At 69.3% G+C, this 56,718-nt stretch carries 53 protein-coding genes and 2 pseudogenes; 21 read left to right on the top strand and 34 right to left on the bottom strand.

The window, feature by feature from the left end; genetic code table 11:
- Window positions 1-626: 626 nt before the first annotated feature.
- Entirely contained in the window at window positions 627-1,043 is a 417-nt protein-coding gene (locus tag FB453_RS34425) for a transposase family protein (protein WP_186718574.1), read from the bottom strand.
- A gap of 214 nt (window positions 1,044-1,257) precedes the next feature.
- On the opposite strand from FB453_RS34425, the gene FB453_RS26580 reads away from it, so the two are divergent.
- Window positions 1,258-2,922 (top strand): hypothetical protein, encoded by a 1,665-nt coding sequence (locus FB453_RS26580; protein WP_486480477.1) that lies wholly within the window; start codon window positions 1,258-1,260, stop codon window positions 2,920-2,922.
- A 659-nt stretch (window positions 2,923-3,581) separates the two neighbouring features.
- Here FB453_RS26580 and FB453_RS26575 read toward each other — a convergent pair.
- Complete coding sequence (locus FB453_RS26575; protein ID WP_145794633.1) at window positions 3,582-3,983, bottom strand: hypothetical protein; 402 nt, start codon at window positions 3,981-3,983, stop codon at window positions 3,582-3,584.
- Window positions 3,984-4,315: 332 nt separating this feature from the next.
- Between FB453_RS26575 and FB453_RS26570 the strand changes: the two genes are divergently transcribed.
- From FB453_RS26570 to FB453_RS26555, 5 genes and pseudogenes are all read left to right on the top strand, one after another.
- Entirely contained in the window at window positions 4,316-4,519 is a 204-nt protein-coding gene (locus tag FB453_RS26570) for a hypothetical protein (protein WP_145794631.1), read from the top strand.
- Between the two features lie 315 nt (window positions 4,520-4,834).
- On the top strand, window positions 4,835-7,591 hold the full coding sequence (locus tag FB453_RS26565) for a cation-translocating P-type ATPase (protein ID WP_222431419.1): 2,757 nt from the start codon (window positions 4,835-4,837) through the stop codon (window positions 7,589-7,591).
- Window positions 7,592-7,610: 19 nt separating this feature from the next.
- Window positions 7,611-7,788 (top strand): annotated as a pseudogene (locus FB453_RS35115) (hypothetical protein); the annotation flags it as partial.
- Between the two features lie 11 nt (window positions 7,789-7,799).
- The gene (locus tag FB453_RS26560) at window positions 7,800-8,438 is read left to right on the top strand and encodes a hypothetical protein (RefSeq protein WP_486480476.1); all 639 of its coding nucleotides are present in this window, start codon (window positions 7,800-7,802) and stop codon (window positions 8,436-8,438) included.
- A 20-nt stretch (window positions 8,439-8,458) separates the two neighbouring features.
- Entirely contained in the window at window positions 8,459-8,773 is a 315-nt protein-coding gene (locus FB453_RS26555; protein ID WP_486480479.1) for a glycosyl hydrolase family 65 domain-containing protein, read from the top strand.
- Here the strand turns inward: FB453_RS26555 and FB453_RS26550 are convergent.
- From FB453_RS26550 to FB453_RS26515, 8 genes are all read right to left on the bottom strand, one after another.
- Window positions 8,751-9,656 carry a universal stress protein gene (locus FB453_RS26550; protein WP_486480475.1) on the bottom strand — a complete coding sequence of 302 codons (906 nt, stop codon included), beginning with the start codon at window positions 9,654-9,656 and terminating at the stop codon, window positions 8,751-8,753. The two genes, FB453_RS26555 and FB453_RS26550, sit on opposite strands and share 23 nt — an antisense overlap.
- A 96-nt stretch (window positions 9,657-9,752) precedes the next feature.
- On the bottom strand, window positions 9,753-10,631 hold the full coding sequence (locus tag FB453_RS26545; RefSeq protein ID WP_145794626.1) for a universal stress protein: 879 nt from the start codon (window positions 10,629-10,631) through the stop codon (window positions 9,753-9,755).
- 195 nt (window positions 10,632-10,826) lie between these two features.
- The gene (locus tag FB453_RS26540) at window positions 10,827-12,452 is read right to left on the bottom strand and encodes a universal stress protein (protein ID WP_145794623.1); all 1,626 of its coding nucleotides are present in this window, start codon (window positions 12,450-12,452) and stop codon (window positions 10,827-10,829) included.
- Window positions 12,449-13,720 (bottom strand): FAD-dependent oxidoreductase, encoded by a 1,272-nt coding sequence (locus FB453_RS26535; protein ID WP_145794621.1) that lies wholly within the window; start codon window positions 13,718-13,720, stop codon window positions 12,449-12,451. The genes FB453_RS26540 and FB453_RS26535 overlap by 4 nt, the downstream gene beginning before the upstream one ends.
- 46 nt (window positions 13,721-13,766) lie before the next feature.
- Window positions 13,767-14,201 carry a cupin domain-containing protein gene (locus FB453_RS26530; protein WP_145794619.1) on the bottom strand — a complete coding sequence of 145 codons (435 nt, stop codon included), beginning with the start codon at window positions 14,199-14,201 and terminating at the stop codon, window positions 13,767-13,769.
- Window positions 14,202-14,210: 9 nt separating this feature from the next.
- Entirely contained in the window at window positions 14,211-14,648 is a 438-nt protein-coding gene (locus tag FB453_RS26525; RefSeq protein ID WP_145794616.1) for an STAS domain-containing protein, read from the bottom strand.
- A gap of 78 nt (window positions 14,649-14,726) precedes the next feature.
- Window positions 14,727-15,047, bottom strand: coding sequence for a TraR/DksA family transcriptional regulator (locus FB453_RS26520; RefSeq protein ID WP_244295413.1), 321 nt, complete (start codon window positions 15,045-15,047; stop codon window positions 14,727-14,729).
- A gap of 588 nt (window positions 15,048-15,635) precedes the next feature.
- Window positions 15,636-16,079 (bottom strand): OsmC family peroxiredoxin, encoded by a 444-nt coding sequence (locus FB453_RS26515; RefSeq protein WP_145794613.1) that lies wholly within the window; start codon window positions 16,077-16,079, stop codon window positions 15,636-15,638.
- Window positions 16,080-16,753: 674 nt separating this feature from the next.
- On the opposite strand from FB453_RS26515, the gene FB453_RS26510 reads away from it, so the two are divergent.
- The 3 genes from FB453_RS26510 to FB453_RS26500 all read left to right on the top strand — a co-directional run bounded on the left by FB453_RS26510 (window position 16,754) and on the right by FB453_RS26500 (window position 18,832).
- Window positions 16,754-17,212, top strand: coding sequence for a DUF488 family protein, N3 subclade (locus tag FB453_RS26510; RefSeq protein ID WP_145794611.1), 459 nt, complete (start codon window positions 16,754-16,756; stop codon window positions 17,210-17,212).
- Window positions 17,213-17,214: 2 nt separating this feature from the next.
- Complete coding sequence (locus tag FB453_RS26505) at window positions 17,215-18,228, top strand: Acg family FMN-binding oxidoreductase (protein WP_145794609.1); 1,014 nt, start codon at window positions 17,215-17,217, stop codon at window positions 18,226-18,228.
- Between the two features lie 160 nt (window positions 18,229-18,388).
- Window positions 18,389-18,832: a hypothetical protein gene (locus FB453_RS26500; RefSeq protein ID WP_145794607.1), complete on the top strand. Its 444-nt coding sequence runs from the start codon at window positions 18,389-18,391 to the stop codon at window positions 18,830-18,832.
- Between the two features lie 61 nt (window positions 18,833-18,893).
- On the opposite strand, the gene FB453_RS26495 is transcribed toward FB453_RS26500, so the two are convergent.
- From FB453_RS26495 to FB453_RS26470, 6 genes are all read right to left on the bottom strand, one after another.
- The gene (locus tag FB453_RS26495; protein ID WP_145794604.1) at window positions 18,894-20,126 is read right to left on the bottom strand and encodes a globin domain-containing protein; all 1,233 of its coding nucleotides are present in this window, start codon (window positions 20,124-20,126) and stop codon (window positions 18,894-18,896) included.
- 28 nt (window positions 20,127-20,154) lie between these two features.
- On the bottom strand, window positions 20,155-20,583 hold the full coding sequence (locus tag FB453_RS26490; RefSeq protein ID WP_145794602.1) for an Rrf2 family transcriptional regulator: 429 nt from the start codon (window positions 20,581-20,583) through the stop codon (window positions 20,155-20,157).
- A gap of 208 nt (window positions 20,584-20,791) precedes the next feature.
- On the bottom strand, window positions 20,792-21,001 hold the full coding sequence (locus FB453_RS34420; RefSeq protein WP_186718572.1) for a hypothetical protein: 210 nt from the start codon (window positions 20,999-21,001) through the stop codon (window positions 20,792-20,794).
- A 101-nt stretch (window positions 21,002-21,102) separates the two neighbouring features.
- Window positions 21,103-22,026 (bottom strand): DNA-3-methyladenine glycosylase family protein, encoded by a 924-nt coding sequence (locus tag FB453_RS26480; protein ID WP_145794599.1) that lies wholly within the window; start codon window positions 22,024-22,026, stop codon window positions 21,103-21,105.
- Between the two features lie 174 nt (window positions 22,027-22,200).
- Window positions 22,201-23,202, bottom strand: coding sequence for a type I glyceraldehyde-3-phosphate dehydrogenase (gene gap / locus FB453_RS26475; RefSeq protein ID WP_145794597.1), 1,002 nt, complete (start codon window positions 23,200-23,202; stop codon window positions 22,201-22,203).
- Window positions 23,203-23,326: 124 nt separating this feature from the next.
- A complete protein-coding gene (locus FB453_RS26470) occupies window positions 23,327-23,530 on the bottom strand; it encodes a hypothetical protein (RefSeq protein WP_145794594.1) in 204 nt (67 codons plus the stop codon).
- An 843-nt stretch (window positions 23,531-24,373) separates the two neighbouring features.
- Between FB453_RS26470 and FB453_RS26465 the strand changes: the two genes are divergently transcribed.
- From FB453_RS26465 to FB453_RS26445, 5 genes are all read left to right on the top strand, one after another.
- Window positions 24,374-25,246 carry a universal stress protein gene (locus FB453_RS26465; RefSeq protein WP_186718570.1) on the top strand — a complete coding sequence of 291 codons (873 nt, stop codon included), beginning with the start codon at window positions 24,374-24,376 and terminating at the stop codon, window positions 25,244-25,246.
- Between the two features lie 290 nt (window positions 25,247-25,536).
- The gene (locus FB453_RS26460) at window positions 25,537-25,830 is read left to right on the top strand and encodes a DUF3040 domain-containing protein (RefSeq protein WP_145794590.1); all 294 of its coding nucleotides are present in this window, start codon (window positions 25,537-25,539) and stop codon (window positions 25,828-25,830) included.
- A 341-nt stretch (window positions 25,831-26,171) separates the two neighbouring features.
- Window positions 26,172-26,834 carry a helix-turn-helix domain-containing protein gene (locus tag FB453_RS26455; protein ID WP_145794588.1) on the top strand — a complete coding sequence of 221 codons (663 nt, stop codon included), beginning with the start codon at window positions 26,172-26,174 and terminating at the stop codon, window positions 26,832-26,834.
- Window positions 26,834-27,172, top strand: coding sequence for a cupin domain-containing protein (locus FB453_RS26450; protein WP_112674638.1), 339 nt, complete (start codon window positions 26,834-26,836; stop codon window positions 27,170-27,172). The genes FB453_RS26455 and FB453_RS26450 overlap by 1 nt, the downstream gene beginning before the upstream one ends.
- Window positions 27,169-27,738 (top strand): hypothetical protein, encoded by a 570-nt coding sequence (locus FB453_RS26445; protein WP_145794585.1) that lies wholly within the window; start codon window positions 27,169-27,171, stop codon window positions 27,736-27,738. Before FB453_RS26450 ends, FB453_RS26445 begins: the two co-directional genes overlap by 4 nt.
- Before the next feature lie 174 nt (window positions 27,739-27,912).
- Here FB453_RS26445 and aceE read toward each other — a convergent pair whose 3' ends face one another.
- From aceE to FB453_RS26415, 6 genes are all read right to left on the bottom strand, one after another.
- Window positions 27,913-30,663, bottom strand: coding sequence for a pyruvate dehydrogenase (acetyl-transferring), homodimeric type (aceE, locus tag FB453_RS26440; protein WP_145794582.1), 2,751 nt, complete (start codon window positions 30,661-30,663; stop codon window positions 27,913-27,915).
- A gap of 208 nt (window positions 30,664-30,871) precedes the next feature.
- Window positions 30,872-31,327 carry a hypothetical protein gene (locus tag FB453_RS26435; protein WP_222431417.1) on the bottom strand — a complete coding sequence of 152 codons (456 nt, stop codon included), beginning with the start codon at window positions 31,325-31,327 and terminating at the stop codon, window positions 30,872-30,874.
- On the bottom strand, window positions 31,324-31,626 hold the full coding sequence (locus tag FB453_RS26430) for a helix-turn-helix domain-containing protein (RefSeq protein WP_145794579.1): 303 nt from the start codon (window positions 31,624-31,626) through the stop codon (window positions 31,324-31,326). The genes FB453_RS26435 and FB453_RS26430 overlap by 4 nt, the downstream gene beginning before the upstream one ends.
- Before the next feature lie 457 nt (window positions 31,627-32,083).
- Window positions 32,084-33,214, bottom strand: coding sequence for a baeRF3 domain-containing protein (locus tag FB453_RS26425; protein ID WP_145794577.1), 1,131 nt, complete (start codon window positions 33,212-33,214; stop codon window positions 32,084-32,086).
- Between the two features lie 365 nt (window positions 33,215-33,579).
- Entirely contained in the window at window positions 33,580-34,386 is an 807-nt protein-coding gene (locus tag FB453_RS26420; protein ID WP_186718568.1) for a CBS domain-containing protein, read from the bottom strand.
- A 179-nt stretch (window positions 34,387-34,565) separates the two neighbouring features.
- Window positions 34,566-34,883 (bottom strand): hypothetical protein, encoded by a 318-nt coding sequence (locus tag FB453_RS26415; protein WP_145794572.1) that lies wholly within the window; start codon window positions 34,881-34,883, stop codon window positions 34,566-34,568.
- A 463-nt stretch (window positions 34,884-35,346) separates the two neighbouring features.
- On the opposite strand from FB453_RS26415, the gene FB453_RS26410 reads away from it, so the two are divergent.
- Window positions 35,347-36,477, top strand: a complete 1,131-nt coding sequence (locus FB453_RS26410; protein WP_486480474.1) for a PucR family transcriptional regulator — start codon at window positions 35,347-35,349, stop codon at window positions 36,475-36,477.
- 397 nt (window positions 36,478-36,874) lie between these two features.
- On the opposite strand, the gene FB453_RS26405 is transcribed toward FB453_RS26410, so the two are convergent.
- From FB453_RS26405 to FB453_RS26360, 9 genes are all read right to left on the bottom strand, one after another.
- Window positions 36,875-39,148: a peptidoglycan DD-metalloendopeptidase family protein gene (locus tag FB453_RS26405; RefSeq protein ID WP_145794565.1), complete on the bottom strand. Its 2,274-nt coding sequence runs from the start codon at window positions 39,146-39,148 to the stop codon at window positions 36,875-36,877.
- A 24-nt stretch (window positions 39,149-39,172) separates the two neighbouring features.
- Window positions 39,173-41,983, bottom strand: a complete 2,811-nt coding sequence (locus FB453_RS26400; protein ID WP_145794563.1) for a hypothetical protein — start codon at window positions 41,981-41,983, stop codon at window positions 39,173-39,175.
- 665 nt (window positions 41,984-42,648) lie between these two features.
- Window positions 42,649-43,020, bottom strand: coding sequence for a DUF1330 domain-containing protein (locus tag FB453_RS26390; protein ID WP_145794560.1), 372 nt, complete (start codon window positions 43,018-43,020; stop codon window positions 42,649-42,651).
- Between the two features lie 30 nt (window positions 43,021-43,050).
- Window positions 43,051-44,550 (bottom strand): protein kinase domain-containing protein, encoded by a 1,500-nt coding sequence (locus tag FB453_RS35110; protein ID WP_486480473.1) that lies wholly within the window; start codon window positions 44,548-44,550, stop codon window positions 43,051-43,053.
- Between the two features lie 774 nt (window positions 44,551-45,324).
- Window positions 45,325-45,492: a hypothetical protein gene (locus FB453_RS34415; protein ID WP_186718564.1), complete on the bottom strand. Its 168-nt coding sequence runs from the start codon at window positions 45,490-45,492 to the stop codon at window positions 45,325-45,327.
- Between the two features lie 243 nt (window positions 45,493-45,735).
- Window positions 45,736-47,202 carry a metallophosphoesterase gene (locus FB453_RS26375; RefSeq protein ID WP_145794673.1) on the bottom strand — a complete coding sequence of 489 codons (1,467 nt, stop codon included), beginning with the start codon at window positions 47,200-47,202 and terminating at the stop codon, window positions 45,736-45,738.
- 128 nt (window positions 47,203-47,330) lie between these two features.
- Window positions 47,331-47,669, bottom strand: coding sequence for an STAS domain-containing protein (locus FB453_RS26370; RefSeq protein ID WP_186718562.1), 339 nt, complete (start codon window positions 47,667-47,669; stop codon window positions 47,331-47,333).
- Window positions 47,670-47,796: 127 nt separating this feature from the next.
- Window positions 47,797-48,924, bottom strand: a complete 1,128-nt coding sequence (locus tag FB453_RS26365; protein WP_145794554.1) for a PP2C family protein-serine/threonine phosphatase — start codon at window positions 48,922-48,924, stop codon at window positions 47,797-47,799.
- On the bottom strand, window positions 48,902-49,693 hold the full coding sequence (locus tag FB453_RS26360) for a potassium channel family protein (protein WP_486480472.1): 792 nt from the start codon (window positions 49,691-49,693) through the stop codon (window positions 48,902-48,904). Before FB453_RS26360 ends, FB453_RS26365 begins: the two co-directional genes overlap by 23 nt.
- A 48-nt stretch (window positions 49,694-49,741) precedes the next feature.
- Here FB453_RS26360 and FB453_RS26355 point away from each other — a divergent pair, with 48 nt between their 5' ends.
- The 3 genes from FB453_RS26355 (at window position 49,742) to FB453_RS26345 (ending at window position 51,545) form a co-directional block, all read left to right on the top strand.
- Window positions 49,742-50,257 (top strand): MarR family winged helix-turn-helix transcriptional regulator, encoded by a 516-nt coding sequence (locus tag FB453_RS26355; RefSeq protein ID WP_145794552.1) that lies wholly within the window; start codon window positions 49,742-49,744, stop codon window positions 50,255-50,257.
- Window positions 50,258-50,370: 113 nt separating this feature from the next.
- Complete coding sequence (locus tag FB453_RS26350; protein ID WP_112626050.1) at window positions 50,371-50,727, top strand: STAS domain-containing protein; 357 nt, start codon at window positions 50,371-50,373, stop codon at window positions 50,725-50,727.
- 17 nt (window positions 50,728-50,744) lie between these two features.
- Window positions 50,745-51,545: an ATP-binding protein gene (locus FB453_RS26345; protein WP_145794550.1), complete on the top strand. Its 801-nt coding sequence runs from the start codon at window positions 50,745-50,747 to the stop codon at window positions 51,543-51,545.
- On the opposite strand, the gene FB453_RS35105 is transcribed toward FB453_RS26345, so the two are convergent.
- The gene (locus FB453_RS35105) at window positions 51,477-51,701 is read right to left on the bottom strand and encodes a hypothetical protein (protein ID WP_486480471.1); all 225 of its coding nucleotides are present in this window, start codon (window positions 51,699-51,701) and stop codon (window positions 51,477-51,479) included. The two genes, FB453_RS26345 and FB453_RS35105, sit on opposite strands and share 69 nt — an antisense overlap.
- A gap of 60 nt (window positions 51,702-51,761) precedes the next feature.
- Here FB453_RS35105 and FB453_RS34410 point away from each other — a divergent pair, with 60 nt between their 5' ends.
- Both FB453_RS34410 and FB453_RS26335 read left to right on the top strand, forming a co-directional pair.
- Window positions 51,762-51,917 carry a hypothetical protein gene (locus FB453_RS34410; RefSeq protein ID WP_186718560.1) on the top strand — a complete coding sequence of 52 codons (156 nt, stop codon included), beginning with the start codon at window positions 51,762-51,764 and terminating at the stop codon, window positions 51,915-51,917.
- 175 nt (window positions 51,918-52,092) lie between these two features.
- The gene (locus FB453_RS26335) at window positions 52,093-53,022 is read left to right on the top strand and encodes a mechanosensitive ion channel family protein (RefSeq protein ID WP_145794549.1); all 930 of its coding nucleotides are present in this window, start codon (window positions 52,093-52,095) and stop codon (window positions 53,020-53,022) included.
- A gap of 23 nt (window positions 53,023-53,045) precedes the next feature.
- Here the strand turns inward: FB453_RS26335 and FB453_RS26330 are convergent, their stop codons facing one another.
- Entirely contained in the window at window positions 53,046-54,257 is a 1,212-nt protein-coding gene (locus FB453_RS26330) for a cation:proton antiporter domain-containing protein (protein WP_145794546.1), read from the bottom strand.
- A gap of 130 nt (window positions 54,258-54,387) precedes the next feature.
- Between FB453_RS26330 and FB453_RS26325 the strand changes: the two genes are divergently transcribed.
- Window positions 54,388-55,596, top strand: a complete 1,209-nt coding sequence (locus tag FB453_RS26325) for a DUF2254 domain-containing protein (protein ID WP_145794544.1) — start codon at window positions 54,388-54,390, stop codon at window positions 55,594-55,596.
- A gap of 349 nt (window positions 55,597-55,945) precedes the next feature.
- Here the strand turns inward: FB453_RS26325 and FB453_RS26320 are convergent.
- A pseudogene (locus tag FB453_RS26320) lies at window positions 55,946-56,140 on the bottom strand (metallophosphoesterase); the annotation flags it as partial.
- Window positions 56,141-56,718 lie beyond the last annotated feature (578 nt).

Here is a 56,718-nt window from a genome sequence, read left to right as displayed (position 1 = left end):
GATCACCGCCCACGCCTCGTCAGTCAGTTCACCACGACGTACCACCGACACATCGTCAACGATCAACCACACAAGATCGACAGGACATGCCCTAGGTGCGATGTTTCAAGACGGACGGCGGTTGATTGCTCCGCCTGGGTGACTCAGGCCGGGCCACCCGGACACATCGAACAAACGATCACCGCGAAGACCGAAGCCCAACCCTTAGATCATCCGCCCGCAGCGGCACAGCAGCTCAGACGATCAGCACCGAGTGCGACGCCAAGTTGGAGCGCTACCGCGCAGCCCTCGACGCTGGAGCCGACCCAGCGGTAGTCACCGGCTGGATCGCGCAGACCCAGGCCGAACGCGCCCGTGCGGAGGCAGACCTCCGCGCGAACACGAGCACCGCCCCGCGCAGGATGAGCCAAGCAGAAATCACGACCGTGGTGAACGCGCTCGGCGACATCACCGCCGTGCTCCGCGACGCCGACCCGGCCGACAAGGCCGAGGTCTACCGGCAACTCGGTCCCCGGCTGAACTACCAGCCTGAAACGCAAACGGTGCGCGCTGCAGTCGATCTCAGCGCACACCGTGGGCAAATCATTTGTGTCCGAGGGGCGATCGATACCGCGACCCCACCGTCGCTATGTACCGACGATGAGGTGGTAATCAACGGTCAGCACCCGGGACAGGGTGCTGTCGTCAGGCACCCGCCGGACACCGGTGAACGCGTCGCGGGTTGCACCGAGACGCTCCCACGCCGCTCCGACAGGTCGGCGGCCCATTCGACGATCTCCACGACGCGGCTCGATTCCCGAAACCACCGCCGCGATCGCGAGCAGTCCCGGCAGCGGATGGATCCGGCCGCCAGCGTCCCGTGGGTCCGGAACCCGGGCGAGGGCCTGCAGCAACCCTGGCGTGTCCTGTTCCGACAGCGGCAAAATTCGCCGCTGCACCGATCGCGACTCCTGCGTGACAAGGCGCCTTTGATAAACAGCGTAAGTCCCGGCTACCGGAACGGTAGTGATCGATGTCTTGACTCTGTGCGCCGCCCTGCTCATGATTTACTGCGGCGGTTCAAAAGTGAGGGTAGATGTGATGACGCAGGGAGATCCACCGGCAGGAGGCCCCACATCAGCCGTCACTCTCAGCGAGCTTGGACAAACTGGCCGACTCGCGCGCGCCGGTCGAGGCACGAGGGACTGGCTGACACGTAGGGCCCATCGACGGGAACTGAGTATCGCGAGCCTCGGTTCGGTGCTCCTCGCTGTCGCGATGATCTGGCTGATTCCGCCGTACGCGGTTCGCGTGGTGACTGCCGGCGCCAAGACTGTGCCGATCGCCGACCCGGCCCACACCATCGTCGGTGACGTGGGTGACCCGACGGCCCAAGCATGGCTGGTGGGATGGGGTGGCCACGCTCTCACCCACGGTCTGCGTGGCCTGTGGGATACCAACGCCTTTTATCCAGACACGTACGGCCTAGCCCTGAACGACAGCCTGCTCGGCTATGCCCCGGCAGGGCTGATAGGCAGCGGTGTAGTCGGCGCCGTGCTGCGCTACAACATCCTGTTCGTGCTGGCTTTCGCGCTCGCCTTCCTCGGCGGCTACGCGCTCCTGCGCCAGCTTGGCGCGAATAAGGTCGCCGCCGCGGTAGCCGGGGCCGCCCTCGCCTACGCGCCCTGGCGCTACGGCCACGACGGCCATTTGAATATTCTCTCCACCGGTGGTATCACTCTGGCCCTGGCGATGCTGGCACGCGGCCACGGACTCTCGTTCACCCGCGGCTACCTTGCCGAACGAGTCCGGCCGGGCTGGGCGTTCGCTGGTTGGCTGGTCGCGGCCTGGCAGGTCAGCCTAGGCTTCGGCGTGGGGCTGGGATTCGTATACGTCCTCGCCGCCCTCTGCCTGATCACACTGACAGCCTGGCTGATCCACCGCCCACGCCTTAGCCTCCGGCTGATCGTCGGTGATCTGATCGGCGGGCTGGTCTTCACCGCGGTGACCGGATACTTCGCGTACGCGTACAAACACGTGCGCGAGCTCAACCCAGATGTCACCCGGGACTGGGACTACGTCGCGCATTTCTCCCCGACACTGCGCGGGCTTCTCGTGGCGCCGCAGTCCTCGCTGCCCTGGGGCACCCTGCACAACGACGCCCGCACCGCACTCGGTGACGTACCGACTGAGAAAGTGCTGCTATGCGGGTATGCACTGTATCTACTGGCCTTCGCCGGCCTGTTCCTATCCCGCTGGTCACCGGTGCAACGGCTTCTGCTGCTGTTCGGGGCGGTCGTCGGAGTGTTGTTCGCGCTGGGCACGAACGGGCCGATCTACCGCCTGCTCTATCTTTACGTGCCCGGGTTCGATGGGTCCCGTACACCAGGCCGCTTGATCTTGTGGCCCACTCTCTGCCTGGCCATCCTCGCGGCTGGCCTGGTTACCCACCTGTACGAGGCGGCTCGCAGGGACGCCAAGCCGGAATGGTCGGTGAGAGCGGGACGCCTGCTGACCGTTCCGCTGCTGGTCCTCGTGCTAGCTGAGGGCCTACCTGACCTGGACCACCCCCAAACCCCAGCCAAACCGGCCGCGATGGCGCTAGCCTCCGCGCACGCTCCCATCATGGTGTTGCCGTCCAACGACGGTATCGACCTCCACGTCCTACTTTGGTCGACCGACGGTTTTCCCACCATGGTCAACGGTGCGGCCAGCTACACCACACCCAACCGTCAGGCGATCCGCGACGTTATGGCGACCTTCCCCAGCGAGGCGGCCTTAGATCGGTTGCACCAGCTCGGCATCCGCAGCGTCGTCCTGCTGCGCAACCGGGTCCAAGGCACCCCGTACGAACCACTGCTTAACATTCCCGACGTACCCGGCATCACCCGCCACGACGTCGGGCCAGACGTGGTTTACACCATCGATACCAACACGAATTGATGTTGAGCGTGTACTCGGGACACGAGGATCGTTCTGTCTGAACGTGAGGAGGGGTGAGCAGCCGCCGTGGATCGTCCCGGACGAACTCTGGGCCGAGATCGAACCACTGTTGCCACCCCGACCACCACGCCGGCACCGGTTCCCCGGGGTAAGCGCCTCGACGACCGCAGAGTGTTGTGCGGAATCCTGTTCATGCTTCACACCGCGATTCCGTGAAGGTTTCTGCCCCAGGAGTTGGGGTTCGGCTTTGGGAAGACCTGCTGGCGCAGGTTGCGGGACTGGAACGACGCCGGCGCATGGCAACGACTGCGCGAGATCCTGCTCGGCAAGCTGCGGGCCACCGATCAGCTGGACATGTCGAGGGCGGTGATCGACGGCTCCCACATCCGGGCGCTCAATGGCGGCCCAAAACCGGTCCGAGCCCGGTCGACCGCCGCAAGCCAGGCTCGAAACAGTTCGCCGACCTAGGCCGAGCGCTCGGCGACATTTCCACCGTACTGCGTGACGCCGACCCCGACAACAAAGCCAAGGTCTACAGGCACTAGGCCTCCGACTCACTTGCCAGACCAAAACGCAGACGGTGCGCGCTGGACCACCGTCGGATCGTCGGATATTCATCAACGTCCGCATGAAGGCCCCGTGGGCTTGGCGAGGACCCCTCAGCCCGCGTCGACGATTTCCACCGCGGGTGCGAAGTGGCGGACCGCCGCCTCAATGCTCGGGCGGTGCAGTCGCCAGAGGGTCGCCGGCCGGCTGTCGGCGAGGACGGCCGGCGGCACGTGCGGGACGAGCGCCCGGTTCATCCGCCGCAGGCCGCGCGAGCGCGCCGAGCCCGGCAGCGGCGGCAAGCCGGGGCGCCGCTGCAGCCCGACGTACGGGACCGTGGTCGGGCCGGCCTGTTGCGTCCACTGCACGACAGCCTCGATGTCGGACCACAGCACCACCGCAGTGTGTGAGGACGGCCAGAGCGAGGTTTGACCCAGAGTGACCCCGGCCGCGTCGACGCGCAGCGCCACACGGCAGCTGAGCACGCCCACGAGCCGCACGCGGTGCGTCGGCACCGGTCGGGCGACCTGATGCCCGCGGCGCTCCGATCCTCGCCCGGCTTTGTCCGGCCTCAGCGGGCCCGCTGAGGCCGACTTCTGACTGGCATGCTGGCCGCCAGATTGTCGGGGGGTTCGGCAGGATCGCCGGGGGCGGAACAACGGCGGTTGCAGGGGGTCGGCAACCAACGACGATCAAGTTGGCCGGAGTCGGCCGGCGCCTGTGGGTGTCCGCTGGTGCAGGCTGGTGCTGGCATATCGGCGGAGGTGCCGGACAGTCGCCGACGCCGGTCACGAGCGTCGGCGTCGTCCGCGCGCGGTGAGAAGAGCTGACATCCTGAGGAGGTGCCGTGTTCACCACCATTGCCTGGGCCACGGACGGTTCTGCGGAGGCGTCCGAAACACTGCCCTTCATGGAGGGTCTCGCGCCGGCCACCGGCGCGATGTTGATGATCAACGGCGTTCAGGAGGTCACTATCAGTCGGCCGGCGGTGTCAACGCCACTCGCCGACGCCCACGTCGCGGCGGTTTCAACCCGGTCCGGGGCGGAGTAGTCAGGACGGCCCGCATGGCCGAATCCGGGACCGGATCGCCGAAACGGCTCTGCGACGTCCTGCAGTGCCTGCGGGGACCTCGCCGAGACAGGCACGCAGCACGTCGGTAAACGGGGAACAAGTGGGCTGCGAACCCCACGCAGGTGCGTCCACGGTGGCGACCCTGGACGCACCTACGTGGGTTTCGTCGTGAGGCGGTCCGGACGAAACGGTGATCAGATTCCAACCAGTCGGACGCGGGCTCCGGAAGCCTCACGCCGCGGCGGACACCCTTAACGGAGCCCAGCCAGGAGGCCTTCTCGTGAAGGACAAGGAATGAACGACCCCCGACTGATCGACTCGATGCCGTGGCACTCCCGTCCAGCGAGCGACGTCGCCCACCACTTCGGGGTGGAGCCGGGCGTCGGGCATTCGGCGGTGGAGGCTGCGCGCCTGCTGGAGCGGTACGGTCCGAATCGGCTCGCCGAGGCACCGACGGTGCCGTGGTGGCGGGCGATCCTCCGGCAGTTCCAAGATCTGCTGATCATTATCCTGCTGCTCGCGGCGGTGGTGTCGTTGCTGGTGAGCCGCGAGTGGGAGACGCCGGCGGCTATCGCGTTCGTCGTGGTGCTGAACGCGGTGATCGGCTTCGCGCAGGAGTCCCGTGCGCAGGCGGCGCTGGATGCGTTGCGGCGGATGAGCGTCACGACGGCCACCGTGCGCCGCGACGGGCGGATCGTGCGGCTCGACGCCGCCGACCTGGTACCCGGCGACGTGATCGTGGTCGAGCCCGGCGACCGGGTGCCGGCGGACGGCCGGTTGCTGCAGGCGACGTCCCTGGAGATCCAGGAGTCGATGCTCACCGGCGAGGCGCAACCGGTGGTCAAATCGACGCCGGTCGAGGTCGACGAGGCTGCCGCCCTCGGGGACCGGGTGAACACCGTCTACATGAACACGGCGGTCACCCGGGGTCGCGGCGAGGTGCTGGTCACCGCGACGGGCATGCGGACCGAAATGGGTCGCATCGCAGACATGCTGCACGGCGCGCAGGCCGGGCAGAGCCCGTTACAACGTCAGATCGACGCGTTGAGCCGCACACTCGCGATCATCGCCGCGGTCGTCATCGCCGTCGTGTTCATCCTCGGGCTGGTACGCGGGCAACAGTTCAGCGCCCTGTTCGTCACCGCAGTCTCGCTCGCTGTCGCGGCCATCCCTGAAGGACTGCCCGCAGTGGTCGCGTTCACGCTGGCCATGGGCACCGGCCGGCTGGCCCGGCGGGGCGCCATCGTGAAGCGGCTGGCGTCGGTGGAAACGCTGGGCAGCACCACGCAGATCTGCACCGACAAGACGGGCACACTGACGCTCAACCAGATGACCGCCCGGGAGATGCTGCTCGCCGGCCGCCGCTTCACAGCATCCGGCCAGGGCTACGCGACCGACGGACGGATCCGCACGACCGACGGGTCACCGCTGCCGGACACGCTCAACCACGCGCTGCTCGCCATGGCGTTATGCAGCGACGCCGTACTGCGCGACGGCGACGTGGTCGGCGACCCCACCGAAGGCGCCCTGGTGGTCCTCGCGGAAAAGGGCGGCATCGACGTCGCGGCACTACGCGCGGAACGTCCCCGGGTCCTGGAGATCCCGTTCGACTCCGACTACAAGTTCATGGCCACCTTCCACCACTGGACCGACGACCAGGACGAGGAGGTGGTGCGCTGCTTCGTCAAGGGCGCCCCGGACGTGCTATCCGCCCGCGCCGACCGCTATCTGGGCGAGTCCGCCATCGTGGCATTCGACGCCGCCGCACAGGCCAGATACGAGCGGGTCAACGGGGAACTGGCCGCGCAGGGAATGCGGGTGATGGCCATCGGCGTGGAGGACTTTCCGGCCGCGGGATTCGACCCCGTGGAAGACCCGAAGGACATGCTCGACCGGGTGGTGCTCGTCGCCCTCGTCGGTATCGTCGATCCGCCGCGTCCCGAGGCGCGCCAGGCCATCGCCGAGTGCCGCAGCGCCGGCATCCGGGTGCGGATGATCACCGGAGACCACGCCGTCACGGCCGCGGCCATCGCCGGGGAACTCGGCATCCCCGGGCAGGCGGTGACCGGGGCCGACCTAGACGCGATCGACGACGACGCCCTCCTCGCCCGCCGGCTGGACGACATCGGGGTGATCGCACGGGTCTCACCCAGTCACAAGATGCGGATCGTGCGGGTGTTGCAGGACCGCGGCGACGTGGTCGCGATGACCGGCGACGGCGTCAACGACGCCCCCGCGCTGCGCAAGGCCGACATCGGTGTCGCGATGGGATTGACCGGCACGGAGGTGACCAAGGAAGCCGCGACAATGGTGCTGACCGACGACAACTTCGCCACCATCGTCGCCGCTGTCCGCGAGGGCCGTGGGGTGTATGCGAACATCGTCAGCTTCACCCGCTTCCAAGTCTCCACCGCGCTGGGTTTCGTCGCGACGTTCCTGATCGCGTCGCTGACCGGCATCGCCGGCGGCGCCCCGTTCACCGCGCTGCAGATCCTGTTCGTCAATCTGGTCATGGACGGACCACCCGCGATGTCACTCGGTGTCGAACCGGTCAGCGCGGACGCCATGAGCCGGCCGCCGCGACCCCGTCACGAACGGATCCTCAACCGGCAGCGGCTGCTACGGATCGGGCTGGCCAGCACGGTGATGGCCGCCGGCACCCTCGCCGTGCTGGCGTGGGCCCCCGGACCCGCCCCCACCACCGCCGGCCAGGCCAGCGTCGCCGGCACCATGGCGTTCGTGACATTCGTGTTCTTCCAGGCGTTCAACCTACTCAACGTCCGGCACGACACCCGCAGCGCGTTTCGCCGTGAGACCCTCGAAAACCGGTCGGCGTTCGTGGCCACCGCGACCGTGGTCGCCTTGTTGGTGCTGCTCGTGGAGATGGACGTCCTGCACGGCTCGTTCACCACCACCGATCTGACGTCCGGACAGTGGCTGACCTGCGCCACGGTCGGCGCCACCATCCTGATCGCCGGTGAGCTGGTCAAGGGCGTCCTGCGCCGCCAGGCCCGGCAGGCACGCCGGCAGACCACGGAGGTTCCCGCATGAGCAGCGAGCCCCTTTCCCGGTGGGGCCGTGGCTAGTCCGCGAGCCGGCCTGGAACCCGAAACTGCTGGCCCAGACGGAGTCGGTATTCGCCCTCACGAACGGCCATCTCGGGCTGCGCGGCAACCTCGACGAGGGCGAACGGCAGTTATCTCAACGGCGTCTACGAGCAGCGCCCGCTGCGGGTGTCACCGGCCGGCCGGCGGGCGGGTTGCGGATCGGCAGCACCCCGCTGGTGTCCTTCACCCAGCGGGCGGTCGCCGCGATCGACTACACGGTCGAGGCCGTTGACTCGAATCTGCGGATCACCGTGCAGTCGGGTCTGATCGCCAACGAGGCCCAGCCGCAGGCCTCCGGCGATCCCCGCGTCGCCGCCGTTCTGGACCGGCCCCTGGCCGCCGTGGAACAGGACACCCGAGCAGCACGGCGCGGTGCCGCTGCACCGCACCGGGCCAGCGGCGTGCTGATCGCGGCCGGCATGGACCGCGAGATCACCCGGCGGGGCGACTACGACGAAGAAGCCGACGTCCGCGAGGGCTGGGCCCGCACCACCGTGGTCACCGTCTTACGTGCTGGCCAGCAACTACATGTCGTCATATATCTCGGGTACGGGTGGAGCGCGACCGCTCGCCGCAGGCGCTCCCCGATCAGGCCGCGGTCCGCTGCCGACACGTTGCGCTGGCGGCGCAGCGCTCTCGGCCTGGCGCGGCGGAGGGCCCGCACGCTCGGACTGTCCGGGGCGGCGTTCCCCTGGCGGACCATTCGCGGCGAGGAATGCTCGGCGTATTGGCCGGCCGGCGCCGCGGCGCTGCACCTCATCGCCGTCGTCGCCCGGACGGTCGACCTCTAACGGCAGGTCGCCTGTGATGCCTGTGTGGAAGGCGACTGCGGGTCGTCGGCCGTCGTCGAGGGCTTGGCGGGCTGCGCCAGCATCCCGGCGTGCTGGCCTTGGCGCCGCGGCTGCCCGCCGGCGTCACCCGGCTGAGGTTCCGGATCCGGCACAGCGGCCTGCGCCTGCGCCTGCGCGACGGCTCCGATGCCCGGTTGCCGGTGCTGGTCTACGGCGAGCGGGTCGACGTCGGCGCCGCCGTACCCCTCGGGCCGGTACTGCCCGAGCCTCGGCAGCCCGCCGGACGAGCCCTCGACTCATGGCATCGCCGTCTCACGACACGTCCGGCGACGTGACGTGAGGCACGACCATGATCGGCCGGTGCGCGTGGTGCACGGTCGCCACGGCCACACTGCCGAGCAGGGCTTCGCGGACCGCGGATCTTCCGCGTGAGCCCACCACCACCAGCGCCGCCCGCCGGTCCCGCGCGTGGCCGGCCAGCGTTTCGGCCACGGCTCGCGCCGCCGTGGCGTGGCGCCCGTGCGCCGCGAGCGGGATCACGTCATGGCTGCCGGCGGACGGCGTGTGCTGGTCGCCCTGATTGACGCTGGCTAGCTCCACGATTCGCGTGGGGAACAGCCGTGCCGCCGCGGCGAGGGCCGCCTGTGCGCCGGCGGAGCCGTCCCAGCCGATGATGATCGGGCCGTCGGTCACGTCCGCCCGCTCCGCCATGAGCAGTGGGTGGGGGACGACGAGCACGGGGCGTGCGGCGTAGTGCACGACCATGTCGGAGACGCTGCCCAGTACGGCTTTGGCGCCGCCCAGCCCGCGGGAACCGACCACGATCAGGTCGGGGTCGAGTTTCTCCGCGACCTGGGTGAGGTGCACGCCCTCGCCGCCGTAGGTGCGTTCGACCAACGTGTGCGCGTCCCAGTCGGCGGCGACGGCGAGGGTGGCGCCCATCGCGGCGAGGCGGTGTGCCTCGCTGGCACCTTCCCGCTCGATGGCGTCGACGAACTCGTTGACGGCGGCGGCGCCTTTCCATAGCCGCTGACGCAACGGCTCGCTCCCGAACGGTGGTGTCCAGAGGTGACCGATCCAGGCCTGCGCCCCAGGGAGCAGGGCGGCGCCGATCTCGATGGCCGCGCTGGCCGATTGTGATCCGTCGTAGCCCACCAGGATCCGGGTGGTGGGCGTCTCGGACATCGATCCTGAACTCGGCTGTACGGTAACGGTCATTTCTGTGCTCCTCATCCAGGTGGAATCGGGGTGCATGCGGCAATCGTGCGGGCCACACGGTGGCGTTGTCTGCCCCCAGCCTGTTCCCGGGCCTCGTCAGGTCGCCTGTTCAGGGTGGACGATCATCACCGGGCAGTCGGCGTGGTGCAGTAGCTGCTGACCGACCGATCCGAGCAGGCTGCCGACCAACGCGCCGTGGCCGCGGCTGCCGACGATCAGCAGAGTCGCCTCGCGGGACACGTCGATCAAATTCTTCGCCGGGCTACCGGGGCCGATGAGGGTCTTCACCCTCACTGCGGGGTACTTGTCCCGCCACGGCGCGAGTGTCGCTTCGAGGTCGCGGGCCGCGTCTCGCGAGGCCGCGTCCGGGTCGTAGGGCAACGGTGGCATACCCATTTCGTACGGTGGCGTCGGCACCGGGTAGCTGCGAACGGCGAGCAGCCCGCAACCGCGCCGCTGCGCCTGGTCGAATCCCAGTGCGAGGGCGCGCTGCGCCGAGGCCGAGCCGTCGACGCCGACCGTGATCGGACCGGATGGGGTTTCGCGTCGGCCGCCACGGACGATCACGACGGGACAGGTCGCGTGGGTGACGACCTGCTGGCTGACCGAGCCGAGCAGCAGGCTGGCGAAGCCGCCGCGTCCGCGGTTGCCGACCACGAGCATCGCCGCGCTGCGAGCAGCGTCCAGCAGGATGGAGATCGGGTCGCCGATCACCGCGGCGCCGGAGACCTCGATGCCCGGTTCGCAGGTGCGGGCCTCGGCGGCGGCCGCGGCTGCCATCTGATCGAACTGCTGCGCGATGACGTCCGGCAGTTCTGCCACGCCGTCGAACGCTTCGGCCGGCCCGTTCCACGTGTAGGCGGTGAGGATCTTCAATGGGACGCCGTGGAGGCGGGCCTCGGCGGCTGCCCATCGCACTGCGGTCCTGCTCTGCTCGGAGCCGTCGCTACCGACGACGATGTCGGGATGTCTCATCTCTGCCTCCAGATCGGGCAACGGTTGTGGGTGTTTCGTTGCGACGAACGATGTCCGACGGTGGTCGTCGCCACCGGTTGCTGGGCGAGCGACTCCCGGGTGCCTTGAAGGGTTGCGGTTTGCGTCGTGCCGCCCGACGCGACGGGTTCGAGGCCGCCGTTGGTTCCCCAGCCAACGGTTGGTATGTGACGTGTGTCAGGGCAGCCGTGGGGTGTAGCCGCCGCGGTCGAGGACGTCGTTGGAGCCTTCGAAGATGGGGAAGATCCGGCTGTCGCGTAGCGCCTTGGCTGCCGGGGAGTCGGCCATGTAGGCCTGTCCGCCGAGCAGTTGGAAGACCCGGTTGGCGGCGTACCAGTAGAACTCGCTGCCGGCGATCTTGGCGCCGGGTACGGTCAGGGCGAACCCGGCGAGTTTGCGGCCGGCTGCCAGATCCGGCAGGAACCGGGCTTTCTGGTCGTCGGAGCCGAACAGGTGGATCGGTTTCATGCCGATGGACTGGTGCACTCCCATGACCACGGACAGGCTGGCGTCGTAGCCGCCGAATTCCTCCATCACCCGGCAGTAGCCGGTCTGTGATAGTCCCTGCCCGCCGTATGCGGGTGCCACATACAGCCCGAGCAGGCCGCGATCGCCGAGACCGCGCACGATGTCGTCGCCGATCCACCGCTGCTTTTCGACCTTGTCCGGGTCGTAGGTGGTGTCGAGGAAGTCACGGGCGTCCGCCATCAGGGTGTCGACGCGGCCCTGCGCGTCAGGGCCGAGCCGTGGGTACGGCATCACCATCGTCGCGGGCAGCCGGCCGGTGAACAGGGCCTTGCCGAACGAGGGCGGCGGGCCGGTGGCGTCGGGGCCGGTTTCTGCCGGCTCGGCTGCCGGGGCGGTCACCGCGGTCAGGTCGCCGGCGGGCGGCGCGTTGCGCCGGGCTCGGGTGGTGGCGCCGCGACGGTGGGACTGCCGGGCCCGGACGATCGCGACGGGGCTGGCCGCGTGGTGCAGGACATCCTGGCTGGTGGAACCGAGCAGCAGGCCACCGAATCCGCCGCGGCCGCGGGACCCGACGACTGTCAGCGTCGCACCGGCCGATTCGGCGATCAGGACGGCGCCCGGCCGGCCGTGGACCAGTCTTTCCAGCACCGGCACGTTCGGGTACTTGTCGCGGTATCCGGCCAGCGCGTCGGTCAGCATCCGGGCACGGCCTTCGGGTCCGTCGGGCGCGGCGACCGCGGTGCGGTGGGCGTGGACCCCTACCACTCCTGTTCCGTGCAGGGCGGCGTGGGCGAAGGCGAAGTCGACGGCCAGGCTTGACAGGTCCGAGTCGTCCACGCCCACCACCACCTGGCCATGGGCAGGGTCAGACGTGCCGGGGCTGTGGCCGGCGTCGCTGTCGCGGACGACGATGACCGGGCAGGCAGCGTGCGCGGCGGTCTGCACGCCGACGGATCCCAGGAGCAGGCCGGTGAATCCGCCCAGGCCGCGGTGGCCGACGACCACAAGGTCCACGTCATGGGAAGCGTCGATCAGTGCCGCCGCGGGCACGTCCGCCGGCAGGTCGGTGCTGACCTGAAGGGTAGGTGCGGCGGCTCGGGCCCGGTCGGCCGCGGCCGACAGGATCTGTTCGGCGGCGTGCTGGAGTCCGGCGTCGGGCGGGCCTACCGCCGGTGGTCCCATCAGTTCGTTGGTCAGCGGCCATTGGAACGCGTGCACGATCCGCAGCGGACGGTGCCGGGCGACGGCCTCACGGGTGGCCCAGTCCAGGGCGTGCAGGCTGAGTGGAGAGCCGTCGACGCCCACCACGATCGCGGCGGCCAGGTCACTGGTCATGATCTGTTGCTCCTTCCGGAGGCGAGCGGCTGGGTGTCGCCGGGTGTGACATCCTCGAGGGCGATGCCGGGGTCAGCGAGCCGGGCGAGGTCGACCGGCTTGCTGCTGCGGATCAGGTTCTCGATCTGCGGTGTGACGTCCCAGACGTTGACGTTCATGCCGGCCATCACCCGCCCGCCGGCGGTCCAGAACGCGATGAACTCCCGCTTGGCGAGGTCGCCGCGCACCACGACGGTGTCGTAGCCGCCGGAAGGGGCGTAGCCGGTGTACTCCATGCCCAGGTCGTACTGGTCGGTGTAGAAGTAGGGAAGCCGGTCGTAGACGACCTCGGCGCCCAGCATGGACCGGGCGGCGGCCGGACCAGAGTGCAGCGCCATGGCCCAGTGCTCGACCCGCAGATGCGTGCCGTACACAGGGTGGTAGGCGTTGGCGATGTCCCCGGCGGCGTAGATACGCGGGTCGCTGCTGCGCAGCGCCTGGTCGACGACGATGCCGTTGTCGACGGTCAGTCCCGCCTGCTCGGCGAGCGCGACGTTGGGTTGGACCCCGACGCCGACGACGACCGCGTCGGCTGGCAGTTCGGTGCCGTCGTCCAGCACGACAGCGGATACCCGGCTCTCGCCGCGGAAGGCCCGCACGGTGGCGCCGAAGCGGAAGGTGACCCCGTGGTCGCGGTGCATGTCGGCGAAGACCCGGGCGATGCCCGGCCCGAGCACCCGCAGCAACGGCAGTTCGGAGTGTTCCACGACGGTGACGGTGGTGCCGTGCTGTCGGGCGGCGGCGGCGACTTCCAACCCGATCCAGCCGGCACCGACCACCACCAGGTGGCCGCCGTCGGCGAGCGCGGCCGCGATCCGGTCGCTGTCGGGCAGGGTCCGCAACGACAGCACCCCGTTGAGGTCGGCGCCGGGGACGTCCAAGCGGCGTGGTGTCGCACCGGTGGACAGCAGCAGCGCGTCGTAGCCGATGCGCTGACCGTCGCCCAGTTCGGCCTGCCGGGCTGCGCGGTCGACCGCGGATACATGGACGCCGGTTCGCAGGTCCACATCATGCGCGGCGTACCAGCCGGGTTCGTGCACGAACACCGACTCCCGCTCGGCCGTTCCGAGCAGCAGACCCTTGGACAGCGCCGGCCGCTCATAGGGCCGTTCGGGTTCTTCACCGAGCAGCACGATCTCGCCGCCGAAGCCGGTCTCCCGGAGCGTCTGCGCGGCCTTCGCCCCGGCCAGCCCTGCCCCGACGATCACGAACACGTGTGTGTCTTTCATCGACTTCTCTCCTTGCGATGCGTCGTCGTGGCTCGGTCTTCGGTGGCTAGGGCAGCGGTGCGTTCACGGGCCAGCGGCGGCGCCCGCGCTGGTGATGACGCTGGTAGGAATCGGGCAGGTCGGGGTTCACCCAGTTAGCCGGAGTCGGCATCGTTCGTTTGGCGACGGTGAGCAGCAGGGCCGCGTCCTCCAGGGCTGTCACCGAGTGTCGAACGTCGGGCACGATGAGTAGTTGACCGGTCGACACGTCGGTGGTGTCATCGCCGGCCGTGACCCGCACCCGCCCGCGTAGCACCTGCACGGTCGCCTCGCCCGGGTGGTCGTGCTCCTCGATCCGCTGGCCGCAGGCCAACGCGATCACGCTTTGGTAGAGCAGGTGCGGACGTCCGCCATCAATGGTGCGCATGTTGCGGCGGCTCGACGCGTTGAGCGCGCGGCTCAACAGTCCATCGACGAGCGCCGTCAACGGCCATTTCTCCATCACCAGCTCCTATCCGTGCGGCAAGGCGTCAACGCCGGCGGTCGACGGTTTCGCCGCACACCGCCGGTCGTCGCGGTGGCGCCGGGATCGGCGTGACCGCGCTGCTCGGGCGGTCTCCGGTGCCGGCTGCGGGTGCCGCCCGGTGAGGGCGGTGAAGACGCCGGTGAGTTCCAGGACGCGGCGGACTTGGCGCTGCGGGTTGACCACCGTGTAGCGGTGTCCCCGGCTGACGGCGGTGTTGCGGCCGACCACCAGCGCGCCGATACCGGCGCAGTCCAGGAACGTCACCCGGGCCAGGTCGACGACCACGGCGATGCGGTCCGGTGTCTGCAGGGTGTCCTGAAGAGCTGATACCAGCGCGTCGACGGCGCCCATGTCCACGTCGCCGGCGAGGGCAAGCGTGACCAGGCGGTCGTCACTGTGATGTCGAGTCAACGAGAAACGCATGAAGGCCTCCGGGCGGTGTGCCGATGTCCTGTCGCGTGCATCGTCGTGCGGTGGCGCTCGTCGTCGGTGCCGGTGGTGTCAGCCGGTCTGCCTGCGCTGGCACGGCACGCAGAACCGGGCATGCGGCAGGATCTCCAGTCGTTGCAGCGAAATGTCGGCCGTGCAGCGTTCGCAGCTGCCGTAGCTACCCTCGGCCATGCGACGCAGCGCGTGAGCGGTGTCGGACACCGCCTGGCGGGCCGACGCGATGAGCGCGGCGAGAGTGTCGTGGTCGTAGCCGCCGTGGCTCCGCTGCCGGCTGCGCACGGTGAGCTCGGCGAGTTGGTCGGTGCTCCGTTGGAACTGCTCCTCCAAGCTGGTGCGGAGCAGGTCGATCGGATCCTGCACGGTGCTGGTCACCTCAATGGTCCTTTCACAGCTCGAGTAGCGGCTACGGATGCCAACCACCGCCAGACCGGCTGGGTGGGTGTGGCACTGCCACGGTGCGGGCGGTGGCCATCTACGGTGACTTCCGCCCGGGGTGAAGGGCTGCCGGCTCAGCGCATAGACGGCGCGTGGCGCGGCGTGGACACGTGCTCGACGTTCCACAGCCGAGTCCCGCCACTGTCATGATCGCCGGTCGATGTCGGATGCGACCGGCGCGTCCCGGGGCAACCGGGCGGTCGAACACCGTTCCTCGGGACGGCCGCACGCGGCCCGCTGCCAGGGTCAGCATGTGACTTGTCACCGTCGGCCTCCCGGCTCGTTCCAGAACAACCACCGTCTGTCCAGCCTGTGCCGCCCTGAACGCGATGGCAGCGGGCCGCACCGGTCAACACCAAGGCGCGTGGTTGCCGACCGTCCGCAAGCACGGGACCCTCAGCACCCGGTCCTGAGTGCCACCGCCCGGGATGCGACCCCGACAACGGGTACGGCCTAACCAGGTCCGCCGCCCGCACGGCCAATCATCTCGAGGTGGTTCGCTGCCGCCTGGGTGACAAGCGTGAATCAGCTCGGCTGCAGGGTGGCTTCGACGCTGATCCGAGCACCGGCGAACAGCCGTGAGACGGGGCACAATGCGGCTTCGTCGTCCACTAGCTTCTGAAAGCCTGCCGCGTCGAGCCCGGGCACCCAGCCGTCCACGCGCAGCGTGGAGGAGACGATGGTCGGTACGCCGTCGACGTCGTCCAGGGTCACCGTTGCCGCGACGTTGAGGCGATCCGGTGGCGTGTGGGCCTTGCCGAGCAGCAGCGTGAGTGCCATCGCGAAGCAGGACGAGTGAGCGGCGCCAACCAATTCCTCGGGACTGGTCTTGCCGCCGGGCGTCTCCGTGCGCGCCGCCCAGGTCACGTCCAGCCCGTCGAGTGCGTCGCTCCCCGAGCGGATCACTCCGCCGCCGGCGGTCAACGAGCCTTCCCAGGTCGTTTCTGCGGTTCGTTGGGCAATACTCATCTGCGACTCCTCAAGTATCGATGCGGTGACGGGTGACGGGGCTGCGCGGCATGGAACTGCTGGATCGTGGCCACGTGGCCCTCGTTCTGCCCTGTTCATGGACACTGCTCTGCAGCGACGACCGCCGGCCGGACGACTCTGTTATCGAGCCGACGTCGCCTCGATCACCATCAATGATTGCCGTCGGTCCGGTCCGGCACAGGTGCCGTCGCCGGTCAGGTCGGGTGCCGCAACTTGCCGATGCTCGGCATTACGGCGCTCACGACACCGCGGCGCGGGCCAGCGAATCGGACGGTCGCCTACACCACCAATCCCGTCAGCCTCTGGCCGGCCAGCCCTCGTCGGGTCTGCCGACACCGCGTGGACGTGGCCGGCACACGGAACTCGCACCCGATCATCGCTCGCGTATCGCGCGGAGCCGCCGGACCGATCCCCCGCCGCGGTGATCGGCCTCCGCCTGGCCCCTTCCGGGGAGACACCACCAGGTCGAGCTGATGCCGGGGTAGGGCAACCATGGCGCCCGGCGTTGCCGGGACCCGGCAATCTGTCACCGCGCTAGGTGCTGGCCACACACCTGTCCCGCGATGAGGGCATGGCGCGAGCATTGCGACGACACCTCGCACCGCGGTCCGTGTGGCAATCCGCGACCGATTTCCATCGAGGAGGACTGACCTATGGAAAGGCAGGTAAGGCTCCGCCGGGTCTACCATGATCCCTCACCCGATGACGGCGCCCGGGTGCTGGTCGACCGGTTGTGGCCACGCGGTCTGACCAAGGCTGCGGTCCATCTCGATGAGTGGGTGAAGGACATCGCGCCGTCCACGCCGCTGCGCCGCTGGTACGGCCACCGACCGGAACGCTTCACGGAGTTCCGGGACCGCTACCTGGTCGAACTCCGCGACGCCCGACCAGCAGCCGCCCTCGACCGGCTCCGGGAACTGACCCGCGCGAGGACCGTCACGCTGCTGACGGCCACCCGAGACGTCGAGCACAGCCAGGCAGCCGTCCTCAGTGACCTTCTACGCGGCGCCCGAACAGCCCGTGACCCGGCGCCGAAGGTGCCTGGTTCGACCCCACGCCGCCGCCGGGTGAACGTCGGCGGTCCGCCGCATACGAACGCTCAGGAGGCCTGAGTATGAGACATGAGGCGACGGCGGTCGACCGGCTGCCTGCTGTCGCGTTCACCGACGCTGCTACCGCAGCCGGGAAGGCGCCGTCGATCCTCAACACCCAACCGTGGCTGTGGCGGGTACACCCGGAACGGCTGGACCTGGTCGCCGCCCGCAGCCGCCAGCTGACGGCCGGAGACCCTCAGGGCCGGCAGCTGATGCTCAGCTGCGGGGCCGCGCTGCACCACGCCCGGATCGCACTCGCCGCTGACGGCTGGTCGGCGCACGTTACCCGGTTCCCGCAAGCAAACGATCCGGACCTGCTGGCCACGCTCGTGGTGTACGGCCGGACGCCGGTGACGATGGAGGCGCTGCGCCTGGCGCACGCGATACGCATCCGGCACACCGACCGGCGGCCGGTGAGCGAGCGGTCCATACCCGAGGTGGGGTTGCGGGCCGTCGCGGCCGCGGCCTGCGCGGAAGGCAGCCTGCACATCCTCTCCTCCAACAACGTGGCGGAGCTGGGTTCCGCGGCAGGCCGGGCCGCGGCGGTGGAAGCCGGCGACCCGCAGATCGCCGCGGAACTGACGTACTGGACCGGCCACGCCCAGCTGTCGGGCGCCGGCCTCCCCGACAGTGTGCTGCCCGAGCACCCCACGCAGACCACCGTGCCCAGTCGCGACTTCGGTCGGCCCGGGACACTGCCGGTCGGCGGCGGGCACGACCGGACCGCGGTCTACGCGCTGCTGTTCGGCGACGGTGACGGACCGCAGGACTGGCTGCGTGCCGGAGAGGCGCTGTCGGCGGCCTGGTTGACCGCGACCACCATCGGCGTGTCGGTGGTGCCGCTCAGCGGTGTCGTCGAGGTCGCCGCCAGCTGGCACACCCTGTGGCACCTACTCGCCGGCCTCGGCCACCCGTACCTCGCCCTGCGGCTGGGGATCGCCGATCCGGAACAGCACGGGCCGCCACCGCGAACACCGCGGCTTGCTGTCACACAGGTGATCGACACCTCCGCGGTGCCCTCGGACCAGCTCTGATCCCACGCGCACCGGGGGTGTCGCCACTCATCGACACCAGATCTCTTGGCCCTCGACGCGTTTCACCCGAGTTGCGTAGGTGGGTAGCCGGGTTCAGCGGTAGCTCGAGTTAACCCGTCCCGCTCAACCGTTACGAAGGCGACCGATGGGAGATCCTGCGATGCAGTACGCACGCGACGGCGCGATGTCCGCTCTGGTCCTTGGTTTCTTCGCGTCCTGCTGGTTCGGGTGGGCGCAGGAGAAGCCCCCGCCGGTGTGGCGGTCACCGCTGATCGTGGGCGCGGCGCTGAGTCTGATCGTCGCCGTGGTCGGTGCGGCGTTCGGCATCGCCGCGGTAGGCGCCGCAGTGATCGCCCTCTGCGGAGGCGGCGAGCACATCGCGGCGCGGGTCTGCCTGGTGGTAGGCGTGCACTTCTGGCCGATGTCACCGGTCCTGAAAAGCCCGTCCCTGGTGGCGCTGGGGGCGCTGTTGGCTGGTGTCGCGGTCGGAGCCGTCCTCGTCTCCCGAACTACCGCCGTCGCCACCAGTGCCATCACGGGTGCGGGGGCCGGGCTGGCCCTGCTCGGCTTCGCCAGCTGGGCTGAGCTCTCGGCCATCGCGTAGTCCGAGCGAGCCGGAACTGCGACTACGCCGCCGACCCGCTCCACCCGTGAGTTCGGCGCGTTCAGGCCGTGGTAGCCAATTGGGCGGTCGCGCGCTTCGGCGTGGCGCGCCACTGTTCGGAGCCGAAGACCTCGTAGCGGATCTGGCCATCGCTGATCCCGCGGCGGTGCAGCCCAGCCCGGACGCTCTGCATGAACGGCACCGGGCCGCACATGTAGACCTCGGAGCCGGGGTGCAGCGGGATGACGTCGGTGTCGACGAAACCGTGGTACGCGTCCGGGACGTCGCTCGCCTGCTCGTACCAGACGAAGGTGGTGCAGGACGTCAGCCGCGAGCCGTGGCCGGCCATTTCCAGGCGCAGCGGGTGGCGTTCGGCGCTGCGGTCGGCGTGCACGATCGTGACCTGCCGGGTCGGCTGGGTACGGGCCACGTGGTCCAGGATCGCGGCCATCGGGGTGATGCCCACCCCGGCGCTGACCAGGACGAGCGGCGCCGCGCTGTCGCGCAGGGTGAGGTCGCCGTACGGGTGGCTCAGCCGCAGCCGGTCGCCGGCGTCGACCTGGTCGTGCAGGAAGGTCGAAACCACGCCGTCCGGGGCGCCATCGCTGCCGCGTACCCTCCGCACGGTGATCCGCAGGGTGCCGCCGGTGGCCGCCTGGGAGAGCGAGTACTGCCGCAGTTGGCGGCTGCCGTCCGGCAAGTCGGCGGCGACGGTCACATACTGGCCCGGCAGGAAAGCGGGGGCCGGGAGCCCGTCGACGGGGGTCAGGATGAACGACATCGTGTCGTGCGCTTCGGCGATCTTCTTCGCTACCAGGTAGTCGCGCCACGGGTCGGCGCCATCCACCCCGGCTTCGGCATACAGACGGGCCTCGCGGCCGATAAGCCGAGCGGCGAAGAGCCAGTAGACCTCGTCCCAGGCGGCGGCCACCGCGGGGGTGACCGCGTCGCCCAGCGTCGCGCCGACCGCGCCCATCAGGTAGCGACCGACCATCGTGTACTGCTCCGGGCGGATGCCCAGCGCGCAGTGCCGCTGCGCAATGCGCTCCACGATGTGGTCGAAGACCACGCTCTTCGGGCCCGCGCCGACCAGGTGCGCGGCGAAGGCCGCGACCGCGCCGGCCAGGGCGCTGCGCTGCTCACCGGTGGCCTGCGCACTACGGCTGAACAGGTCGAGCAACTCCGGATTCTCGCCGAGCATCGTCTCGTAGAAGGTGCCGGAGATCTGGTCGAGGTGCTTGCCGACGACCGGCAGGGTGGCCTCGATGACCGGGGCGCTGGTGGCAGAGAGCATCGGTTTCTCCTGGTGACGGATGGAACGGTCAGCGCCGGCCGAGACTGAGCAGTACTTGCCGGACGGGCGGGGCGCTCAGATCGCCGACGGTGATCGGGTCGAGGGCGGCGTAGAACGCCTCTTGGGCGCGGCGCAGCGCCCCGCGCAGCAGACAGTCCCGGCTCAGCGGGCAGGCCTGCTCGCCCTCGCAGTCGACGACCTCGGTATCGCCCTCCAGCTTCCGGACTAGCCCGCCGATCGACGCGGTGTGCGCGATACCGGCGAGGCGCACCCCGCCGCTGCGGCCCCGAACGGTCTCCAGCAGCCCCAGATGCTGCAGTCGCTGCACCACCTTGGCCAGGTGGTGCCGCGGCACCGCGAGCACCTCGGCCAGCTCGTCGATGGTCAGCCGGTCGTCGCGCACCGCGCTGAGCATGAGGATGCGAAGACTGATATCCGTGGATCTGTTGAGCCGCACGAACCGACCCTACCGATAAGAGGACTCTCAGGGTCTTCTTTATGAGCGGTGTCACGGCGATGGGACCCGAAGGCCCCACGGTCGCTGGGACATGCCGTCGCCAGGATCCCCCGTCCGGGCAGTGGATGGACTGCGTGAGGTGATCACCGCCGGATGGCTTTGGTCTCGCCCCGCATCGATGTTCCGACGAATGCGCCGACCGCCAGCCTCAAACCTGGAAACCTGGCCGGGGCGGCGCTGTTGCCCGCCCGGGAACCGCGATTGCGTAGGGATTCTCGTCCTGCACCACGTCGATGCTGCCGGCGATCCTGCTGCGGACCGCCACCGCCCGGTGCCGGACGTTGTCGTGCAACGCTGCCCCGGCCCACTCGGCGCGGTACTCATTGGCGAACCCCCGTCCCACACTGATCGTGAGCATGACCCTGATGACCACGGGCGTCGGTGTGCTCACCGATGAAGTAGGACACGACGGCCGCGGCAGTCAGCAGTCTCGGCTGGTCAGCTGCGTGGCGGCAGGGGTCATAACGCGCCGTTCGCGCGCAGTTTGTCCAGTAGCAGGTGAAAGTAGACGAGGCCCTCGTAGGGACGCCACGGAGATGTCAACTGCTGGATACGATCGTAGGTCGGCTTGCCGGCGAGGTGGAACAACCGTTGCAGGTTGTTCTGCGCCCCGACGTCGTCGCCCGGGAAGGTGTCCAGCCTTCCGAGTCCTCGCAGCAGTACATACTCCGCGGACCACCGGCCGATGCCGTGCACGCGCGACAGCGCGGCGACAGCCTGGTCGTTGTTCAAGCCCTCAAGCCGCTCCAGATCCACACTCGTGTCGACGACATGGACGGCGAGCTGCTGGATCGCCCGCGCCTTCTGGCGGCTGAACCCGAGCTCGCGAATCGCTTCCTCGCCCACGTCGGCCAGGTCGGCCGCTGCGGGGAACGCGTGCCGCACACCATCGTGATCAACAAGGTGCGGCCCGAATCGCTGCGACAACCGGTTCAACACGATGATCCCCAGATCCAGGGTCACCTGCTGGCAGGCGATCGCATTGACCAGTCCCTCGAAGACGGTCGGAAAGCGAGGCGGGCGCAGCCCGCGGAACCGCTGCACCAGCGGACCGATGGCAGGGTCGTCATCGGCGAGCTCGTAGAAGGGCCGCAGATCGACCGCTAGCCCGAACATCTTCTGGACGAGCAGGCCGGCCTCGTTCAAGGCCCGCTCGCTGATGGGTGTTGCCGATTCCACGGTGACCATCAGCGTCGGTTGGACGCCGGTTGTCGCCTGAACGGCTGTCAGCCGTGCGGGGTGTCCGTCGGCGATGATGACGCGGCTGTACTGGCCGTCGTCCCACCGGTCGACGGTGTTCTTCCAGCGTCGTCGCAACGCCCAGGCCGTCAGATCCAGCCGAAAGGGAGAGGGTGCAGGCAGAACAATCGTGGCTTGTGCCATATCCGGTCCCAAATACTGTAGCGGCGGGCGCGGCGTACCCGTTCTGGTGACGGCCCGGGGACGGCTGCGGTGAGCCGGAACCGCCCGGCCATCGGCGACCCGCGCTGCAAAGGTCGTCCTGGGTGTTCCGGGAGGGAATGCGTCACGGAACACCGCTCGTCCGGTCGGCGAGCATCATGCGGCTACACCGAGTGTGCTGCGGGCCTCGCGGATCATCTGGTGGGTGAAGCCCCATTCGTTGTCGTACCAGGCCATCACCTTGACCAGCGTGCCGTCCACGACGCGGGTCAGGTCCAGGTCGATGACAGCGGCGCGTGCATCTCCGACGATGTCGGCGGAGACCAGAGGATCCTGCGAGACACCGAGAATGCCGTGGTAGCGCTCGTCGGTGGCCTCTTGCCGGAACGCGGCGTTGACTTCCTCAACGGTGGTCGGCCGGCTCGCGACAAACACGATGTCGGCGACCGACCCGGCCGGGATCGGTGCGCGTACCGCGATGCCGTCGAGCCTGTCGGCCAGCTCGGGTACCGCGCGGGTGGTCGCCCGGGCCGCCCCGGTCGAGGTCGGCACGAGGTTAGCGGCCCCGGCCCGACCGCGCCGGAAGCTCTTGGCGGGGCCGTCGACCAGCTGTTGGCCAGCGGTGTAGGCGTGGATGGTCGTCATCACCGCCCGTTGGACACCGATGTGACGGTGAGCGATTTCGATGACCGGGGTGATGCAATTGGTGGTGCAGCTGGCGCAGGAAACGATCTGTGGTGCGCCGTCGGGACGGTTCACGCCGTGCACCACGGTGGGTACCGCCTCCGACGATGTCGGGGCGGACAGGATCACGAAGGAGGCGCCGGCTTGCAGGTGCTTCTTGAGCTCGTCCTCGGTTTTGAAGACGCCGGTGCATTCCAGGACCAGGTCGACGCCGAGGTCGGCCCACGGCAGCTTCGCCGGGTCGCGTTCGGTGAACGTCGCGATCCGTCGACCGTCGACGAGCAGCGCCCCGTCTTCGGTGCTGACCAGGCGGTGGTAGCGGCCGTAGACGGTGTCGTACCTGAGCAGGTAGGCCAGGTTGTCGACGTCGGCGACATCGTTGACCGCGACGAGGTTCAACCCGTCGGCGTCCAGCAGGATCCTCAACGCCGCACGGCCGATGCGGCCCAGCCCGTTGATCGCCACGTTCGGCATCTCAGACCACCTTCCTCTAGGTTCATTGGGTTTCGTTCCGCGCGTACCTGCCGGTGAAGGTTGTAAGGCAGTCGCCGGCGACGGTCGGGGCGTGTCGTGATCATCTGGCACCCGGGTGTGTCAGCTAGTCCATTCGGTCGCCGTGCTCCGCATGCAGGTCGCTCAGGTACTTGTCGGCGCAGCGACGCGCGCAGTAGCGGACAGAGATCAACGTGACAACGCCCAGAACCAGCCCTAAGCCGATCTTGTCGGCGTTCAGCAATGCGACAGCGATCGTGATGAGGGCGATGGCGAGGGTGAGTGCGGGTAGCTGGCACTTGAGGCCCATCCGTTCCTCCATCCCGGTGGCAGCGACAGGTGATACGCGAGGCTGCGTCGGTCGACGACGTGGCTACCGGCAACGACCTGATCGGAACTCCGCCGGTGGGTCCACGCCCGGTGCGATCTGGCACCATGTTCGTCGCGCCTACGCCGGCAGGGCAGGCGGGCGCAGCACCAATCTGGACTCGCTTGGTTGCCGACGGGCGGCAATCTGCCCGGTGCCGCCCAACCGAACAGGACCGGAGCGGCGTCTGAACCGGGGCGCCTTTCGTCGCTTCTCTGGCGATGCTTGCTCATGACCGGCAATCCGGGGCCACCAATGTGTCCGTCGCCGACCCTGTGCGCACAGGGCAAACCGATTCACCGTTGAGGAGAGCGGCTGCGCGGTGGACTGGCACCAGAAGCTGCGCGTCTTTGCTCGCGGGACGGGTTGGGCAAACCCGGGCGGGGACGAGAGTCCACCGCAGGGCCGTCCCGGACTTTCGGCGCAGGGCTGGTTACGGCGACGCCAGCCATCCGAGTCCTTGCCGGTCGCACCGAGCGGCGTGCAGCCGCCAATCAGGCTCTGGCGGGCGCTGCGGAGACACCGCGCCGGAGCGAGGAACGGAGACCAAGCCCGACCGTCTTCGACACACGTCCAGAAGAAGGGGATCATCATGCATTTCTCTATGCATCGACTGGCATCGCTGCTCGCCGCTGCGCCGAGCCATCGCGTCTCATGTCCCGCGACGGGTGGCGACGTCGGCCGGGCCCACAAGGCGCCCGCCGGCAACGCCGACTTGAACGTCGTGTCGTGCTCCCTGCCGCGCGGACGTTCGCTCGGCACCAGCGCAGTGGTGGAGGTCTTGCGATGAGCAGGGTCGTGGTAGTCGGCTTCGACGGTTCGGCGACAGCCCGGTCCGCGGTTCACTACGGCGCGTGGGAGGCCGTGCGGCGCGGCTGTGGCCTGCGCATCGTGCATGCCTTCGGCTGGCAGGTGATCGGGCCGCCCTTCCACGTCCCGTACGATCAGCGCGATCAAGGGCCGCGGGCGGCGATGCTGGACCTGTTGGCGCGAAACGCACAGCAGGCCCGCGCCGATCATCCTTCCCTGTCGGTGACCACTCGCCTGATCGACGGTTCGCCTGGCGAGGTGCTGGTCGACCTCTCACGCGACGCTGAGCTGCTCGTCGTTGGTCATCGCGGCCTGGGCGGGTTCGCCGGGCTCTTGGCGGGCTCGGTGGCTGCCCAGGCCTCAGCGCACGCGTGTTGCCCGGTCGTGGTCGTGCGCGGCGACACCCCTTGCGATGACGCGCCGGTCGTGCTCGGCACCGATGGTTCACCCGGGGCCAACAGGGCGGCAGAGATCGCCTTCGCGCAGGCGCAACTACGCGACGTCGAGCTGATCCTGGCCCATCATCAGCCGGCGCGCAGCAGCTCCGCGGGTGCGATCGCGGCGGGCGACCCCGGGTTCTGGGTCACGGTCGGCGATCCTGCGGCAGGCGCGCTCGGCGTCGGCGCGCGCTATCCGGACGTCAAGTACCGTACCGAGGTCGTGCCGGGCGATTCCGTCGCCGCGGCGTTGATCGCCCTCGTCCGCCGCATGTCGGCCGGCCTGCTGGTCGTCGGCTCCCGGGGACTGGGGGGCTTCCGTGGGCTGGTGATGGGCTCGACGTCGCGGAACCTGATCGAGCACGCCCCGTGCCCGGTGATGGTCGTTCCGGCGATCCACGACGGGGATTGACGGCGTGCCGTCATATCGATGTGTCGGGCTCGGCCCGGGCTCGCATCCACCGAGAGGGTATGAGGTGTGACGGGCGGTTGCCGTGGTTCGGCAGGTCCGACTTTCGCAGTTTGCTGTTGTCGGCCCTGTCGATGGGATCAGGTCAAGCCGGATGCTGTCCGTGGACAAACGACGGATCGGCAGGCGGCGGCTCGCGTCCGCCGCCTGCACCGGTCACATGAAACGGAGACGCCACGAGGCGGGCTGCACGGTAGGTCGTTGCGGACGGTCGCCAGTCGGAAAGGAGCAGCATGCTCAGCGACGCAGAACAGCGCAGGTTGACGGAGATCGAACGCGGACTGCGGTCAGAAGACCCCGAGTTCGCCGATCGATTCGGCCATGCCCTGCAGAGCCGCCCGCACAAGTGGCGCGGCATGACTCCACGCACCTGGCTGATCGCAGCCGTGCTGATCATGGGCTTGGCGGGGTTGACGACCAGCCTCGGAATCGCGCTCATCGCGGTCGGTGTGGCCGGCGTGAGCGCGGCCATCTGGATCACCGACCACACCCGATGGGCCAATGATCGACGACCACCACAGCCATAGGGCGGCGGCCCGCTCACAGACCGACCGGTGACCGCGCCCGCGGACGATGCAACAAGAGTCCGGGCGTCAGTGCGGGTCTGCATGGTGAATGCCGGGCGCCGCTCGACCAGCGGCATCCGACGAGAGGGCCTGCCCACCGCTCGCAGAGCCACGCCCATCGACCGAGCCCCGTTCATTCTGACCGATACGATGATCGGCGATTCGGTAGCGCAGGTAGAGCGACACTGTCGTCCCCCGCATACGGAGTCGTGCCGCGTCCGCCGGTGGCACCGCCCACGTGCCCATGCCAGTTCGGTCAATGACAGTCGCATCTGCGCACGGCGGCGTGCGAAGGGAGCACCATGACCACCACCGCTGCGTTGCGCGTCGGTCAACGGCGACCGGACAAGGATCTGGTCGCCGCGGAACTTGCCGCCGCCACGTTCCTCACCGCCCTCGGTGTCGACCTGACAGCCGGTGGGCTTGCCGAGAGCCTGGTCAGTGACGGTCGGGTCGAGCGCACAACCACCGACTCTCGCAGCCCGGGACGTCCACCGCAACTGTTCCATGCGGTACGGCGCATGGATCCGATGGGTCCCCGGCACTTCCGGGTGCTCGCCGAAGTACTCGCCGAGGTGATCGCGACCGATCCTGATCCGAGCAGCCGGGTCTTGGCGACCGGACGCCTCTGGGGACGTCACCAGGCGTCCACCATCACCGACGCCACCGCACCGGACGAAGCACCCGACCCGGATGAATCTGTTGAGCGACTGATGCGGTTGCTCGACGAGTTAGGCTTCGCACCCGAGCGACCCGCCGGTGGCGACCGGCCACAGATCGACCTGCGGCACTGCCCGTTTTTCGAGCTCGCGATCAGTCGGACCGACGTCGTGTGCCCGGTACACCTGGGCCTGATGCAGGGCGCGATGCAGTCGTGGGCCTCGCCCATCACGGTCGACCGACTCGACCCCTTTGTTCAACCAGACCGGTGCGTGGCCCACCTGAGCGCTGTCGGAGGATCCTGATGGATGCCCTGTCGTTGACCGCCCTGGCCGAGGAGCAAGTCGCCGCGGCTCATGCCTCGTCGGCCGGGCGTAGCGCCCGCACGATCCACGGCGGGCAGACACATGCCCTGCGTCAGACGGTGCTCGCCCTAGCGGCGGGCCAGAGGCTCGGCGAGCACGAGAGCCCCGGTGAGGCAACGCTGCAGGTCCTGGCCGGGCGGGTACGCCTGAGTGCCGGCGACGACTCCTGGGAAGCGGCCACAGGTGACTATCTGATCATCCCACCGGCCCGCCATGACCTGACCGCGATCGACGACTCCGCGGTCTTGCTGAGCGTCGTCACCGACCGACGGGAGTGACCGCCTCGGCCGACCACCCGGCAGGGCCGAGCAACCCGCCGGCGCAGCAGTTGAGCGCGACGTCGCCGCCCGCCCCGCGGCGCGGTTCACAGCCGAACCCGGCAACCGTCCTGACCGCGATCGGCGTCTGTTCGGTGGTGATCGGTGGCCTGGTCGCCGCGGTCACCGAGCCACTCGATCTGGCGCACGGCAGCTGGCTCGCGGCCTATCTGGTGCTGGTCGGTGGCGTGACGCAGTGCGCCATGGGCCAGGCCCGGATCCAGGGACCCGAGGTCATAGCGCCGCGCGGCAGCTGGGCACAGATCGGCTGCTGGAACGTGGGCAACGCCCTGGTGATCGGTGGAACCCTGACCGGTGAACCCTTGGCGGTCGATTTCGGCTCGGCGCTGCTGGTCATCGCGTTGGCGATCGCCTTCCGCGCCGCACGACCCGGTGCGGGTTCGGCTACTAGCTCGGCCGCCGGTGGGTTGTCAGCGCTGGTCGGCCATGTCCACCGGACGCTGCTGCTCGTGCTGGCTGTCAGCATCCCGATCGGCATGGCGCTGGCACACCTGCGACACCCCTGACCGCCGTCGCCGACTGCCGCTGCTGCTGAGCGGCTTCGCGCCGCAGCGGATGATTCCGCTCCATCGCCGCGACACTGCATGCACACGTTGGGCGCACGCCCCCATCGGGCCAGCCCGAGCTGCTTGTCGCCTCGGTGAGACATCCGGCGAATCACAGCTGGGCCGGCCCCTTCCCTACTCGGCGGACCCTTCGGTGCTGCCGGGCGTGGCCGCGTCGATCTCATTCAGCCGGTACAGCTCAATCGCCCTAGCGGGCGAGGACGCGTCGATTTCTCCACCGTCGGCGAGTTGGGAGAGGACCCGCAGCACGATGGAGGGTGCGTCGACGTGGAAGTGGCGGCGCAGCGCCCCGCGGGTATCGGAGTGCCCGAAGCCGTCGGTGCCCAGGGAGGACCAGGTGCCAGGCACGAACGGTGCGATCTGGTCGGGGACGGCTCGCATCCAGTCGGACACGGCGGTGACGGGGCCTGGCGCCTCGGTCAGCCGGCGGGTGACGTAGGGGATTCTGCGTGGCCGGTCGGGGTGGGTGAGGTTCCAGGCGTCGGCGGCGATGGCCTCGCGGCGCAGTTCGGTCCAGGACGTCACCGACCAGACGTCGGCGGCGATGCGCCAGTCGTCGCGCAGCAGCCGTTGTGCCTGCAGCGCCCATTGCACGGCGATGCCGGAGGCCAGGATCTGCGCCCGCGGGCAGCCGGTTTCCTCGGCGGTGCTGTAGAGGTGCATGCCGGCGAGGATGCCGTCGACGTCGGTGTCGGCCGGCTGGCCGGGCTGGGTGATGGGTCCGTTGTACAGGGTCAGGTAGTAGAAGACGTTTGCGTCCTCACCGTTGCGGGTTTCGCCGTACATGCGGCGCAGGCCGTCGCGGACGATGTGGCCCAGTTCGAACGCGAACGCGGCGTCGTAGGCGACGCAGGCGGGGTTGGTGGCGGCCAGAAGCAGCGAGTGGCCGTCTTCGTGTTGCAGTCCCTCGCCGTTGAGGGTGGTCCGGCCGGCGGTGGCACCGAGCAGGAAGCCGCGGGTCATCTGGTCGGCGGCCGCCCACAGGCCGTCGCCGGTGCGTTGGAACCCGAACATGGAGTAGAAGATGTAGATCGGGATCATGGGTTCGGCGTGGGTGGCGTAGGAGGTCCCGGCCGCGGTCCAGGACGCGGTGGCGCCGGCTTCGGTGATGCCCTCGTGCAGCAGGACGCCCTGGGTGTCCTCCTGGTAGCTGAGCATGAGTTCCCGGTCCACGGACAGGTAGTGCTGTCCGTGCGGGGAGTAGATCTTCTTGGACGGGAACAGGGCGTCCAGGCCGAAGGTGCGGGCCTCGTCCGGGATGATCGGCACGAACCGGTGACCGATGTGCGGGTCCTTCATCAGGTCCTTAAGCAACCGGACGAACGCCATCGTCGTGGCGACCTGTTGCCGGCCGGAACCGCGGGCGGCGACCGCGTACGCCCCGGCGCCGGGCAGGGCGAGGCGCAGGTTTCGCGTGGGACGGTCCGGCAGATAGCCGCCCAGGACACGGCGACGCTCGTGCAGGTACTCCAGCTCCGGGGAACCGTCGGACGGGCGGTAGTACGGCGGCAGTATCTCGTCGAGTGCCGTATCGGGAATCTCGAGATGTAGCCGGTCCCGGAAGCCCTTGAGGTCGTCGAGGGTGAGTTTCTTCATCTGGTGGGTGGCGTTGCGTCCCTCGAAGTGCGACCCGAGTGTCCAGCCCTTGATGGTCTTGGCCAGGATCACGGTCGGCTGGCCGGTGTGCGTCACGGCGGCCTGGTACGCCGCGTACAGCTTCTTGTAGTCGTGGCCGCCGCGGGTGAGTCCCCAGATCTGGTCGTCGGACATGTCCGCAACCATTGCGGCGGTGCGCGGGTCACGGCCGAAGAAGTGTTCCCGTACGAACGCCCCGGATGCGGCTTTGTAGCTCTGGTAGTCGCCGTCCGGGGTGACGCTCATCAGGTTGAGCAGCGCGCCGTTGGTATCCGCGGCGAGCAGCGGGTCCCACTGCCGGCCCCAGATCACCTTGATGACGTTCCATCCGGCGCCGCGGAAGTACGCCTCCAACTCCTGGATGATCTTGCCGTTGCCGCGGACCGGGCCGTCGAGGCGCTGCAGGTTGCAGTTGATGACGAAGGTGAGGTTGTCGAGGTTCTCGCGGGCGGCCACGCCGATCGCGCCGAGCGCTTCGATCTCGTCCATCTCGCCGTCGCCGAGGAACGCCCACACCCGCTGGCGGCTGGTGTCGGTGATCCCGCGGTGGTGCAGGTAGCGGTTGAACCGGGCCTGGTAGATGGCGTTGATCGCGCCGAGGCCCATCGAGACGGTCGGGAACTGCCAGAAGCCGGGCATCAGCCGCGGATGCGGGTAGGACGGCAGGCCGCCGCCGGGATGCGACAGCTCCTGGCGGAACCCGTCGAGCTGATGTTCGGTCAGGCGGCCCTCGAGGAAGGCCCGTGCGTAGATGCCCGGGGAGGCATGGCCTTGGAAGTAGATCTGGTCGCCGCCGCCCTGCGCGTGGGGGCCGCGGAAGAAGTGGTTGAACCCGACCTCGTACAGCGACGCGGCCGAGGCGTAGGTGGAGATGTGCCCGCCGACCCCGATCCCGGGTCGCTGCGCCCTGTGCACCATGATCGCGGCGTTCCACCTGATGTAGGCGCGGAGGCGCCGTTCGATGTCCTCGTCGCCGGGAAACACCGGCTCCAGCTGCGGCGGGATGGTGTTGAGGTAGTCGCTGCTGTGCAGTCCGGGAACACCGACGTGCTGTTCGCGGGCCCGCTGCAGCACGCTGAGCATCAGATACCGGGCCCGATCGGTTCCGGCGTGTTCTACGACCGCGTCGAGGGAGTCCCGCCATTCCTGGGTCTCGGCGGGGTCCAGGTCGACCAGTTGGCTGGGCAGCGCGCCGCTGGTCAGTGGCTGCCGGTGGAGTTCTGCGGTCATGGCGTGGGCCTTTCTCACAGCGTTGCCGTGCTGTTGTCTCGACTGCCTGATCGGATGGCGCATCGCGCACGCCCGGGGCAAACGTTGACGTCCATGGGTCCAGGTGACGGGATCGTCGTGGTGGTTGAAACGGCCGGGCCGATGGTCGCTGGACCGTGCGGATTGCGGTCGGCGCGCTGGCCGGGGGACCCGGCATCGGGTGGCGGACTCATGGCATGAGCCGTAGGGCGACCACGATCCCGAGCGTGGGCAGGAGAATGACTTTGGCGCATTCGGCGGCGATGTAGGCCAGGTGAAGACGCGATCGTGGTGGTACCTGCCCGCCGATGATTTGGTGGGCACGACGGTCCAAGCGGGGGCGTAACACCGCCACCTGGACGACCAGGAGCGCCCAGAGCCCGATCAGCACTGTCGTCGGGACGCCCGCGATGGTGGATCTGCCGGCAGTGCTCGTGAGCACCGCCAGTGTGAGCGCGGCGGCGAGGAGGAGTTCCGCGGCGTTGAGCGCCCGGAAGACCAGCCGGCCGATGCCGAGCCCGAGCGGCAGGGTGATGCCCGGCGCCCGGAACTTCAACGGGGTCTCCAGGAACGAGATCGCCAGGACCATGCCGAGCCAGACGAACGGGACAGCGAGAAGCACCACGGCAGCCAGGCGAGCGGTCACGGCTTGCCTCCGGAGCCGGTCGACGGCGGGATCTGTCGCCCGGGGGACGGCGTGGTCACGGGAGTGATCCGGGCGAGGCACAGATGCGGCTGGACGAACGGTTGCAGACTGACCGCGGCGGGCAGGGCATCAACGTCGGCCAGAGCCCGCCGCAGCAGACCCCGATGGATCGAGCAGACGACGTCCGGGTGTTTTATAGCGACCGCGCGGAACGGGCAGGCATGCAGCCGGATCTCCAGGCTGTCACCGTCGCGGACGAGATCGGGCTCGAAGCCCAACTCCGCGAACACCGCGTTCACGTGTACCGCCGCCTCGGCCAGAGTCGCGGCGGGAACCGCCGGTCCCGGTTCCTGGTGTCCGGCCCCAATCCCAGCCGGCCTGTTCGGCCCGCCGCGCCCGTTGCTCACTGTCCCCGGCCCAACGCGTGGCGAGGATCCCGGACAGCAGTTCGTAGCCGGCCTGCCCGCCGGCGACGGCGCGGCTGGCCGGCAGACAGAGCCGTCGAGGTCGCCCGCGTGTACCGGACTGGACGGCCCGGCTGGTAACCAGCCCCGCGTCGGTGAGGACGTCCAGATGGAAGCGGACCATCGGCGAACACGACACGGGTGAACGCTTCGAACGCGTCGTGGGTCTCGGGTGCGAGCTCTTTGCGCTGCGCGGCGATCTCGGGAGTGGTCGGGTGATACATGGGATCGCTCACGGGTGGGCTCCTGTCCAGGTAGAGGGTTTGAACATCGAGCAGGGTGGGCGGTTCTGTCAGTAGCGCAGGGTCGCGGCTATCGGGTTGGCGTCGGGCATGCGTGGGGCGGGCACGGCGTAGACGGTGCCGGCGTGGCGCAGCGTTGCCGCGGCGGCGAGGTCGAGTTGATCGCTCGTGGTGGGTGTGTCGGTGAGCAGGATCAGCGGCTCGCGGTCCGTGCCGGTGCGCCATGCGGGGGTGTCGGTGCAGAGGAACAGTGTCTCGACCTGGCACTGCCGGGCTGCCGCGACGATCTCGTCGGGTGTGTTGCTGGTGCGTCCGGTGCCGTGCAACGCACGGTATCCGGCGGCGGCTGCGGTCTCTTGGCCGCGCAGCACGGGTTCGACCAGCGCCCACGCCCGGCGGTGGAGTTGATCGGGATTCGTGTCCCGTGGGCTGCCGTCGATGCCGTCGGGCAGTAGCTCAGAATGCGTGTTGGCCTGGTGGTAGATGGCTTGCAGGTAGCGCACACCGGCGAGGACGACGGGGGCTTGGTCACCGGCGAGGAGCTCGCGCAGGGCCTGGCCGACGCGCCGGAAGTGCTGCAACATCAGAGGCTTGACGTCGTGGTCGTCACCGCCGTGGAACACAGCCCGGCCGCCAGCGCCTCCGCGGTCGGCGAGGAAGGCGTGCACCTGTGGTCGCCGGCGCGGCATGCTCAGCCACACCGCCAGCGGGAGCCCGTCGAGGTTGACCTGGTCGAGGCCGAACCGGGTGCCGTGGAACAGCCGGATCTCGTCCTGGCTCAGTGCCAGGATGTAGAAGTGGCCGCCCGCGTTCAACAGCGGTAGCAGCGGTCGGACCATGAACCGGTCGCCGACGGTCACCAGTTCGGGTAACCGCAACGCAACCCGCAGGTGTTCGAGGCCGTCCGGTCCGAGGAACACCGCCAGACCGTCGCTGGGCTGGTCCCACAACCCCACCAGGTCGAGGAGTCGATGCCCGGGCTCGAGTATCGCGTCGATCCGAGCGGTGGGTATGCCGTCGGTGCGCAGCGCGTGGTGCGCGTGCTGGAGCTGGTTCTTCAGCCGGATGCGGTTACGCCCGGTATGAGGCCCGCCGCGGTGGGTGGGCAGGAAGATGGAGACCAGTATGCCGCCGCGCTGGTCGGCAAGCCGGAGCAGATCATGCGCGTTCAGGATGTCCATGCTCACCTCTCATGGGAAGTCGACCGGCGCGCCCAAGGGGCGAGCGCCTCCCCGACTCGATGCCGGCATCTTCGTGGCTGGACCAGCGCTTGCGCGCGTGCCCCAGGCTGGGCGGCCCTCGCAGTCACCATCGGCATCCACATCGGTGAGTGGTCACCAGTTGGCCGGTGGGTCACTCGCCGGGAATGATTGCCTGCCCCATTCGTCGACAATGTCACCGGCGAGCCCGCTGGAGTCGTCGTCGATTCCCGGCGGCTGCCGGGGCGCATCCGGTGTTCGGTCGTGCAGATCGATGATCGTGTCGTGGTGTCCGCCGTCCGGACGCGATGGCACCGGCGATGGGCGCGGGTCCGCCTGCGGCCTGGTCATTGCAGTGCCGCCGATCGAGTCAGGATCTGCTGCTCGTGGTCGCCGATCCGGTCTGCGGGTCCGCTGCCGGCTGACCAGGCGGGAGGGCGCCCGATCCACCAGCCGAGCAGAGGATCACGCTCGGTCGCCTGACGCGCGGGAGCCGCCGCGACGGTGTCGTCGACGTCAAAGGTGAGCTGGTCGACGACGTCGGTGACGCCGGGGACAGCCTCGCTCAGCCGGGCGGCGGCGACGACGGTCGTCTTGCGCGCGGTGCGCCCGGTGAGGGTGACGACACCGTCATCGACGGCAACCTGGACATCCCCCGGCGGGATCCACAGCGTACGACGCAGGACCTGGTGGATCACCTCGTCGCGGACGGCGTCGAGCCGAGCGTGGACCTTCAACAGGTCCGACCGGGTGACGATGCCTCGCAGTCGGCGGTCGCCGTCGACGACCAGCAGCCGGCCGACCTCGCTGCGGTACATCACCCGGGCCGCCGCGGGCAGCGGCGCGTTGGCTTCGATGGTCAACGCCGGGCCGCTCATCACCTCCACGGCGGTGCCCTGCGGCCACCACACCGGCGGCGCCGCCCACCGGCGCCACCAACCGACATGCGGCGGGCTGTCCGGCGCACCGATGTCGATCTTCCCTCGCAGGTCGGTCCAGGAGACCACGCCGAGCACCACGTCGAAGCCGTCGACGATTGGCACGGCGGTGATCTGCCGGTCGGTGAGCACAGCGACGATCTCCGCGACCGACGCGTCCTCGGGTGCGGAGATCACGTCCGTGGTCATCACATCGCGTACCCGCCACTGCGGCATGCTGTTCCTCCTGTCGGCGACGATCTTGTGAGGTGCGCGGCGGCGCAACCGATCGGTGGTGACGAATGCTGGCGTGATGGGGGCGAGACCGTTGGGGTTTGGGTCGACCAGACCGCCGTCTGCGTGGGTCCCGCCCATGCGTGGTGGTCGCTTGGCCGGCATACGCGTCAGGGATGCGCTCACCTCCGGTTGCGAACACGACGGCCAGGCGCGACGCTGGTAGCGCCAGATGCGGTCACGTCTCGACGGCCGGCCACAGGCACAGTGCTGACCGGTTCGCCGTCAGGGTGCCGTCGCCGCAGCTCCCAGCGTCGGCGGTACAGCAGCACGGCGCGGGCATAGCGCCGCAAGTGGTACAAGCCGGTTAACGCGGCGACGATGGCGATCATCAACAGCGCATCGATGACACTGCGGCTCACGAGCAGCGCCACGGCGACCACGAGGACAGCCGCAGCAACGGCGATCGTCAGCCACAGTCGAGATTTACGGAACCGCATGACGTTCTCCCCTCTGCGAGCAAAAGCCCACCGGTGCCATGACATGAAGGAGCCAGGGCCTGCCGAAAATCTCATCGACGCCTACGCGCCGCGTCAGCGCTGCGGATGCAATGGCCTGAGGTCAAAGTCCATCGTCGTCTCGCCGGGCCTGTCCTCGGCAGGGCCCTGACCCACAGACACGACGGGTCTAGACTGCCGACTGTCGGCAACAATGGACTGAACCCTCAGCGTCGCCGGACACCGCCGACATGCACACAAACGGGTGCCGAGCCAGCGGAGATACGAATATCTGCGCCGGCCACCACCACGAGTGGCGTGACAAGTGGCGGTTCGAGGAGGCGAGGCGGAGATGACCGACAGCACGCGGCGACGCGGCGGGCGGCGGCCTGCGACACCGGAACCGGAAGATGCGTGGCTACTCAAAGTCGCCGAAGGAGCCAGCCGAGACGCCGGCGGAGTCCCGGTGGAGCTACTCGGCGACTACCTGCGGATGCTCGCCGACGCGGCCACGCACGGCCGCCAAGCCAAAAGTAGAGAACTGGACGCGGTCGGCCTGCTCGGCCGCCGCGCCGCCGAACAGGGCATCTCCGCGGGGCCGGTCGTACAGCTGTATCTGTCCGCCGCGCGGCGGCTGTGGCAGGACCTGCCGATGGTGGTGCGCTCTCGCGACCGTGAAGCAGTCCGCGCCGCCGCGACCGCCGTCCTGCAGGTCATCGACGACGCGGTCGCCACCCTCGCCGAGGGATACGCAGTCGCCCGCCGCGACCTCGTCCGCCGCGAGGAGACCCTGCGCCGCGAACTCATCGACGACCTGCTGCGCGGCGACTCCGACCTCGGCACCCTCGTCGAACGTGCCGAACCGTTCGGGCTCGACCTCGCCAGGGTCCACCAAGTGGCGCTGGCCGCACCGAGCCGACGACTACCCGACGCCGACGCGGCGATCAGCGCCCTTGAGGCGGTCATGTTCGACCGGCTCGGCGACCGCGACGTCCTCGTCGCGACCAAGGACGGCCTGCTCGTCGTGCTGGCACCCGTCGACACCGGAACAGTCGGCCGACTACCGCCAGCGATGGACGCGAGCAATGAACTCGGCCGCCTCATGCACCGCGAGCTGAGCCGACTGCCCCGGGGAGGACCCTGGCGGGTAGCTGTCGGCCGGTCCCACCCCGGTCTGTACGGCATAGCCCGCTCCTACGAGGAGGCCCGCGAAGCACTCGCCATGGCCGGGCGACTCCACACAGACACCCCCGTCATCAACGCACACGACCTGCTCATCTACCGAGTTCTGCTACGCGACCAACCTGCCATCGTGGACCTGGTACAAGCCGTACTCACCCCACTCACCCGGGCGCGCGGCGGCGCCGAACCGCTACTCGACACCCTGCACGCCTACTTCGACACCGGTGCGGTGGCCACCGAATCGGCGAAACGCCTGCACGTATCGGTACGCACCGTCACCTACCGCCTGGCTCGCGTCAAAACATTGACCGGCTACGACCCCACTGACCCCAGCCACCGTTTCACGCTGCAGGCGGCGGTGCTCGGCGCCAAGGTCCTCAACTGGCCGCAGGAATCCCTACCCCTTCCCACCTGACCCTCAGATTGTCGGGCACAGCCACGCCCGACACGAACAGAACACGTGACCAGCGGACACCCACACGCGATGTCCGCGTCCCTCGGGTCTGTGGATCTAAAGGTGTTTCCGGCCTGACCTGCTGGGCGTTGTGCCTGGTGAGGAGGGTGCGTGATGGAATGACGATTACTTCCAGGGCAGGTCGTCGGGTATGACCGACCTCCAGGGGGCGCCAGGGACTATTGACACGTGCGGCGAGCAGATCGTGAGCGCGGCCGGGGCACGTCGCTTGGTGCCTCGATAAGAGACGTACTGGTGTCCGATGATCGGCACAGACCGACGCCAACTAGTGCTGCGCGTTCACGGCGCCATCGCGATCGGCGGATAGCAAGCCGATCGGCCCGGGCTGTCAGCCCAGCTAGGACGTGAGCGGGAAGAACTCGTGGGGCAGGCAGGCGCCGAGCTGGCTGCCGCCCCGGGAGAGGAAGATCTCGATGTGTACGTGCGAGTTGACCGCGTTGCCGGTGGAGCCGGTGAGCCCGAGCCGGTCGCCGACACTGACCTGACTGCCGGCGCGCACCGCGATGTCATACATGTGGGAGTAGTAGACCCGTACTGTCAGGTCGTCGGGCGTATTCCCGCGGTAGGTGTGGCCCACCGACACCGAGGCCGCGCGCCGGTGGTCGTCGGCGCCGGCCGAGCGCAGCCACAGCAACAGCTGCCAGATCCGGTTGACCGACCTGCGCCGTTCGGTGTCGTACGCGGAGCTGCTGTCGCTGGAGAGCAACTCCCGTACCGAGGTGAGCAGCTCGCCCACCGTGATGTGGGGGGTGACGATGCGACCCAGCCCGAACGCGCCCGAGTCGGCATGCAGCCGATCCCGGCGGAACAGCACCGTCCCCACCGGCAGGCCACGGGCACGCACCACACCGGCTTCCAAGTCCCGGACGATCCCCGCGCGCAGCGCGTCGAAGGCTGCGGCGTTGTCGATCGGGGTGAGGTTGCGGGCGACCAGACCGGTAAGCAGCCGGGACACCTCACTGCCACTGGACGAACGGGTGAGCACTTCGGCCGGGGCGATCTCGTCGTCCCCGTGCGCGCGCAGCAGCGCCCCCAGCTCCGTCTCCCGCGATCCCTGCCGGCCGAGCAGGCCGTACGCGATCTTGCCGAAGATGTCCTGAAGGTCGTCGGACGCGCGCGCCTCGACCACCGCGCTTCCCCCCGAAAGGCGGTACGCCGCCGCGCCGTCCGAGGTGGCGCGGAACCGCTCGGGAAGCCGGAACTCCAGCGGCGCGGAGAGCAGCAGCGGCAGGCCGGCATGACAGTTCCAGTCGACGGCGTTGTCGCCGTGGCCGGGGTAGCTCAGCCACTGCACCTGGCCGTTGGTGTGTGCGGAGATCCCGATGTCGCGGCGCCGCTCCGCCGACGAGCTGACCTTCAGGAACGAGTCCATGAACAGCTCCAGCCCGAGGTTGTGACTGTTCTTCAGCAGCCGCTCCAGTAGCAGCTCGTAGCGCTGCCAGCGGCCGGTCTCGTCGGCGACCGACAGCCGGTGGCTCGTCAGCGACGTGAGTTCCTGGTCCATGCGCTGCAGCAGGGCGTCGCGATCCTGGCGGGCCTCGTCGTCCCGGATCCCGCGGCGTTCGGCGTCCTCGTACGCCGCGATCCGGCTCATCGTCGCGCCGCTGAGTGCCCGGCGGAGGCTGGCGATCTCGCGGCTCGTCGTCGCGAGCTCCTGCTGTTGCTCCTGAATCTGGGGCCAGAGCACCCGCAGCTGGGCCCTGCTAGCGGATCGGGTCTCGCGGGTCTCCGCGGAGGAGCCGGCTTGCCGGCGCAGCCGCTCCCGTTCCGCCCGGTCGGCGCTCAGCACCGCCTCCAGGTCGGTCCGGCGGCGGGCCAACGCCCGCAGCCGCTGGTACGCCTCCAGGTCGGCAGGCGACGGTGGTGCTACCCCGGCCAACTGCGCCACCAGTTGTCGCCGCTGCCAGTCGGTCCGCCGGCCGGTGAGCATGGTGAGTTGCCGTTCCACCAGCGCCTGGTGGGTGTGCGGCACGTGGACGGTGGCGTCGACGAGGGCGCGTACTGCGGCGGTGAGCCGGTTGCGGCCCAGCCGCACCGCCCTGGTCAGGTCGCGAAACACGGCTGGCTCCGAGTCGCGGCGGCCCAACCGTTCGACGCTGATCACCACGCTGAGTGCGATCGTCCGCTCGTACCAGGCGAGCAGCGCGTGCAGCCGGGTCTGGGCGGCACCCCACGCCGGTCCGTGCAGCAGCGACAGGAGCGCCGCGAGCACCATGTCGTGCGGCGCGTCGGCTGGTACGGCAACGTCCAGCTCGCTTCGGTACGCGTCCGTCGCGGTGACGACAGCGCTCACCGTACGCCGCACCTCGTCGCGGGCCGTGGGGTCCAGTAGCGCACGCACCGTAGGTGAGCTGGCGCGCCCCAGCGTGGCGGTGCCGCCGTCGGCGAGCACCGCCGCCAACGCCTGCCGCAGCGGAGACGACTCGCTCCCGCCGTCGGCACCACCACCGCCGTCCTCACCCGCCGGGGGCAGAGTGACGCGGTACGACGGGATCACGTCGCCGGTCAGCGACGCCGATGAGCCCGCCGTGTCCGGATCGAACCAGCCGGCGGTGGTGATGTCGGCCAGCAGAAGTTCCAGGAACCGTCCGAAGTCCTCGTTACCATCCATGGTGGAGTTCAGCCACCGAACCCGTTACCGGTCGTCCGATTCGACCGGCTGCCAGATGCCGTCGTCATCCTTGGCCCAGCTTGGCAGCCCGACTTCCGGGCGCAGCCGCACCAGCCGGGTCGGCACGCGTACGCGCCAGGGCGCCCCCTCCGGCACCTCGTCGCCCGGGGCGCCGGTACGTTCCTGGATCTCCTTGACGATCGGCAGGTACTCGGGGTCGGTGATCTCCGGCGGCGGCCCGCCCTGCCACACCTGCCCGGTACGCATGAAGTGCTCCACCGAGGTCTCGAACCCCTCCCGCACCGGCAGCAGCACCCGGGCGGCACCAGAGCGTACGAACTCGGCGAACTCCGGGTCGCTGTTGTCGTACCGCACCCGGTCCAGCCAGGTGCTCTTCCGGCCCCAGAAGTACGGGTAGAACAGGAAACTCATCAGCTGCCACTCGAAGGCGTGTTCGAAGAACCGGATGTAGTTGCCCTGCTCCTCGACCACCGCCACGTCCACCTGCGGCACCCCCATCGCACCGGTCTCCACCGCGCCGAAGGCGTCGAAGTGCTGGTGCGTCAGCACCGAGATGCACGCCTTCTTCAGCTCGGTGAGCTCCAACGCCCGGTTGGCCCCCGGGTTGCGGCCGTCGATGACCACCCCGTGGTTGACCGCCGCGCGGGCCGTCGCCTCGTCGAACCGTGCCTGCTGCTCCAGGTACGCCTGTTTGATCTCGGCGTGGGTACGGATCTGCCAGTCCAGCATCGCCCGCTCCGTGCGCCGGCACACCACCTCGATGCTGACCGCGAACAGCGGCGTGTCGTTGGCGACCATCGTGATCGGGATCGTGCCTTCCTCCAGGTCGAGGTTCGTCGACCGCAGCCCGGAGTGCGACTCGTACAGGAACACCTTGCGCCCAACCGAGATGTAGATCTGGGATCCGGAGAAGCCCGCGGTGACGTGGGCCTGCACCGCGTTGTACCCCTCGGGGATGGGCAGGTCCTGGCGCTGCGACATGTCGCCGGCCTCGCCACCGCCTCCGCCTGAGGAGAAGGTGACCGAGCGGGTCTCCTCGAATCGTGGCGGCGGCTGGACGCCGGTGGCGTGGTACTTGTTCGCCCAGTAGAGGTAGTCGGCTTCGGTGAGCTGGCTGGCGTCGAGTGGGAACGGCTCCGGGCGTGGTCGCCCCACCTCCCTGGTGGCGTCCTCCTCCAGCGCGCCGGTGAGGAACATCGCCGGCTCGGGAATCACGAAGTCGTACATGGTGCGGCCGCCATAGCGGAACAGTTGGGCTTCGTACCACTTGTCCACCCACTGGTAGACACCGACCACGTGGCCGTCCCCGTCGACGTTGTCGACGCTGTGGTCGTTGATCTCCTCCACCTCGCGGGTCACCCGCAGCGTCTCCTGGGTACGGATTCGCTCGGCGAGCCTGTTCACCGACTTGTCGACCACCTCGCGGGCATACTCGCTGGCCTTCTTCCGGGAACTCTCGCGGGCGTTGGTGTACGCCGCCCGTGCGTTCGCCTCGATCAGCACGGCGGGGCTGACCTGGGCCCGGATCCGCAGCCCGCCCTCGACCTCCGCCTCCTCCTTGAGCACCTCGGACGCCTCGTAGCTGAGCTCGAAGCGCTCGGTGGTCTCCAGGTCGCGCTCCTCCTCCCGCTCGATCTCGCGCTCGGTCACGAAGATCTCCTCGGTGACCTCGCGACGCCGGTGGGTGCGCTGCTTGTTCTCACCCCGCAGCACGTTCTCGATGTGGGCGACCTCGCCAGGCTCGTATCCGGTGAGCTGTTGCCGCACCACCAGCAATTCACCCTCCCCGATGGGCCGTACCGTGCCGTGCGTGGTCGGCAGCGGCTGCCGGTCGCCTCCGGGGAACCGCCACAGGAACGCACCACCCAGCCCGTACGAGCCGGCACGGAACATGTCGGCCAGCGCCAGTACGGTGTTCCCCGCCGTGGGGCGCAGGTCGCGTACCAACCCGGCCTTCTCCGTGTCCAGCCGAGCCACCACCTGGCTCACCGAGTCCCGCGACAGGTCCAGCCCCAGTTGACCGAGGTAACGGCGGCTGGCTTCGCTGATCACCTTGACGCCGGCGTCGGAGAGCCCGAGGCGGGGGCCGTCCCGGGTGCCCGCGATGCTGATGCCAGGGGCCTTCGCGGCAGCTTTGGGCGTGGATCGGCCGTCGTCGAGCCGTGCGCCGCCCGGCTCCTGCGGGTCGCCGTCCTGGGTGCGGAAGAACCGGGGAGCGATAGTGGTCAGCTCTCGCACGACGCTGTCGATGACCTGCCCCTGCCGGCCGACCTGCTGCAAGTCCGCAAGCGGTGGCACCGTACGTGCCGGAGGTGCGGTGGTGTTCGGCCGCTGTGGCGCCAGCTTCAGCCCGGAGAGCACCGGCAGCACCAGTGGCATGTCGAGGATCGGCAGGGTGGCCGCCGCCCGGTCGGCGCCGTTGCGGTCTACCCAGGCTTCGACGAAGCGCACCGTGCGTAGCAACCCGACCAGCTCCGCCATCGCACCCGGATCGCTAGTGGACAACAGCTTCAGCGCCAGCGCGCTGTCGGCCAACTGTTCCTTGCGTTCCCGCCACGTCGTACCGCCGACCTGCTCGGCGTAGCCGTCACCAAGCATGTCGCGTACGGTCTGCTCCACCTGCTCCTCGGTAGGGTCCCGCAGCTCCGTCAGCCTGGTACGCAGCTCGCGCAGCTTCGGCCCGCCGGCTACCCGCTCGGCGTCGTCGACGAACCGGCTACTGGCGACGAACGCCTTCGCGCGCTCCATGACCTCGCTACGTGACTCGTCGCCGGTGACGCTGCCCAACTCCTGCTGCAGCGGTGTGTTCGACACCGATACCGCATCGGTCTGGGGATCCGCCGCTTCGGCGTTGCGCACCAATAACATCCGAAAGACCTGTTCCATGCGGCTGGCTCCCCACCGAGCGACGTCCATGATCGATAACGGTCCGACAACATGAGATATCCACGCCGGTGCCAGCGGAAGGCCTTGGTCGGCATTCGGTCAGCGACGGATGAGCAAGCTGACCGGCCAGCGGGCTTCGACAGGGTCCGTTTGCCGGAGACGCGCAGGAGCGCCACCAAGGCCGGATAGGTCAGTATCGCGATCAGCGTGAGGCGGAGCAGGTCCGAGGGGTCGTTAAGCCACATGGACTGGTCATACCCCGCCCAGCGCGGTGTCCGCACCGTTCGCCCTCGGTGTTGGCTGCGGGCGGAGACATCGAAAGACCCGGCCAACCTCAGGCGCGGGCGCAGGCCCGCAGGGCGAGTCAGCTCCTACTTGCGGGTCATGGGCCCGCAGGGCCCGGTCCAAACGTGGTGATGCGGCCGCAGTGGACATCGAAGGGACGACGGACACGTCGCCCGCAGTGACATCCGGCTAATGGCCCAGCGGACCAGCTTCTGGCCCGTCCCGGTGGCGTGCGTGAGGGACTCGCGGTCTGCCGCCACTCGCGGCGCTCGCACCGGCCGGTCATCGCGGTAACCCGGCACCTGATCTCAGGACGGCGACCACGGCATCGTGGGCTGCAGCACGGCCTCTTGCAGTGCGACCGTGCGTAGCCGGGTGACCTGCTGGTACGCCGGGTCGGCGACCATCGCGCAGAACGCCTGCCGGCTGGGGTACCGGACCAGCAGGACGACGTCCCAGGCCTGACCGTCCTCGGCCACCAGCGCTCGGCCGCCCGCACCGGCGTAGATCACCTCGCCGCCGTAGCGGGGTAGGAACGTGTCCCGCAGTTCTGCGGCGTAGGCCGCATAGGAATCGCGGCCTCCGTCGGCGAACCGCAGCAGGTTGAGCATGACCACGGGTGCCTGCGGGTCCTCTTTCAGGAAGTCCCGCAGGTCGCTACCGCTGGGGTCGATCGCCATCGTGCCTCCTCGCCTGGCCTCGCCCGAAGCCTAGTGCGAAGGTGAGGGATGGTCACTGCCCTGCTCGGCCGCTGGCGTGCCGGCGGTGCTCGACGTGCTGGGTGGGCCACCGGGTCGGGGACTGGTGGTGGGCCCGCCGCCTGCCGGTGGTGACGTCGAACCGGTGCTCGGTGAGGGTTCGGTGCTCGGCGACGACGGTGTGGTGGTGACATCTGGTTGCGCTGTCGTCGAGGGAGTGGCCGGCGACGGTGTGCCGACGCTCGCGTCCGGTGTCGGCGAAGGCGTATCGCTGCCCTCCGGAACCGTGGGCGACTCGGAGGCGGCGGACGAACGCGGGGCGGTCGCGACGTTGGTCGGGCGCCGTCCCGGTGCCGCCGTCCTGAGACCGGGAGCGGACGGGGCACCGGGCGCGACGACGGGTGACGCGATCTGGCTGACCACGCGATCGCACGGAAGGCCGTTCACGGAGAAGTCGGCCGGCGCCTTCAGGTTGTCGCCCTCGGTGGTGCCCCGCAGCGCCGCCGCGAGGGTGGCACCGGGTGCCAACTGCGTGGCCGGCGTGAAGGTCACGTGCCGGCGGTCCTGATCCCAGGGTGTGTCGTCGGTGACGAGGCGCTGCCCGGGGGGCAGCGCGAATGCCAGTGACCAGTCGCGCAGCCACTGCCCGCCGGTGTTGGTGAGGGTCAGATCGGCCCGAAAGGTGCCGTCCGGCAGGTGGTAGGCGGTATACCGGGCGGCGCAGTCTCCGGCCTGGGCATCGGCGACACCGCCGGCACCGGCAGCTGGGACGTCGGTACCCACGACATCGTCTACGGCCTTGCGGCCCGGCAGTTGACCGACGAGGACGGCGGCGAGCAGAACCGCCGGCACACCGACGGCAACCCCGGCACGAACCCTGCGGTGACCCGCGCGGTCGCGCGTCCTGACAGGTACGGGCGGCTTCCGTCCGGTGCCCGCCGGGGCACTCGAACCGGCGATGAACTGACGGGTCGATCCGGCGGTCGCCGGCAGGCCGGCCACCGGGTCCGCCGGCCGCAGCGCCACGTCCGTACCGCCCACGGTGCGGAGCCCAGGTCGACAACCTTGACCCCACGGGAACCGAGCATCACCATTGCCGGGTTTGACGTCGCGGTGGACGAGGCCGTGCGCGTGCGCGGCGGCGAGGGCGTCCGCCACGGCGGCACCGGTCCGCGCGGCTTCGCGCCACGCCATCGGTCCCGAGCGCTGCAGGCGGCCGGCCAGCGTCTCGCCATCGACGAACTCCATGACGAGGAAGGGGACCCGCTTCCGGCGCTGCCGCTGCTCGCCGTAGTCGAAGACGCCGGCGATGTGCGGGTGGTCCAACCTCGCCGCGGCGAGCGCCTCAGCACGCAACCGCTCGCGCGCCGCCGGGTCGTCGAGCAGCTCCGAAGAGAGCATCTTCACCGCTACCGTACGCTGTAACCGCAGGTCGAACCCGCGCCAGACCACCGCCATGCCACCCTGGCCGACCGGTTCGTCGAGCCGGTAGCGCTGCTGCAGGATTCGCATCTGCCCCGTCTCTCCAGTCGTCGCACGACATCGACGCGAATTCGCGACGGTGAATTCGTTGCGTCCGTCCGGGCCGCGTTGATGTTCCCTCGACGCTCGGCCCTACCCGACCTGGTCTGGACCAAAACCCTGCTCAACACGTCCTTTCACAAGCGCCGGGGATTGTCAAACGACCGTCACGGTTTCCGCGGTCGTACCGCCACATCCCAGGGAACTTGTTGGATACGAGGCAGGACAGACAGGGAGGCGGAACCGCGAATGAACAGATGGCGGGACCGGACACGCCCGGCGCTGGCCGCTCTCGCGCCGGTGGTCCTCCTGGCCGTGGGCGACGCCGCATCACGCACCGTCCGCGAGGATGCAATCGCCAGCAAATCGCCGTCGGCCCCGACGTCCACATCGCGGAGCGCGAAAGTGCGCCGATGCGGGCTTCGACCACCTGGTGTTGCCAAACGCCTGACCGGACGCCGACGGCTTCCTTGACTTCTACCGCGACAGCCTCGCCGACCGCCTCCGCGCGCTCGCCTGATCCGAGCGCGACACCATCCGGGTGCTGTCCCGACACGGCCACGGTGCGAACCTGAGCCGCGCCGCGCCGAAGGCGTGCGCCACTACGCGCACGTCGTGCGGATCGTGTGCGGCGGCCACGCCGTGCGTATGGGACTGTCGGATCTGCGCCGAGGCGCGCGCCGATCCGCTCGCACCTACCGGCCAGCATGCTGCGACACGCAAGCGGTGCCGCCACCCGAGAGGGTGCCGGCACCGCCGCATTCGTCATCGCTTGGCGTCGTGTTTGGCCATCTGGGGCCGCTCGCCCTTGCCGACCTTGCGCAGGGCGTTACGGACGCGAAAAGGTCGAGCGGTGGACTGTGCCCCGGTGCTCCGGTCCACCACGGCGGAGAGGGGGGTGCCGTCGGGGATTGCGTCATCAGGCAGCGCCACCCGTCCTGGGAATGCGCCCGCTCAACCCGGCCTGCCGTCGAGATCAGCCGCTGCGATGAGAGGGCCGGCAAAAACCTCACAGGACGACTCTCAAGCCGGTAGAGGAATCCGCGGCGACGGCGAGCCGGCCGTTGCACGGGTAGGCCTGCCTGGAGTACACCCAAGAGAAGGCCGGCGACCGCTGGCAGCCCGAGGGCCCCTCGAACCTGCAGGCCGAGCAGAACAGGCGCGAACGAGAGAAAGCTAGTTGTCGGCGGGAGTCGCGGATGGCGCGGCCGGATTTACTGACGATGCGGCGTCGACCACCTTGCGGTTGAGGCTCACCTGCGCGGTGCCGGCGCCGCCGACCTGAATGTCGTCGTACGCCTGAAGTTGGTGATCCGCGCCGAGGTAGAGCACCGACATGACCAGGGGCATCGGTTTGTCACCTTCGAGTCCGCGCAACCCCGCCCCGCCGGTGGAACCCTGCACTGCCAGCCGGGTGGCGACCGTGCCGGTCGGCGGCAGCGTCGTCACCTTTCGCTGGTGTGTGTGGCCGGCCAGGACCAGCGGCGTGGCACCGTTGAGCGCGGTCGCTGATGCGGGGTCGTGCACCAGTGCGATGTCCACCGGTAGGTCCCGCGCGCGGATCGTCGCGGCGAGTTGCTTTCCCGTGCCCTCGACCGTCGCGGCTGGCTCCTCCCAGGGCCCGGCCTCGGTCTCCTGCTTGTCGGGCGTGAACCGGGGGTCGCCGATGCCGGCGATCGTCACTCCAGCGATCATCGTGACGGAGTTGTCCAGCACGACCGCGTTCGGCTGGCTGGCCACCGCCGCGGCGGTTCGGGGTGAGTCGTGGTTGCCTCGGATGTAGACGTAGGGTGCGTTGAGCTGGCCGATCATGGAAACGTACGAGGTCTCGGGTTCGCTGCCCCAGTCGGTGATGTCTCCGGTGTCGATGACGAGGTCGATGTCGTACTGCTCGACCACGGTTTTGATCATTGGCCAGGCGGCGGGGTTCAGGTGCAGGTCCGAGACGTGCAGGATCCGGGTGGTGTCGGGCGCGGCCTGGTAGATGGGCAGGGTCGACACGGTGGTGTACAGCTCGCCGACGTTGCCGACGAGGCGTTGGAGTTGCTCGGCGTAGCGGTTGTAGTCATCGGCGATCCGTTGCGCGTCACCGATCAGCGCCGGGGCGTTGACCAGCAGGCCCTCGTACCGGGGTTCGGCCAGTGCCTGCGGTCGTACCGTCAGGGCGGCCGTGCCGAGGGTGCCGCCGGTGACCAGCAGCGCGAGACCACCCGACCAGGCGACGCGGCGCACGGATCGGAACGTCAAGCCGGCGAGCAGCATGGACGCGAGGACCGACACGCCAAGCGTACGGAGCCCGAGCCGGACCAGGGCATCGCGGAGGTCCTCGGGCGCCGTGGCGCCGGCGTGGGCGAGGCCGGCGGGGTCGTCGAGCAGAGCCTCGGTGCGTCGCTGGTCGAGTGAGTCGAGGCGGACGGTCAGCCGCGCGGGGCCGTCGTGGCTGTCGAGGAAGAGCGACCCCAGCGGGGGTATGGCGATCTCCGTGCCACCGCCCGCGGACGGGGCCAGCTGGAGCACGACCCGGAACGGCCCGACGTCACTGGCGCCTCTGGCACCGAGGAGGGTGCCGATCGTGATGCCCGTGGCGGTGACGGCGACCAGGGCGACCGCCGCCAGGACACGGCCTGCCCACGGCGAGCGCATGATCTGGCGCGGCCGAGCAGCCGCGTGGCTGAGGCGTTCGGCCAGGGCGGTGCGATGCGGAGGCGCCGCGTCCGAGGGCGGAGTCACGAGGGGATCCGATCTGTGGGGTAACCGAGGGGACGGCGGGGTCAGTTCGAGGGGGCGGCCTGGTCTTCGGTCCCCGCGCCCAGCAGGCCGAGCAGTCCGGCGGCAAAGAGCTGCCGCCGGACGACAGGGGCGAGGTTCTCCAACCGCAGGGCGCCGCCGCGCACGGCGACGGCGCGTTGGCACGCCACGAGCGTTCCCATGCCGGTGGAGTCGATGAAGGTGAGGTCAGCGACATCGAGGATGACGTCTCGCACCGCTTCGGACGCCAACGCCGCAATGACCGCGTCGTGCACGAGTCCGCTCGTTGCGAGGTCCATCTCCCCGCCCAACCGGATGCGGGTGGCGGCTCCCATCTGCATCGTGTCGACTGTCAACTGCAACGCACGACTCCTAACCGTGGCAGTGCCAGGTGAAACATGCATGGATACAATGAACCATTTTCGCAGGCCAGCCTATCTTCTGCGGGAGCCGTGTCCAAGATCGCCAAGCGCGAGGCGTTTTCGTCGCTCACTGTGCCGTGGGGCTCCGCTCGGCCAGCAGAAGTGCGATGTCGTCGTGTGGTTCGCCGCCCACGTGCCGGTGCACGGCGTCCCAGACCGCGTCAAGACACCTGCCCACCGATGGCTCGGCCAGACACGCCCTCAGCGTAGGCATCGGAAAGAAGCGCCGATCGCTGTCACGTGCCTCGAGCAGCCCGTCGGTAAGCATCAGCAGCCGGTCACCGACGTCCCAACGGCCCACCTTCTCCGGTGTCCGAGGCCCACCCAGACCCAATGGTCGATCCGGCGCAGACACCGTCAACTCCTCCAGTTCTCCGGAGCGGTGCCGCAGGATCGGCGCGGGGTGACCGCAGTTGACCGTCCGGATCTCGCCTTCGTGTAGCTCGACCAAGACGGCGGTGACGAACGTCGCGCCCCGGGCGGGAGTCGGCTCCCGAGCGACGAGATCATCCAGGTCGCGCGCCACCTGCGTCAGGTCGGGCCGAACAATCGCCGACTGCCGGAACGCCCCCGCCACCGCCGAAGCCAGCCGCACCGCAGCAAGCCCCTTGCCGCAGACGTCACCGACGATGATCCGCAATCGGTCCTGGTCGGCCACCACCTCGTACAGGTCGCCGCCCACGCCAGCCTCCTCGTAGGCCGAGACGTACCGGGCGGCCAGTTCCACTCCGGCCGCATACTGCGGCGGTTCGCGCAGAATCGCAGCCTGGGTGATCCGCACGATCTCGGCCATCCGGCGCAGACGCTCCTCCCGTCCCGTTCGAGCCCGCGCGACGTACACCGCCATCAGGCTGACCGTGATGACCACCGCCACCCGCAGCAGGTGATCGAGACTGCCGAGCATCCCGCTGGGCAGCCCGGCCCCCACCGCTGCCGTGGTCGCGGCGGCCGACACCACGGCGGTGCGGCGCGGGCTTTCGACGGCGGCGGCGAACAGCGGGGCGAGGGCCAGGAAGCCAATGAGTACGGCATGGGTGGCCGCCGCGACGTCGATCAGCAGGACCACCGCGATGAATCCCATGGCCAGTCGCATGCCGAGCCAGCGGGTCCACCTGTCCGGCGCCGCGTCGGCGACGGAGGAACGGGCGGCCGGCCCCCTGCCCTCGCTGCGCTCAACCGGAGGACTGGATCGCATGGCTCCGCCGATCCGGATCGTCGCCCGCCAGCGATGTCTCTGGATCAAGCTGTCGACGTAGCGCCTCGATCTCCGCGCGCAGGGCCGCGATGTCGTCGGCGGTGGCCGGCGCGGTTCCGCCCTTCTGGGAGACCCGATCCACGATCCAGGTCGCCAGTGAGCCGGTGACGAAACCGATCAGGCCGATGCCGCCGATCATGAGCCCCAAGGCGACGAACCGGCCTGTCCCGGTGACGGGGAAGTGATCTCCGTAGCCGACGGTCGTGATGGTCACCGTCGCCCACCACAGGGCGTCGTCGAACGACGTGATGTTGCTGTCGGCAGCCGAGCGTTCCGCGTCCAGGACCGCCAGCGCGGACACCAGCACCAGCAGCATGGTGGTGGCGCCCACGTAGACGGCGAGCCGGCCACGTGCCCACGACTCCGCGCGTCTGCTCAGGCTCAGCACCACGGTGATCAGTCGCAGGGCACGCAGCGGGCGCAGGACGGGGAGCACCAGAACCGCGAGGTCGAAGAGGTGATCCCGCAGGAAACGCCGCCGGGCTCTGGTCAGGCTCAGCCGCACCACGAAGTCGACCCAGAACATCAGCCAGATGAGAACAGTTGTCGCCTCGCAGACCCGGAGCCAGGGTTCCGCCAGGTCGGGCCGCAGGATTGGTGCGGCGTAGACCACGAGAAACAGGACCGACAGGACGGTCAACGGGAGTGCTGTCAGCCCCTCCCACCGCGCGGCCCGGTCGGCGGGCAGCGCTTCAGTCCTCATCTGCATGAACGGCCCACCCGACAATTATGCGTGCATCCGTGCAATCATTTCTGGGTGAAACTGTACGGGGAAGGCGGCACTGCGTCGACCGCAGCCGAGGATCAGCTGGTTGACGGCCTGTCCGCGCTGGCGCGCACCCTGGTGGGGATCACCGCCCGAACGCTGGGGTCGGTGGACGCCGAGGTCACCCTGCCGCAGTACCGGACACTTGTCGTTCTCGCGTCCCGCGCTCCGCTGCGCACCGTGGATCTCGCGTCCCTGTTGGGGGTGCACCCGTCGACGGCGACGAGAACGTGCAATCGCCTGGTACGGCGGGAATTGGTGGCCCGCCGTCAGCAACCCGACGACCGGCGGGTCGCCTGGTTGAGCCTCACCGAGGGCGGCAAAACGCTCGTGGGCGATGTGATGCGACGCCGGACCGCCGAAATCCGGCGTCTGCTGAACGTCGCCGACTCCGGGCGCCGACGGACGCCGGCCGAGCTGATCAATTCTCTGGTGATCGCCGCCGGTGAGCCGACGGAGGAGCTGTGGTGGCGGCGCTGGGAGCAGTCGGCGTCGGTCGGCACCTGACGACGGCAGTCATCGAGCAGGTACCGTTTAGCCGCGACGTTACCTGCAGTCATGCAGGTATCTTGGGCCCCCGTGGCCGTAGCGGCGTCAGCTCAGGAAGGGGGCAGAAGCCCGTGTTCAGCATCCGTTCATCCGGTGCGGGGCTCGCGCCGCGGACCCTGCACCTCTCCGGAGAACTGGACATGGCCGTTTCCGGGCATCTGCGCGACGCCGTCGAGCGCACGCTCGCGGCGACCTCAACGCAGTGGCTGATCGTCGATCTTCAGGACACCACACTGATCGACTCCGGTGCGGTGAAGGAGTTCGTCGACGTCCACCGGTTCGCCGCCCGGCAGGGACGCGTCCTGATCCTGCGCAACGCCAACGGCATCGTGGCCGAGGTGCTCCGGGTCACCGGGGTGGCGGCCACGCTCGGGCGTCCCGCCAACCGGCCGACCGGCACGATCTACGGCTCGCCGACCGGCAGATGACAATTCCCGTGCCACGAATGAAATGGACCATCCAGCGCGACTTCGAGAGTGGGAGCACCCGGATCACCCTCGCCGGCGGCCTCACCCCAGAAGCGGAACCACACCTTGCCGCCCTGCTGCTCGCAGGTGCCCTGGACGCCCCACTGGCCCTCGTGGTCGACCTCGACACGATCACGACGTCGGACATCGCCCCGATCGGCGCGTTCCTCGCCCAGTGGGTCACCGACCGCACCGACGGGCCGGAGCTGACAGTGTCGGCCAATCCGCTGACTCCCCCGGGACGCCTGCTGCGCGCCACACTCGGTCAGCACGCGATCCTCGGGAAAGCTTTGCTCGAACACCCCGCCGACCGTGCACCGATCTCTGCGTACCGCGCGCACCTGCGACTGCCCGCCGACGCGCAGTCGCCCGCCGCTGCCCGCAGGCTCGTCGCCCGGCAGTGCGAGGCCTGGGGCATGCACGCGGTGGCCGACCGAGCGATGGTCATCGCCTCGGAGTTGGTCAGCAACGTCGTCCAACACGCCGGGACCGACATGGATATCACCGTCGCCGACGTGGCAGGTTCGCTGAGGATCAGCGTCCGGGACCGCGAGGGCGAAACACCCGACTCCACCACCCCTACCCTCCCTCGTCAGGTCACCGAAGGTGGTCGCGGCCTGCCGATCATCGCCGCCCTCACCACCAAGTGGGGCTTCTTCCCCTTTGGCGACGGCAAGACCGTCTGGGCCGCGATCGACGGCCCCAACGGATCACTGGTCAGCGGACGAGCTGTCCCGATCTCGCCGCCAGGGCCGCAACGGCCGCTGGACCCGGCGTAGCACGCCGAACCAGGCGGGTGCCTGCCCGGTGGTGTCCTCGCCGAGGATGAAACCGGCAACCAGGAACAACGCCGCGGTGGACAGGATGGTGCGGTGAGCCAGCGCCGAGAGCAGCACCGCCACCAGAAGGACAGCGGCGAACGACAACAACAGCATCGGTCACGCTCAACGGACACACGTCATCACGATGCCGGCCAGACCTCGACGGGCCTGACGGTGCCCGCCGCGCCGCAGTTGGTGACCGTCGAGGGCACCGTGATCCGGTTCTCCCACCGCGACCTCACCCGCCGCTACCACCTCGGGCCGCCGGGACCGTACCGGGCCTTCGAGGGTGGACGCGCGCTCGTCGCCCGGGAGCTGACCGTCTGGTGACGATCCCCCGCGCGACGGAGAGAGGTGCACGTCGCATCGCCGAGCCGGGCGCGTCCCGGCCGGCCCAGCCCGCACCAGGCGTTTCCAAGAATCCGCTGACAACGGCTGCCTATGGTGAAGCAGACGCGACAGCAACGCACCGACCGGTCGCCGCCGAGGACGATGGGCAAGCAACATGGAGCGGTTCCTGGAGGCACTCTGGGACACGAGCAGCGTGAGCGGTCGCCTCGTGACCAGCATGGTCCTGATCGTGCTGGCTCTCGTCATCGCCGCCCTGGCCGGGCGCCTGTCGACCCTGCGGGTGAAGGACACCACCAACCGCTACTACCTGCGCAAGGCGACGCACTACCTGACCGTCGTGGTGTTGCTATTCGCCCTGGCACTGCTGTGGAAGCCGTTCGCCGGCCGGCTCGGCCTGGTCGTCGGACTGGTCGGCGTCGGTCTCGCGCTGGCCCTGCAGGAGGTCATCGGCGCGTTCGCCGGATGGATCAGCATCATGACCGGCCGGCAATTCCGCGTCGGTGACCGGATCCAGATGTGCGACGTGCGCGGTGACGTCCTCGAAATCACTCCCCTGCGTACCCGCATCCTGGAAAGCGGCTCCTCCACCGACCCGGAATCGTGGATCCGGGGCCGCCAGTACACCGGCCGGGTGGTCTCGCTGTCGAACCGCTTCGTGTTCTGCACACCGGTCTACAACAGCAGCATGGTGCTGGACCACCTGTGGGAGGAACTGACCCTGCCCATCCCCTACGAGGCCGACTGGCACCTCGCGGAGAGCATCCTGTGCGAGGAAGCGCAGAACGTCTCCTCGACGGCCGAAGCGCGCAGCGCCATCGACGCGATGCGCCACCGCTACCCCACCGCCGAGGCGGAGGTCGATCCCCGCGTGTTCGTCCGCGCCACCTCGAACTGGATCGAGCTGTCGGCACGGTTCGTCGTGCCGGTGCGCGGCGCCCGTCAGGTCAAGGACCAGGTCACCCGGCGGGTGCTGGATCGCTTCGCCGACAGCGGCATCCGGGTGGCCTCGGAGACCCAGGACATCACCGTCCACACACCCCACCCGATGAAACCAGCCGCCATCACCTCGGCCGACCACCGGTAGCGGTCTCCGACGGTCCGCCGCTGTCAGCGATCGGAGACCGACGACCGCCGCGCGTACCATCGACGACCGGGCATGGCCGTCACCCCGTACACCACCGTGCTCGCCGCCACCACCAGACTCCCAGCGGCCCACAGCCGTGGGTCCCGTGCCCCCTCGTCCTGGCTGTAGGTGAGATAGAACAGCGCCGACACGCCGACCGGCCCGAACCACCCCAGGAACACCACACCCCGCCAGGGCAGCCCCAGCGCCGGCTTCAGCAGAAGTACCACCGGCAGCCGACGCAGCACCAACACCGCGACCACGAACGCCGCCAGCGGCCAGCCCAACTCGCGCCACGCACGCCACGGCACCTCGACCCCGAGCAGGAAGAACAGCGGCAACACCAGATAGCGGGTCAACGCGTCGTCGAGCTTCTGCTCTGACGCCCGCGACCGGTCGCCGATGACCGCGTTGTACGCCAGACCGGCAACGAACACCGCGAGGATCGCGTCGGTACGCGCCAGCCTGGCCACTCCCAGTGCCGCGACACCGAGCACGACCGTGAAGATCAGTAGCGAGCCCGGATCAACATCCTCCCGAGCCTGGGAGACCATGACGGCACGCCCCGCGGCGTAACCGATCGCCGCGCCGATCGCCACGGCCCCCAGCACCCCCCACACCGCCTCCCGAAGGTGACCTCCGAAGGATCCCGACGTCGCGGCGTACAGGGCGAGCACGACGAAGACGAAGGCAAGCCCGTCGTTGGCGCCCGACTCACCGCTGATCACCTGACGCAGACGCGCCGGTAGCTGCCGCTCGGCGGGACCACCCGACACGACGCTTGATGCCAGAACCGGGTCCGTCGGCGTCATACAGGCGCCCAGCAGGGCCGCCAGGGCAAGGGGCAGGCCGAGGACCAGCCAGGCCAGGCCGGCGCTGACCACCGCCATACCCACCATCGCGACGGTGAGCAGCACGCCGACCGGACGGATCACCGACCGGTACGCCGACAGCGGGAAACGCAGCGCCACCGCCATCAGCGAGATGGCCAACAGGATCCGGCTCACCTCCAACGTCACCACCGACGCCTCGTGCGGAGGCAGGTCGATCAGCCCGAGAACCGGACCGGCCAGTACGCCCACCAGCAGCGCGAGCAGCGGCTCACTGACCGGGGCCCGGCGAATGGCGCTGCCCCAGAACGCCAGCAGCACCCCCAGGATCCCCACCAGCGCGTAACTGAGGTGCAGCGGATACATCCCACGCCGCTACCCCCTCATCCCCACTTCACACCCTGACGTACCAGCCACTCGTCGACATCGGCGGACAGCGCGCGAGGCATTCGGGCATGCGCCACGATGACCCTGTGACGACGATGAACTACGCGCCGTGAGCCGACCCCGTACCGCCGCCGCGCGGCTGGCCGAGATACGGGAGAGCTTCTGGCTGCTGCCGGCGATTTTCTCAGTCGGCGCGGTGCTGTCGGCGATCGGGCTATCTGCGCTGGAGCTGCAGTTGGATCTTCCCTTCGGAGGGGTCGTGCCCAGCGGCCCCTCCGGCGCGCGGTCGCTGTTGTCCTCGATCATCACGGCGATGATCTCCTTCACCGCGCTGGTCTTCTCCATCACGGTCGTGGCCCTGCAGTTGGCCAGCAGCCAGTACTCCCCCCGCGTCCTGCGGACCTTCCTGCAGGACCGGATCATCCAGGCGACGCTCGGTACGTTCGTCGCGACGTTCCTGTTCGCCATGGTGGTGCTGGCCGCGCTACCGGACCAGGCGAACCAAGGGTTGCCCGAGCTGTCCCTGGCGGTGTCGATCGCGCTCGTCCTGGTCAGCAGCGCCACCTTCATCTACTACCTGCACCACATCACCACGGTGATGCGGGTGTCGCACATCATCGGCTCCATCGGCGCGCAGACCCGACGGTCGATCGCCGGCCTCCCTCCGCCCGACGACCCGCAGGTCGTTGTCCTCGGTGAGGTGACACAGACCGTGCCAGCCTCGGAACCCGGCATGGTCAGCACCGTCGATCTCCCCCTGCTCGCGCGGCTGGCCCGCGAGCACGACTGCGCCATCACCGTCGTACCCACACCGGGTGACTTCGTCGTCGCGGGAGCACCGCTGCTGCGCATCCACCGGATCGCCGACGCCACGCCTCGCCCGGTGCCAGTCGAGGCGGCCGAACAGGGCGTGACCATCGGCGTGGAACGCACCCCGGGCCAGGACCTCGGGTTCGGCTTCCGCCAGCTCGCCGACATCGCCGAACGCGCGCTGTCCCCCGGCATCAACGACGTCACCACCGCCGTACGCGCCGGGCAGGAAGCACACGACCTCCTGCGCCGGCTCGCCACCCGCCCTGACCCGACCCACATCGTCCGCGACGACGACGGCACTGTCCGCGCTCAGATGAGAAGCATCTCGTACGACACCATCCTCGCGATGATCATCGACGACATTCGACTCGTCTCCCGGCAGCAGCCACGCGTCCAACGCCTGCTGGACTCCGTCGTCCACGACGTGGCATCCGTCGCGCTTCCCGTCCACCACGCCGCGATCCGGCGTCGGTTACCAACGCCGGCCGCTGACAACCTGCCCTGACACCCTTCAATTGACGTCGTTTCGCAGTTCACGTCCCGGGTCGGCACCCAACCGGCGGAACAGGAAGGGATCGCCCGCGCGAGCACCGCCCCACGATGGAGACTCTGTCGGTGAGTGCCATCCCGCCGCTGCGCCGCTCGCGATGGATCCTCCCGATCGTCTCCGGCACCCGCGTCGCCCCGGCTTGAACTGTTCGTCGGCCTCATCTTCGTCTTCGCATTCCTCAACGTGGCCGGCCTCATCGAGGCGCCTGGGCATCGGGTGCATGCGGGTGGTTCCCGGGGCCGGGGTTGACCGGGGAACCCCCGGTCACCTTCGGGTGAGGCGGTAGGTGTCGGCCCGGTCGGGGCTACCTCGCTCGGAGGGTGAGCAGGGTGATCTCGCTCGGCGCGAAGATCCGGAATGGCGGACCCCAGAAACCGGTCCCCCGGCTCGTGTAGAGCTGGGTCTGGCCATGCCGGCTGAGGCCCTGCACGACCGGCTGGTCCAGCCGGACCAGGTAGTGGAACGGCCACATCTGTCCGCCGTGGGTGTGCCCGGACACCGACCGCCACAGCCCGGGACCGCACCGGATCGGCACCCCCGCGGCGGCCAGCGGTGAGTAACCGCCAGCCCCGATGCTCGTGGTCCGCCGGGTGAGCGCGAGGTAGTCCCCGTCCTCGCAGAATACTGAGAGGCCGACGCTGAACGGGTTTGGGAATCCGTGGATTGGCTCCGCGCAGTTCGGCTCGCCGGCAATCTCCTTCAGAACTTCCCGTTCTTCCGCATCACCGGTAAGCAGGAGACGATGGGTGGCCAGAAAACTGAAGTAGTCGTACACATGCATTTGACAAGCGATGCGGTGGCTTCGGCCCGCGCGGTCGTCCTCGGGCCGGTCATTGACCCGGTTGATGCGCAGGGTGGTAATGCCGACCTGTTGCCCGTTTTCGAAGCCGTCGGACAGCCACTGTGGACTGTGCTGGTCGCGGATGGCCGCCACGCGTGGGTCGTTGATGTCGAAGTCGCCGCCAAGTTCGAGCGTCACTGCATCGTGGTTGAATGCGCGCGCGTGGGGGCGGGGGGGGCGGGCGCCCGGCGCCCGGCCGCCCCGGCGCCGCCCCCCGGCGAGGCGGGGAGGGCGAA

The organism is Micromonospora sp. CNZ322, from assembly GCF_007827755.1.
The sequence above is the reverse complement of the archived record's forward strand: the minus strand, read 5'-3'. Positions and strand labels throughout refer to the sequence as shown.

Excerpts from the sequence above, each read along its gene's own strand:
- FB453_RS34425 (WP_186718574.1), bottom strand. The coding sequence starts at position 1,043 with ATGAGCAGGGCGGCGCACAGAGTCAAGACATCGATCACTACCGTTCCG.
- FB453_RS26580 (WP_486480477.1), top strand. The coding sequence starts at position 1,258 with ATGATCTGGCTGATTCCGCCGTACGCGGTTCGCGTGGTGACTGCCGGC.
- FB453_RS26565 (WP_222431419.1), top strand. The coding sequence starts at position 4,835 with ATGAACGACCCCCGACTGATCGACTCGATGCCGTGGCACTCCCGTCCA.
- FB453_RS26550 (WP_486480475.1), bottom strand. The coding sequence starts at position 9,656 with ATGACCGTTACCGTACAGCCGAGTTCAGGATCGATGTCCGAGACGCCC.
- FB453_RS26545 (WP_145794626.1), bottom strand. The coding sequence starts at position 10,631 with ATGAGACATCCCGACATCGTCGTCGGTAGCGACGGCTCCGAGCAGAGC.
- FB453_RS26540 (WP_145794623.1), bottom strand. The coding sequence starts at position 12,452 with ATGACCAGTGACCTGGCCGCCGCGATCGTGGTGGGCGTCGACGGCTCT.
- FB453_RS26535 (WP_145794621.1), bottom strand. The coding sequence starts at position 13,720 with ATGAAAGACACACACGTGTTCGTGATCGTCGGGGCAGGGCTGGCCGGG.
- FB453_RS26530 (WP_145794619.1), bottom strand. The coding sequence starts at position 14,201 with ATGGAGAAATGGCCGTTGACGGCGCTCGTCGATGGACTGTTGAGCCGC.
- FB453_RS26525 (WP_145794616.1), bottom strand. The coding sequence starts at position 14,648 with ATGCGTTTCTCGTTGACTCGACATCACAGTGACGACCGCCTGGTCACG.
- FB453_RS26515 (WP_145794613.1), bottom strand. The coding sequence starts at position 16,079 with ATGAGTATTGCCCAACGAACCGCAGAAACGACCTGGGAAGGCTCGTTG.
- FB453_RS26510 (WP_145794611.1), top strand. The coding sequence starts at position 16,754 with ATGGAAAGGCAGGTAAGGCTCCGCCGGGTCTACCATGATCCCTCACCC.
- FB453_RS26505 (WP_145794609.1), top strand. The coding sequence starts at position 17,215 with ATGAGACATGAGGCGACGGCGGTCGACCGGCTGCCTGCTGTCGCGTTC.
- FB453_RS26500 (WP_145794607.1), top strand. The coding sequence starts at position 18,389 with ATGCAGTACGCACGCGACGGCGCGATGTCCGCTCTGGTCCTTGGTTTC.
- FB453_RS26495 (WP_145794604.1), bottom strand. The coding sequence starts at position 20,126 with ATGCTCTCTGCCACCAGCGCCCCGGTCATCGAGGCCACCCTGCCGGTC.
- FB453_RS34420 (WP_186718572.1), bottom strand. The coding sequence starts at position 21,001 with ATGCTCACGATCAGTGTGGGACGGGGGTTCGCCAATGAGTACCGCGCC.
- FB453_RS26480 (WP_145794599.1), bottom strand. The coding sequence starts at position 22,026 with ATGGCACAAGCCACGATTGTTCTGCCTGCACCCTCTCCCTTTCGGCTG.
- gap (WP_145794597.1), bottom strand. The coding sequence starts at position 23,202 with ATGCCGAACGTGGCGATCAACGGGCTGGGCCGCATCGGCCGTGCGGCG.
- FB453_RS26470 (WP_145794594.1), bottom strand. The coding sequence starts at position 23,530 with ATGGGCCTCAAGTGCCAGCTACCCGCACTCACCCTCGCCATCGCCCTC.
- FB453_RS26465 (WP_186718570.1), top strand. The coding sequence starts at position 24,374 with ATGAGCAGGGTCGTGGTAGTCGGCTTCGACGGTTCGGCGACAGCCCGG.
- FB453_RS26460 (WP_145794590.1), top strand. The coding sequence starts at position 25,537 with ATGCTCAGCGACGCAGAACAGCGCAGGTTGACGGAGATCGAACGCGGA.
- FB453_RS26455 (WP_145794588.1), top strand. The coding sequence starts at position 26,172 with ATGACCACCACCGCTGCGTTGCGCGTCGGTCAACGGCGACCGGACAAG.
- FB453_RS26450 (WP_112674638.1), top strand. The coding sequence starts at position 26,834 with ATGGATGCCCTGTCGTTGACCGCCCTGGCCGAGGAGCAAGTCGCCGCG.
- aceE (WP_145794582.1), bottom strand. The coding sequence starts at position 30,663 with ATGACCGCAGAACTCCACCGGCAGCCACTGACCAGCGGCGCGCTGCCC.
- FB453_RS26425 (WP_145794577.1), bottom strand. The coding sequence starts at position 33,214 with ATGGACATCCTGAACGCGCATGATCTGCTCCGGCTTGCCGACCAGCGC.
- FB453_RS26420 (WP_186718568.1), bottom strand. The coding sequence starts at position 34,386 with ATGCCGCAGTGGCGGGTACGCGATGTGATGACCACGGACGTGATCTCC.
- FB453_RS26415 (WP_145794572.1), bottom strand. The coding sequence starts at position 34,883 with ATGCGGTTCCGTAAATCTCGACTGTGGCTGACGATCGCCGTTGCTGCG.
- FB453_RS26405 (WP_145794565.1), bottom strand. The coding sequence starts at position 39,148 with ATGGATGGTAACGAGGACTTCGGACGGTTCCTGGAACTTCTGCTGGCC.
- FB453_RS26390 (WP_145794560.1), bottom strand. The coding sequence starts at position 43,020 with ATGGCGATCGACCCCAGCGGTAGCGACCTGCGGGACTTCCTGAAAGAG.
- FB453_RS35110 (WP_486480473.1), bottom strand. The coding sequence starts at position 44,550 with ATGCGAATCCTGCAGCAGCGCTACCGGCTCGACGAACCGGTCGGCCAG.
- FB453_RS26375 (WP_145794673.1), bottom strand. The coding sequence starts at position 47,202 with ATGCGCTCGCCGTGGGCAGGCCGTGTCCTGGCGGCGGTCGCCCTGGTC.
- FB453_RS26365 (WP_145794554.1), bottom strand. The coding sequence starts at position 48,924 with ATGCGATCCAGTCCTCCGGTTGAGCGCAGCGAGGGCAGGGGGCCGGCC.
- FB453_RS26360 (WP_486480472.1), bottom strand. The coding sequence starts at position 49,693 with ATGCAGATGAGGACTGAAGCGCTGCCCGCCGACCGGGCCGCGCGGTGG.
- FB453_RS26345 (WP_145794550.1), top strand. The coding sequence starts at position 50,745 with ATGAAATGGACCATCCAGCGCGACTTCGAGAGTGGGAGCACCCGGATC.
- FB453_RS35105 (WP_486480471.1), bottom strand. The coding sequence starts at position 51,701 with ATGCTGTTGTTGTCGTTCGCCGCTGTCCTTCTGGTGGCGGTGCTGCTC.
- FB453_RS26335 (WP_145794549.1), top strand. The coding sequence starts at position 52,093 with ATGGAGCGGTTCCTGGAGGCACTCTGGGACACGAGCAGCGTGAGCGGT.
- FB453_RS26330 (WP_145794546.1), bottom strand. The coding sequence starts at position 54,257 with ATGTATCCGCTGCACCTCAGTTACGCGCTGGTGGGGATCCTGGGGGTG.